The organism is Micromonospora sp. CV4 (assembly GCF_003667455.1).
GTDB lineage: Bacteria > Actinomycetota > Actinomycetes > Mycobacteriales > Micromonosporaceae > Micromonospora.
The window spans coordinates 1-51,665 of sequence record NZ_RCVI01000240.1 but is presented as its reverse complement, the minus strand read 5'-3'; the positions used below and the strand labels follow the sequence as shown (position 1 = coordinate 51,665).

Annotated in this window: 43 protein-coding genes and 1 tRNA gene; 31 read left to right on the top strand and 13 right to left on the bottom strand. The window is 71.7% G+C overall.

Translation table 11 applies throughout. From position 1 onward, the window contains the following. The 5 genes from EAD98_RS11955 to EAD98_RS11935 form a co-directional block, all read right to left on the bottom strand. Positions 1-1,108: glycosyl hydrolase family 18 protein (locus EAD98_RS11955; RefSeq protein ID WP_121654122.1), on the bottom strand; the 1,108-nt coding region annotated here is incomplete at its 3' end. Between the two features lie 241 nt (positions 1,109-1,349). Continuing rightward, positions 1,350-1,424 (bottom strand) — tRNA-Arg (locus EAD98_RS11950). Between the two features lie 348 nt (positions 1,425-1,772). Then, the gene (locus EAD98_RS11945) at positions 1,773-2,465 is read right to left on the bottom strand and encodes a winged helix-turn-helix domain-containing protein (RefSeq protein WP_121654119.1); all 693 of its coding nucleotides are present in this window, start codon (positions 2,463-2,465) and stop codon (positions 1,773-1,775) included. 779 nt (positions 2,466-3,244) lie between these two features. Beyond that, complete coding sequence (locus tag EAD98_RS11940; RefSeq protein ID WP_121654118.1) at positions 3,245-3,916, bottom strand: DUF305 domain-containing protein; 672 nt, start codon at positions 3,914-3,916, stop codon at positions 3,245-3,247. A gap of 8 nt (positions 3,917-3,924) precedes the next feature. Next, entirely contained in the window at positions 3,925-4,737 is an 813-nt protein-coding gene (locus tag EAD98_RS11935; protein ID WP_121654117.1) for a DUF3105 domain-containing protein, read from the bottom strand. A gap of 98 nt (positions 4,738-4,835) precedes the next feature. Here EAD98_RS11935 and argS point away from each other — a divergent pair, with 98 nt between their 5' ends. The 9 genes from argS (at position 4,836) to EAD98_RS11890 (ending at position 22,342) form a co-directional block, all read left to right on the top strand. Beyond that, on the top strand, positions 4,836-6,503 hold the full coding sequence (gene argS, locus EAD98_RS11930) for an arginine--tRNA ligase (RefSeq protein ID WP_121654116.1): 1,668 nt from the start codon (positions 4,836-4,838) through the stop codon (positions 6,501-6,503). A 6-nt stretch (positions 6,504-6,509) separates the two neighbouring features. After that, a complete protein-coding gene (gene lysA, locus EAD98_RS11925) occupies positions 6,510-7,895 on the top strand; it encodes a diaminopimelate decarboxylase (protein WP_121654115.1) in 1,386 nt (461 codons plus the stop codon). A gap of 8 nt (positions 7,896-7,903) precedes the next feature. Continuing rightward, complete coding sequence (locus EAD98_RS11920) at positions 7,904-9,214, top strand: homoserine dehydrogenase (RefSeq protein ID WP_199723377.1); 1,311 nt, start codon at positions 7,904-7,906, stop codon at positions 9,212-9,214. Between the two features lie 139 nt (positions 9,215-9,353). Beyond that, entirely contained in the window at positions 9,354-10,403 is a 1,050-nt protein-coding gene (gene thrC, locus EAD98_RS11915) for a threonine synthase (protein ID WP_121654113.1), read from the top strand. A 162-nt stretch (positions 10,404-10,565) separates the two neighbouring features. Next, a complete protein-coding gene (locus EAD98_RS11910; RefSeq protein ID WP_121654112.1) occupies positions 10,566-13,853 on the top strand; it encodes an efflux RND transporter permease subunit in 3,288 nt (1,095 codons plus the stop codon). A 153-nt stretch (positions 13,854-14,006) separates the two neighbouring features. Then, on the top strand, positions 14,007-15,251 hold the full coding sequence (locus tag EAD98_RS11905; protein ID WP_121654111.1) for an MFS transporter: 1,245 nt from the start codon (positions 14,007-14,009) through the stop codon (positions 15,249-15,251). A 71-nt stretch (positions 15,252-15,322) separates the two neighbouring features. Beyond that, positions 15,323-16,261, top strand: a complete 939-nt coding sequence (gene thrB / locus EAD98_RS11900; protein WP_121654110.1) for a homoserine kinase — start codon at positions 15,323-15,325, stop codon at positions 16,259-16,261. A gap of 294 nt (positions 16,262-16,555) precedes the next feature. Beyond that, positions 16,556-18,709 carry a transcription termination factor Rho gene (gene rho, locus EAD98_RS11895; RefSeq protein ID WP_121654109.1) on the top strand — a complete coding sequence of 718 codons (2,154 nt, stop codon included), beginning with the start codon at positions 16,556-16,558 and terminating at the stop codon, positions 18,707-18,709. 153 nt (positions 18,710-18,862) lie between these two features. Continuing rightward, positions 18,863-22,342 carry a phosphodiester glycosidase family protein gene (locus tag EAD98_RS11890; protein ID WP_121654108.1) on the top strand — a complete coding sequence of 1,160 codons (3,480 nt, stop codon included), beginning with the start codon at positions 18,863-18,865 and terminating at the stop codon, positions 22,340-22,342. A gap of 53 nt (positions 22,343-22,395) precedes the next feature. On the opposite strand, the gene EAD98_RS11885 is transcribed toward EAD98_RS11890, so the two are convergent. Next, on the bottom strand, positions 22,396-23,292 hold the full coding sequence (locus EAD98_RS11885; RefSeq protein ID WP_121654107.1) for an AAA family ATPase: 897 nt from the start codon (positions 23,290-23,292) through the stop codon (positions 22,396-22,398). A gap of 275 nt (positions 23,293-23,567) precedes the next feature. Here EAD98_RS11885 and rpmE point away from each other — a divergent pair, with 275 nt between their 5' ends. Together rpmE and prfA are read left to right on the top strand one after the other, a co-directional pair. After that, complete coding sequence (gene rpmE / locus EAD98_RS11880) at positions 23,568-23,792, top strand: 50S ribosomal protein L31 (RefSeq protein ID WP_007464546.1); 225 nt, start codon at positions 23,568-23,570, stop codon at positions 23,790-23,792. Positions 23,793-23,927: 135 nt separating this feature from the next. Then, positions 23,928-25,016 (top strand): peptide chain release factor 1, encoded by a 1,089-nt coding sequence (gene prfA / locus EAD98_RS11875; protein ID WP_121654106.1) that lies wholly within the window; start codon positions 23,928-23,930, stop codon positions 25,014-25,016. Between the two features lie 131 nt (positions 25,017-25,147). On the opposite strand, the gene EAD98_RS11870 is transcribed toward prfA, so the two are convergent. Then, entirely contained in the window at positions 25,148-26,695 is a 1,548-nt protein-coding gene (locus EAD98_RS11870) for a diguanylate cyclase (protein WP_121654105.1), read from the bottom strand. A 72-nt stretch (positions 26,696-26,767) separates the two neighbouring features. Between EAD98_RS11870 and prmC the strand changes: the two genes are divergently transcribed. From prmC to EAD98_RS11850, 4 genes are all read left to right on the top strand, one after another. Further along, entirely contained in the window at positions 26,768-27,715 is a 948-nt protein-coding gene (gene prmC / locus EAD98_RS11865) for a peptide chain release factor N(5)-glutamine methyltransferase (RefSeq protein WP_121654104.1), read from the top strand. Then, positions 27,715-28,362 (top strand): L-threonylcarbamoyladenylate synthase, encoded by a 648-nt coding sequence (locus tag EAD98_RS11860; protein ID WP_121654121.1) that lies wholly within the window; start codon positions 27,715-27,717, stop codon positions 28,360-28,362. The genes prmC and EAD98_RS11860 overlap by 1 nt, the downstream gene beginning before the upstream one ends. Further along, positions 28,363-28,974, top strand: a complete 612-nt coding sequence (locus EAD98_RS11855; RefSeq protein ID WP_121654103.1) for a phosphotyrosine protein phosphatase — start codon at positions 28,363-28,365, stop codon at positions 28,972-28,974. A gap of 106 nt (positions 28,975-29,080) precedes the next feature. After that, the gene (locus EAD98_RS11850; RefSeq protein WP_121654102.1) at positions 29,081-31,195 is read left to right on the top strand and encodes a transglycosylase domain-containing protein; all 2,115 of its coding nucleotides are present in this window, start codon (positions 29,081-29,083) and stop codon (positions 31,193-31,195) included. Positions 31,196-31,223: 28 nt separating this feature from the next. Here EAD98_RS11850 and EAD98_RS11845 read toward each other — a convergent pair whose 3' ends face one another. Next, positions 31,224-32,711 (bottom strand): SDR family oxidoreductase, encoded by a 1,488-nt coding sequence (locus EAD98_RS11845; protein ID WP_121654101.1) that lies wholly within the window; start codon positions 32,709-32,711, stop codon positions 31,224-31,226. Between the two features lie 35 nt (positions 32,712-32,746). On the opposite strand from EAD98_RS11845, the gene glyA reads away from it, so the two are divergent. The 13 genes from glyA to EAD98_RS11780 all read left to right on the top strand — a co-directional run bounded on the left by glyA (position 32,747) and on the right by EAD98_RS11780 (position 43,704). Next, entirely contained in the window at positions 32,747-34,036 is a 1,290-nt protein-coding gene (glyA, locus tag EAD98_RS11840; RefSeq protein ID WP_199723376.1) for a serine hydroxymethyltransferase, read from the top strand. Then, complete coding sequence (locus EAD98_RS11835) at positions 34,029-34,448, top strand: hypothetical protein (protein ID WP_121654099.1); 420 nt, start codon at positions 34,029-34,031, stop codon at positions 34,446-34,448. The genes glyA and EAD98_RS11835 overlap by 8 nt, the downstream gene beginning before the upstream one ends. Before the next feature lie 181 nt (positions 34,449-34,629). Then, the gene (locus EAD98_RS11830) at positions 34,630-34,866 is read left to right on the top strand and encodes an AtpZ/AtpI family protein (protein WP_121654120.1); all 237 of its coding nucleotides are present in this window, start codon (positions 34,630-34,632) and stop codon (positions 34,864-34,866) included. An 11-nt stretch (positions 34,867-34,877) separates the two neighbouring features. Further along, positions 34,878-35,675: a F0F1 ATP synthase subunit A gene (atpB, locus tag EAD98_RS11825; protein WP_121654098.1), complete on the top strand. Its 798-nt coding sequence runs from the start codon at positions 34,878-34,880 to the stop codon at positions 35,673-35,675. Positions 35,676-35,741: 66 nt separating this feature from the next. Continuing rightward, positions 35,742-35,975, top strand: coding sequence for an ATP synthase F0 subunit C (locus EAD98_RS11820; RefSeq protein WP_030488047.1), 234 nt, complete (start codon positions 35,742-35,744; stop codon positions 35,973-35,975). 26 nt (positions 35,976-36,001) lie between these two features. Further along, positions 36,002-36,541, top strand: a complete 540-nt coding sequence (locus EAD98_RS11815; RefSeq protein ID WP_121654097.1) for a F0F1 ATP synthase subunit B — start codon at positions 36,002-36,004, stop codon at positions 36,539-36,541. Then, the gene (locus tag EAD98_RS11810; protein WP_121654096.1) at positions 36,541-37,362 is read left to right on the top strand and encodes a F0F1 ATP synthase subunit delta; all 822 of its coding nucleotides are present in this window, start codon (positions 36,541-36,543) and stop codon (positions 37,360-37,362) included. Before EAD98_RS11815 ends, EAD98_RS11810 begins: the two co-directional genes overlap by 1 nt. Positions 37,363-37,478: 116 nt before the next feature. Beyond that, on the top strand, positions 37,479-39,131 hold the full coding sequence (gene atpA, locus EAD98_RS11805) for a F0F1 ATP synthase subunit alpha (RefSeq protein WP_121654095.1): 1,653 nt from the start codon (positions 37,479-37,481) through the stop codon (positions 39,129-39,131). Positions 39,132-39,135: 4 nt separating this feature from the next. Next, positions 39,136-40,065, top strand: a complete 930-nt coding sequence (locus EAD98_RS11800; protein WP_121654094.1) for a F0F1 ATP synthase subunit gamma — start codon at positions 39,136-39,138, stop codon at positions 40,063-40,065. Further along, entirely contained in the window at positions 40,065-41,501 is a 1,437-nt protein-coding gene (gene atpD / locus EAD98_RS11795; protein WP_121654093.1) for a F0F1 ATP synthase subunit beta, read from the top strand. Before EAD98_RS11800 ends, atpD begins: the two co-directional genes overlap by 1 nt. 221 nt (positions 41,502-41,722) lie before the next feature. Next, positions 41,723-42,865 carry an LCP family protein gene (locus EAD98_RS11790; protein ID WP_121654092.1) on the top strand — a complete coding sequence of 381 codons (1,143 nt, stop codon included), beginning with the start codon at positions 41,723-41,725 and terminating at the stop codon, positions 42,863-42,865. A gap of 89 nt (positions 42,866-42,954) precedes the next feature. Further along, on the top strand, positions 42,955-43,236 hold the full coding sequence (locus EAD98_RS11785; RefSeq protein WP_121654091.1) for a F0F1 ATP synthase subunit epsilon: 282 nt from the start codon (positions 42,955-42,957) through the stop codon (positions 43,234-43,236). Between the two features lie 12 nt (positions 43,237-43,248). Continuing rightward, positions 43,249-43,704, top strand: coding sequence for a DUF2550 domain-containing protein (locus EAD98_RS11780; protein ID WP_121654090.1), 456 nt, complete (start codon positions 43,249-43,251; stop codon positions 43,702-43,704). A gap of 145 nt (positions 43,705-43,849) precedes the next feature. On the opposite strand, the gene EAD98_RS11775 is transcribed toward EAD98_RS11780, so the two are convergent. Together EAD98_RS11775 and EAD98_RS11770 are read right to left on the bottom strand one after the other, a co-directional pair. Continuing rightward, entirely contained in the window at positions 43,850-44,272 is a 423-nt protein-coding gene (locus tag EAD98_RS11775; protein ID WP_121654089.1) for a VOC family protein, read from the bottom strand. After that, complete coding sequence (locus EAD98_RS11770) at positions 44,248-44,820, bottom strand: cob(I)yrinic acid a,c-diamide adenosyltransferase (protein ID WP_121654088.1); 573 nt, start codon at positions 44,818-44,820, stop codon at positions 44,248-44,250. Before EAD98_RS11770 ends, EAD98_RS11775 begins: the two co-directional genes overlap by 25 nt. Here EAD98_RS11770 and murA point away from each other — a divergent pair. Together murA and EAD98_RS11760 are read left to right on the top strand one after the other, a co-directional pair. After that, entirely contained in the window at positions 44,819-46,258 is a 1,440-nt protein-coding gene (gene murA / locus EAD98_RS11765) for a UDP-N-acetylglucosamine 1-carboxyvinyltransferase (protein ID WP_121654087.1), read from the top strand. The two genes, EAD98_RS11770 and murA, sit on opposite strands and share 2 nt — an antisense overlap. Before the next feature lie 76 nt (positions 46,259-46,334). Then, positions 46,335-47,183 (top strand): 3-hydroxyacyl-CoA dehydrogenase family protein, encoded by an 849-nt coding sequence (locus EAD98_RS11760; RefSeq protein ID WP_121654086.1) that lies wholly within the window; start codon positions 46,335-46,337, stop codon positions 47,181-47,183. Positions 47,184-47,239: 56 nt separating this feature from the next. On the opposite strand, the gene EAD98_RS11755 is transcribed toward EAD98_RS11760, so the two are convergent. Next, positions 47,240-48,085, bottom strand: coding sequence for an ABC transporter permease (locus EAD98_RS11755; protein WP_121654085.1), 846 nt, complete (start codon positions 48,083-48,085; stop codon positions 47,240-47,242). Beyond that, a complete protein-coding gene (locus EAD98_RS11750; protein WP_121654084.1) occupies positions 48,082-48,933 on the bottom strand; it encodes an ABC transporter ATP-binding protein in 852 nt (283 codons plus the stop codon). The genes EAD98_RS11755 and EAD98_RS11750 overlap by 4 nt, the downstream gene beginning before the upstream one ends. Positions 48,934-49,084: 151 nt before the next feature. Here EAD98_RS11750 and EAD98_RS11745 point away from each other — a divergent pair, with 151 nt between their 5' ends. Further along, positions 49,085-51,091, top strand: a complete 2,007-nt coding sequence (locus EAD98_RS11745; RefSeq protein WP_121654083.1) for a protein meaA — start codon at positions 49,085-49,087, stop codon at positions 51,089-51,091. A 28-nt stretch (positions 51,092-51,119) separates the two neighbouring features. Here the strand turns inward: EAD98_RS11745 and EAD98_RS11740 are convergent, their stop codons facing one another. Further along, a complete protein-coding gene (locus EAD98_RS11740; RefSeq protein ID WP_074314020.1) occupies positions 51,120-51,416 on the bottom strand; it encodes a DUF1540 domain-containing protein in 297 nt (98 codons plus the stop codon). Positions 51,417-51,665: the final 249 nt, after the last annotated feature.

Here is a 51,665-nt window from a genome sequence, read left to right as displayed (position 1 = left end):
GCGCGGGCAGGCCCGGAACCTGCTTGTCGTACGGAACGCGGATGGTGGTGCCCTGAATGGTCAGGCCGTTGTTGAGGCACTGCGTCTGCACGGTGAATCCCTGCACGGTGCCGGCGGGGTACGAGTCACCGGCGCAGCCGTACATGCTGCCGTTGTAGTACTGCATGTTCAACCACCAGAGCCGGCCGTTGTCCACGTACTTCTTGATGATCGGCAGGTAGGAGCCCCAGATCGAGCCGTAGACCACGCTGCCGCCGGTGACGTAGGCCGTCTCCGGCGCCATGGTCAGGCCGAAGTTCGACGGCATCCGTGCCAGCACGCCGTCGATGATCCGGATCAGGTTGGCCTGCGACGTGGACAAGGTGTTGATGTTGCCGCTGCCGGTCAGGCCGGTCTCGATGTCGATGTCGATGCCGTCGAAGTGGTAGGCCGTCAGGATCGGCACGATCGTCGCGACGAACCGGTCGGCGACCGCGCTGGAGCTCAGGTCGATGCCCGCCGCGGCACCCCCGATCGACATCAGGATGGTCGCGCCGGCGGCCTTGGCCTGGCACATCTCGGCCGGGGTGGCCACCTTCACGCCGGCGTCCATGCCGTTCTCCCACAGCACCGTGCCGTCCGCGCGGATCACCGGGAAAGCCGCGTTGATCACGTTGTAGCCGTGCTGACGGAGCCGGCTGTCGGTGATCGGGATCCAGCCGAGGCCGGGGTGCACGCCGTTGGACGCGCCGTCCCAGTTCTCCCAGTAGCCCTGCAGCACCTTGCCGGCGGGCCGCGACTTCACCCCGCAGGTTCCACCGGTCGGCGGCGGGGTGCCGCCCGAGCAGGCGCCCAGGTCACGCCAGAGCGACGGGGTCGAGGCGGGGTTCCAGCCGGCGCCGGGATGGGCGGTGTGGGTGACCAGGGCCTGGTAGAGCCGGCCGCCGTAGGTGACCTGCGTGCCCGCCTGGTAGGTCCTGCCCTCGGCCCAGGCCGGCGCGGTGCAGGCGACCATCAGGGTGGCGTCCGCCGAGGACACGGCGGCGGTGCTGCTGGGGACGAAGGCGACGGCGGTCGCGACGGTCATCGCCGCCCCGGCCACCACTGCGAAAATCCGACGGCTTCTCATGGCTCACTCCCCAGGCATCGACGACCCGCGACCTCCACATATTGACGTTCGTGAAGTTTAATATCAAGGGTTGTTAACAGATCCGAGGAAGACGGAGTGCGGCCGGCGTCGCAGCGACGGGGCCGGCGGTGCCGTGCGCGTCTGTTTCGGCACAGGCCCCCGCCATGGACGGCGGTCCGTCGGGCACATGATTAAGGCCCCTGACCGGTTCACCCTGGTCAGGGGCCTTCGTGCTGAGCTTTGGTGCCCCCGGCAGGATTCGAACCTGCGCCCCCGCCTCCGGAGGGCGGTGCTCTATCCCCTGAGCTACGGGGGCTCAGCGACTGGAGAAGACTAGCAAACCTCCTCCGCGAACGCCGAATCGGTATCCGGCGCCCGGATCGTGTCGCCAACGGCCCGACCGCCCTGGTCGCCGGGGGCCGTGATGGTCCGCGCGGCCCTGTTGGTCTTGACGGCCTGTTGATCCTTGCCGGCCTGTTGATTCGGGCGGTCCTGTTGGTCCGAGCGGGCTTGGTCCTGGCGGCCCTGATGGTTCGGGCGGCCTTGTTGGTTCGGGCGGTCCTGTTGGTCCGGGCGGCCTTGTTGGTCCGGGCGGCCCTGAAGGTCCGGGCGGTTCCGGCGATCCGGGCGGCGAATGGTCAGGCTGCGACCACCCCGGAAGCGGTCAGGCCGCGACCGCCCGGCCGCAGCTGGGCAGCGGGTGCAGCACGATCCGCCGGGGGAGCCGGCGCGGCCACTCGTTGCGCGGCCATGAGCCGTCCACGATCAGGTGAACCGTGCGCTGTTCCTCGCCGCTCAGTCGCAGCACGAAGTCGCGAGGGAGCGGCGGGTCGACCGTCGGCGTGGTGATCATGAAGCGCACCCGGCCGCGGGACGAGACGGCGGAGATCACGTCGGCCGCCGGCATGGTCCCGCGCAGCCGTACCCGCCCGATCCAGTAGACCTCGGCGAGGTGCTCCTGGGCAGCCCGGGTGATCGCCGGGTACTCGCTGCGTACCCAACGTTCGACCGCGCTGACGCAGAGCCCGCAGGCACGCTCGCGCGGTTCCCGCGGACCCAACCCCCAGGCCCGCAGGTACGCGCCGACCGCGCCCGCGTCCAGCGGCAGGTCGAACCTGCGCTGGATGAGCGTGGTGAGGCTCTGCCGCGTCCACAGCTCCTCGTCCAGGCCGAACTCGTCGGGGTGGACGCCCCGCAGCACGTCGATCAGTTCGAGTTCCTGTTCGCGGCTGAGCATTCCCGGCTCGCCCTGCCGCTGTCCGCGACGGACGGCTGCCACCGCCCCGTCACCACCGATGGTGTGGCGTCGGCACCAGCTGGTGACCGAACGCCGTGCGTCTCTGAGTGCAACCCCCACGTCCTGCGCAACGAGCCCGAATCGCAACTGGTCACGATATGTGTGGAGAAAACTCTCTAAGCAACGTAATCGGTTGCACCGCCCAAATCGAACAGACCGCGCAGACAGGGACAAAGTGCCTAAAAGTCAACGTCCAGAGCCCGAGTGGATCAAGCCCTGGGCGCTGAATCGGCCTTGATCCACTCCAGGTCGGCGATATCGGGGCATCCGCTCGTGGGGACACCCCGACATCGGCGATCTGGAGTGGATCAAGGTGCACGGGTCGTTGTCACCCCCGCCCACGCCCGCCGCTCGCAGCCCGCGCCCTGCCAGCCGGCCCGCGCCCTGCCAACCGGCCCCGCCTGCCTTCCGCGCCCCGTGCCGCTCACCGCTCGCCGTCCGTGGCCCCGCGCCGTCGCGCTCGCCATCCGCGCCGCTCGCTCTCCGCGTCGACGCGCTCGCCCTCCACGTCCACGCCGCTCGCTGTTCGCCGACCACGTCCAGGCCGCTCGCTGTTCGCCGACCACGTCCAAGCTGCTCGCCGTCGGCGTCCGGGCCCGCTCGCCGTCCATGTCCGCGCCGCTCGCTGTTCGCTGACCATGTCCGCGCCGCTCGCTGTTCGCTGACCATGTCCGCGCCGCTCGCTGTTCGCCGACCACGACCAAGCCGCTCGCCGCTCGCTGTCCGCGCCGCTCGCTGTCCGCGCCGCTCGCCGTCCGCGTCGCTCGGTGAGCGCGCCGGCCGACAGAAACGGGCCCGCGCCCCGCCGCTGTGCGGCAGAACGCGGGCCCGTCCGTCGCTCAGCCCTTGGCGGCCTGTGCCTGGAGCTGCCGGAGGTTGTTCAGCTCGGTCTGCTGGGTGGCCTTCATCGTCTGCGCCACCCGCACGACCTCGGCGTTGTCGGTCTCGGCGAGCGCAGCGTCGATCATGTGGATGCCACCCAGGTGGTGGTTGTACATCAGGGCCAGGAACTGCCGGTCGACCTCGATGCCCTTGGCGTCGCGCAGCGCGGCCATCTCCTGCGGGGTGGCCATGCCGGGCATCAGCCCGTTCTTGACGCCGGCTCCGTCGGACATCCACGACATCGGGGGCTCGGACCCGGTCGGGCTCAGCTCCCACTCCCGCAGCCAGGTCTGCATGGCGCCGATCTCGCCCTGCTGCCCGGTGGCGATGTCCACGGCGATCTGGCGCACCTCGGGCAGCGTCGCCGACCGGTAGGCGGTCAGGCTCATCTCCACCGCCTGGGTGTGGTGCGTGGTCATGTCCCGCGCGAAGCCCGCCTCGACCGAGGTGTCACCGGGCCGGGTGAGCCCCGGGGTGAGCAGGCCGCCGGCGTACCCGAGCAGCAGGCCCACCACCAGCATGGCGGCGAGCGCCAGCAGGCCGTAGCGCCGCGTCGGGGCCCGGTCGCCGTGATCCGGAGCGACCGGAGCCTCGTCGTGCGCGCTGTCGGTGGTGGCGGGAGCGGTCATTGCGGTCCTTACTGGGTCGGCGGCTGCTGCTGAAGCTCACGCGGCGTGGTGCCGGTGGCGGTCACACCCTGGTTGCACAGCGCGGTCGGGCCTTCGACGGAGGCGTTCACCCGCAGGTCCTTGATGAACTCGTCGATCCGCGAGTCGTCGGCGTTGTCGAGCTTGAGCTGGTAGCCCCACGCCTGCAGCGAGATCGGCTTGTCCAGGCCCTCGTACGGGCTCATCATCGTCTTCTCGACGCCCCGCACCTTGCCGGCGAGCTTCTCGACCTGGTCCTTCGGCAGGTCCGGGCGGTAGGTGATCCACACCGCGCCGTGCTCCAGGCTGTGCACCGCGTGCTCGTTGGCGATCGGGGCGTCGTACACCTCGCCCATGCAGTTCTGCCAGGCGGCGTTGTGCACCCCACCCACCGGCGGCGTGAACTTCCAGGTCAGCGGACCGGACTTGTGCGACTCGTACTTCAGGCTTTCCGGGTCCGACTTGCGGATGTTGACGATGCCGTCGATGGCGTTGGCCCGCTTGTCCCACGGCTTGGAGCCCTGGAACGACGCCCAGGCGCCGTAGCCGATGATGCCGGCCGCCAGCACACCCACGGCGACGAAGAGCGCGATCGGGCCCCAGGCCCGGCCCTGGCTCACCTTGACCGGGGCGATCGGCTTGCGGGGACCCTTGCCACCTGCCCGGGGGGAACCCGCCGGCTTGCCAGTCGGCTTGCCGGAACCAGCCTTGGCGCCGGACGCCGGCCGGCCTGCGGCCGGCTTCTTGCCGGTGCTGACCACGGTCGGGCGGCGCTCAGGGCCACCCGGGGTGCTGATGCTCATCGTGCCTCGTCAGGTCGGTTGGTCAGGGGAGGTGGCGGGCCGGATGACGCGCAGGGTCGCCGCCGAGTGCCCGAGTCTACCCCCGATAACATGGTTCGGTGACTCCTGCAGAACTAGCCTCGGTCGTCCTCACCGCTGCCCACGCCGTCTTCGCCGAGCGTGGCCTGGATCACGCCGCGCTGCCGGAGCGTACGGCGGTGGAGCGACCCCGCAACCCCGAGCACGGCGACTACGCCTCCACGCTCGCCCTGCAGTTGAGCAAGAAGGTGGGCGTACCGCCGCGTGAGCTGGCCGCAGCGCTGGCCGATGAGCTGGGTCGGGCGCCGGGGGTCAAGTCGGTGGAGATCGCCGGGCCGGGCTTTCTGAACATCCGGCTCGACGCGGCCGCCGCCGGCCAGCTCGCCCGGGTGATCGTCGAGGCCGGCGCGGAGTACGGCCGCAGCGACCGGCTCGCCGGTGAGAAGATCAATCTGGAGTTCGTCTCGGCCAACCCGACCGGCCCGGTGCACATCGGTGGGGTCCGCTGGGCGGCCGTCGGTGACGCGCTCAGCCGGCTGCTGCGGGCCACCGGCGCCGAGGTGGGCACGGAGTACTACTTCAACGACGCCGGGTCGCAGATCGACCGGTACGCCCGCTCGCTGCTCGCCGCCGCCAAGGGCCAGCCCACGCCGGAGGACGGCTACGGCGGGGCGTACATCGGGGAGATCGCCGCCGAGGTGCAGGCCCGCCGGCCGGAGGTGCTGACCCTGGACGACGCCGCCGCCCAGGAGGTGTTCCGGGTCGAGGGCGTCGCGCTGATGTTCGACGAGATCCGGTCCTCGTTGCGCGACTTCGGGGTGGAGTTCGACACCTACTTCAACGAGAAGGACCTGCACGACCGGGGTGAGCTGGACCTCGCCCTGGCCCGGCTGCGCGAGCAGGGCCAGGTCTACGAGGCCGAGGGCGCCACCTGGCTGCGCACCACCGACTTCGGCGACGACAAGGACCGGGTGCTGCGCAAGTCCGACGGCGAGTGGACCTACTTCGCGGCGGACTGCGCCTACTACCTGGACAAGCGGGAGCGCGGCTTCGAGCGGGTCGTGATCATGCTGGGCGCCGACCACCACGGCTACATCGGCCGGATGAAGGCGATGGTCGCCTGCTTCGGCGACGACCCGGAGCGCAACCTGGAGATCCTCATCGGGCAGCTGGTCAGTCTGCTGCGCGACGGCGCCCCGATGCGGATGAGCAAGCGGGCCGGCACCGTGATCACGCTGGAGGATCTGGTCGACGCGATCGGCGTGGACGCCTCCCGGTACGCGCTGGCCCGCTACTCCAGCGACTCGCCGATCGACATCGACATCGAGCTGTGGACCCGGGCGACCCGCGACAACCCGGTCTACTACGTGCAGTACGTGGCCGCGCGGACGGCGGGTGTGGCCCGCAACGCGGCCGAGGTGGGGCTGGTCCCGGGCGACGCCGACGACTTCCGCCCCGAGCTGCTCGGGCACGAGAAGGAGAACGAGCTGCTCAAGGCGCTCGCCGAGTTCCCGGCGGTGGTGGCCACCGCCGCCGAGCTGCGGGAGCCGCACCGGGTGGCCCGCTACCTGGAGGAGAGTGTCGCCGCCTCCTTCCACCGGTTCTACGACAACTGCCGGGTGCTGCCGTTGGGCGACGAGGAGGTCACCGACCTGCACCGGGCACGGCTCTGGCTCAACAACGCCACCCGCACGGTGATCGCCAACGGCCTGCACCTGCTCGGCGTCTCCGCTCCCGAGAGGATGTAGTACCTGATGCGTGCTCACGAGGCTGGTGCGCTGCACGGCGACATCGGCAACCGGGGGCCGGCCTGGCTGCGTACCCCCGACGACGTCAACGCCCTGATGCCGGCGCTGTGGCCGCGCACGGTGACGCGCGGCGCCGACGGCGCGGTCGCCGTCGCGGGCCTGAGCGTCCGCGACATCGCGGCCGAGTTCGGCACCCCGGTGTACGTGCTCGACGAGGACGACCTGCGCTCACGCTGCCGGGACTTCCGGGCCGCCTTCCCGACCGAGGACGTCTACTACGCGGGCAAGGCGTTCCTCTGCCGGGCGGTGGTCCGGATGATCGCCGAGGAGGGGCTGCACCTCGACGTCTGCACCGGTGGTGAGCTGGCCACCGCCCTCGCGGCCGGGATGCCGCCGGAGCGGATCGGCTTCCACGGCAACAACAAGTCGGTGGTCGAGCTGGCCCGGGCGCTGGACGCCGGTGTCGGGCGGATCATCCTCGACTCGTTCACCGAGATCGACCGGCTCACCGCGCTGGCCCGCGAGCGGGGCGTCCGCCCCCGGGTGCTGGTCCGGGTCACGGTCGGGGTCGAGGCGCACACCCACGAGTTCATCGCCACCGCCCACGAGGACCAGAAGTTCGGGTTCTCGCTGGCCGGCGGGGCGGCCGCGGCGGCCGCGTTCAAGGTGCTCGACGAGGACGTGCTGGAGCTGCGTGGCCTGCACTCGCACATCGGTTCGCAGATCTTCGACGCCAGCGGTTTCGAGGTCTCGGCCCGCCGGGTGCTCGCCCTCCAGGCGCAGATCCGCGACGCACGCGGGGTTGAGCTGCCCGAGCTGGACCTGGGCGGCGGTTTCGGCATCGCGTACACCACCCAGGACGACCCGGCCGCTCCGCAGGACCTGGCCAAGCGGCTCCGCAAGATCGTCGACTCGGAGTGCGCCGCCGAGCGGCTGGCCGTGCCGCGGCTCTCCATCGAGCCGGGGCGGGCCATCGTCGGGCCGTCCGTGTTCACCCTCTACGAGGTCGGCACGGTCAAGGACCTCGACGGCATCCGGACGTACGTCAGCGTCGACGGCGGGATGAGCGACAACATCCGCACCGCGCTCTACGACGCCTCGTACTCGGCGACGTTGGCCTCCCGCGCCTCGACCGCGCAGCCGATGCTCGCCCGCGTGGTGGGAAAGCACTGTGAGTCCGGGGACATCGTGGTGAAGGATGAATTCCTGCCCGCCGACGTGCAGCCCGGAGATCTTGTCGCGGTGCCCGGCACGGGCGCCTACTGCCGCAGCATGGCCAGCAACTACAACCACGTGCCGCGGCCCCCGGTGGTCGCGGTGCGCGACGGCCAGGCGCGTCTGATCGTCCGGCGGGAAACCGAAGAGGACCTGCTCGCATTGGATGTTGGATGACGTCACCTGTGCGCTTGGCGCTGCTCGGCTGTGGCACGGTCGGCCAGGAGGTGGTCCGGCTGCTGCACGAGCAGGGCCCCGACCTGGCCGCCCGGATCGGCGCTCCGCTGGAAATCGCCGGCATCGCCGTCCGTCGGCTCGGCCGCGACCGCGGTGACCTGCCGATCGACCCGACCCTGTTCACCACCGACGCGCTCGGCCTGATCAAGCGCGACGACGTGGACGTCGTGATCGAGGTGGTGGGCGGTATCGAGCCGGCCCGGAGCTGGCTGGTCGAAGCGCTGCGTGCCGGCAAGAGCGTCGTCACCGCCAACAAGGCGCTGCTCGCCGAGGACGGCGTGGCGCTGCACGAAGCGGCCGCCGAGGGCGGCGGCGACCTCTACTACGAGGCGTCCGTGGCCGGGGCCATCCCGCTGCTGCGCCCGCTGCGCGAGTCGCTGCACGGCGACCGGATCAACCGGGTCACCGGCATCGTCAACGGCACCACCAACTTCATCCTCTCCGCCATGGACGCCACCGGCGCCGGCTTCGCCGAGGCCCTCGAAGAGGCCACCGAGCTGGGGTACGCGGAGGCCGACCCGACCGCCGACGTGGAGGGCTTCGACGCGGCGGCCAAGGCGGCGATCCTCGCCTCGCTGGCCTTTCACACCCGGGTCGGCGCCGCCGACGTGCACCGGGAGGGCATCACCGAGGTGACCGCCGCGGACGTGGCCAGCGCGCAGGCGATGGGCTGCACGATCAAGCTGCTCTGCATCGCGGCCCGCGGTGTCGACCCGGCCGGCCGGGAGACGGTCAGCGTCCGGGTGCACCCGGCGATGATCCCGCGCAGCCACCCGCTGGCCAGCGTCGGCGACGCGTTCAACGCGGTCTTCGTGGAGGCGGACGCGGCCGGGGAGCTGATGTTCTACGGCCGGGGCGCGGGTGGCGCGCCGACCGCCAGCGCGGTGCTCGGCGACGTGGTGGCGGTGTCCCGCAACCGGCTCGCCGGGGTGCGCGCGGCCAGCGAGAGCGCGTACGCCGACCTCGCGGTCCGGCCGATGGGCGAGGCGCTGACCCGCTACCACGTCAGCCTGGACGTGGCCGACCGTCCGGGTGTGCTGGCCGCGGTGGCGGGCGTCTTCGCCCGGCACGACGTGTCGATCGCGACCGTGCGGCAGGGTTCGGCCGGCGGTTCACCCGGCCGCGACGGCGACGCCGAACTGGTGATCGTCACCCACGTGGCGCCGGACGCCGCGCTCGCCGCGACCGTGAGTGAGCTGCGCGGCCTGGACATCGTCCGGTCGGTGACCAGCGTGCTGCGGGTCGAGGGCGGGGTGTAAGTCGTTGACTCCGGTGGTGGGGCGGCCCGCTCGTCCCGCCAGGTGGGTAACCCGGGGTCTTCCGCCGGTCGCTCCGGCAGGCTGGTCCAGGGTGGCCTGATCCGCAGGTCGGCGCGACGTTAGAGGCGAGGAGAACGACATGTGGCGGGGTCTGATCGAGGCGTACCGGGACCGGCTGCCGGTCACCGCGGCCACGCCCGTCGTCACGCTGCACGAGGGGAACACTCCGCTGCTGCCCGCGCCGGTGCTCTCCGCCCGCATCGGGTGCGACGTGCACCTCAAGGTGGAGGGCGCCAACCCGACCGGCTCGTTCAAGGACCGCGGGATGACCCTCGCGGTCTCCAAGGCGGTCGAGGCCGGCAACAAGGCCATCATCTGCGCCTCCACCGGCAACACCAGCGCCTCCGCCGCGGCGTACGCGGCACGGGCCGGGCTGACCTGCGCGGTGCTGGTGCCCCAGGGAAAGATCGCGCTGGGCAAGCTGGCCCAGGCGCTGGTGCACGGCGCGAAGCTGCTCCAGGTGAGCGGCAACTTCGACGACTGCCTGGCGACGGCCGCCAAGCTCGCTCAGGACTATCCGGTCGCGCTGGTCAACTCGGTCAACATCGACCGGCTGCACGGGCAGAAGACCGCCGCCTTCGAGATCGTCGAGGCGCTCGGTGACGCGCCCGACATCCACTGCCTGCCGGTCGGCAACGCCGGCAACATCTCCGCCTACTGGATGGGGTACGCGGAGGAGCACGCCGCCGGCGCCACGACCCGGGCGCCGAAGATGTACGGCTTCCAGGCCGCCGGTGCGGCGCCGATCGTCACCGGCCAGGTGGTGCCGGAGCCGTCGACCATCGCCACCGCGATCCGGATCGGCAACCCGGCGAGCTGGACCAGGGCGTTGGACGCCCGGGACGCCTCGGGTGGTCTGATCGCGGCGGTGACCGACCGGGAGATCCTGTCCGCGTACCGGCTGCTCGCCCGCGAGGTGGGCGTCTTCGTCGAGCTGGGCAGCGCGGCCAGCGTGGCCGGTCTGCTCCAGCAGGCCGCGGCGGGCGTGATCCCGGCCGGGTCGACGGTGGTCTGCACGGTGACCGGCCACGGCTTGAAGGACCCGGAATGGGCGATCTCCACCGCGCCCGCCCCGGTGACCATCCCGAACGACCCGCTGGCCGCGGCCCGCGCCCTCGATCTGGCCTGAGCGGCCACCGCGCCGGCCGGTCGTGGCCCGCGGGGTGGCGATCCGGGGGTGAATCGCGTCCGCTGTCGGTACGGCAGGGGTCCGGCGGGGGTCGGGGTGATCGAGTCAGGCACACTTTCGGGTATCCCCACCCGCAATCTCTTTCAGGAGTGAGCCAGGCCGATGTCGCTGCTCGCCAGATTCAGCCTCGCCAACCGAGGGCTTGTCGCCCTCATCGCGGTGGTGATCACGGCGTTCGGAGCGTTCGCCGTGCCATCGCTGAAGCAGCAACTGCTGCCGTCGCTCGAATTCCCGGCCGCGTTCATCGTGGCCCCCTACCCCGGTGCCGGACCCGAGATCGTCGAGTCGCAGGTGACCGAGCCGATCGAGAACGCCCTCCAGGGCATCCCCGGTCTGGACCAGATCACCTCCACCTCCCGCGAGGGGGCGGCCACCGTCCAGGTGCAGTACGAGTTCGGCAGTGACCTGGACGACATGGTCAACAAGATGCAGACCGCGCTGAGTCGTATCGACTCGCAGCTGCCGGAGGACGTCGACCCGCAGGTCATCGCGGGCAGCACCGACGACCTGCCGGCGGTGGTGCTGGCTGCGGCCGGCGGGGGGGACCAGCGGGCGCTCGCCGAGAAGCTGCGCGACACGGTGGTGCCGGAGCTGGAGGCCATCGAGGGAGTCCGCACGGTCGAGGTGAGCGGGACCCGCGACGACATCGTGGTGGTCACCCCGGACCTGGCCAAGCTGGCCGCGGCGAAGCTCCAGCCCACGGCGATCGGCGCCGCGCTGAAGACCAACGGCGTGACGATCCCGGCTGGCGCGGTGAACGACGGCAGCCAGGCCCTCCCGGTGCAGGTCGGCACGCCGGTCGCCACCCTGGACGACCTGCGCGGCATCGTGGTCGCCCCCGGCGCTGCCCCGGTCCGTCTCGGTGACGTGGCGGCCGTCGAGCAGACGCAGGCCCCGGCCACCGCGATCACCCGGACCAACGGCCAGGACAGCCTCGGCATCGCGGTCACCGCGGCGCCGGACGGCAACGCCGTGGAGATCTCGCACGAGATCCGGGACAAGCTGGCCGACCTGAAGGACGCCTCCGGCGCCGAGCTGACCGTGGTCTTCGACCAGGCGCCGTTCGTCGAGAAGTCGATCGAGTCGTTGACCACCGAGGGTCTGCTGGGCCTGGTGATGGCGGTCATCGTCATCCTGGTCTTCCTGCTGTCGGTGCGCTCGACCGTGGTCACCGCGGTCTCCATCCCGCTCTCCGTGCTGGTGGCGCTGATCGCCCTGTGGATCGGCGACTACTCGCTCAACCTGCTCACCCTCGGCGCGCTGACCATCGCGGTGGGCCGGGTGGTGGACGACTCGATCGTGGTGTTGGAGAACATCAAACGACACCTGGAGTACGGCGAGGAGAAGCAGCGAGCGATCATCACCGGCGTCCGCGAGGTGGCCGGCGCGGTGACCGCGTCCACCCTCACCACGGTCGCGGTGTTCGCACCGATCGCGCTGGTCGGCGGGTTCGTCGGGCAGCTCTTCGCGCCGTTCGCGATCACCGTGACGGTGGCCCTGCTCGCCTCGCTGCTGGTGTCGCTGACCGTGATCCCGGTGCTGGCGTACTGGTTCCTCAAGCCGCGCGGCGGCACCGTGGACGACGAGGCGGTGCGTCGCGGCGCCGAGGAGAAGGAGCTGCGCAGCCCGTTGCAGCGGGCGTACCTGCCGGTGATCGGGTTCGCCACCCGCAAGCGGTCCACCCGCTGGATCACCGTCGGTCTCGGCCTGCTGGTGCTCTTCGGCACCTTCGGGCTGGCCCAGAAGCTGGAGACCAACTTCCTGGACGACTCCGGTCAGGACACGCTCAGCTTCCAGCAGGAGTTGCCGGCGGGTAGTGGCCTGGCCGCCACCGACGCGGCGGCCAAGCAGGTCGAGACGGTGCTCGGACGTACCGACGGGGTCGAGACCTACCAGGTGACCGCAGGCGGCGGGGACAACCCGTTCGGGGGCGGCGGCAACAACATCGCGAGCTGGTCGGTGGCGCTCGACGGGGACACCGACGCGAAGCAGATGCGCGAGGTGCTGCGCAAGGAGTTCGACACCCTCGGCGGCGGGCTGGGTGAGATCAGCTTCGGCGGCGGACAGGAAGCCTCGACCAGCCAGCTGGAGGTGATCGTCCAGGCCAGCGAGCCGGAGGTGCTGACCCGGGCCGCCGAGGCGGCCCGGACGGCGATGGCCGAGGTGCCGGACGTCGAGGACGTCACGACCAGCCTCGCCGCGGAGGTGCCGCGGGTCGACGTGACCGTCGACCGGGTCGCCGCCGGCCGGGCCGGGCTCACCGAGGCCGCGGTGGGTCAGGTCGTCTCGCAGGCGTTCCGTGGGGCGCCGCTGGGTCAGGTCACGCTCGACGGCCAGCAGCAGAACGTGGTGCTGCGGCTGGGCGCACAGCCGCCGGTGTCGGTGGAGCAGTTGAACGCCCTGCCGATCGGTCCGGTCAAGCTGGGCGACATCGCGAAGGTCAGCCGGGTCGAGGGGCCGCAGCAGATCAGCCGGATCGACGGTGAGCGCAGCGTCTCGGTCACCGGCACGGCGACCGGCTCGAACCTGGGCGCGACCAGCCAGGCGTTGCAGGAGAAGCTGGACGGCATCGACGTGCCGGGTGCGACCTTCACCATCGGTGGGGTCAGCGCGGACCAGGCGGACGCCTTCGGCGACCTGGGCCTGGCGGTGCTGGCCGCGATCGCGATCGTGTTCCTGATCATGGTGGCCACGTTCCGCAGCCTCACCCAGTCGCTGATCCTGCTGATTTCCATCCCGTTCGCGGCGACCGGCGCGATCGGCCTGCTGCTGATCACCGGGACGCCGCTGGGCGTGCCGGCGTTGATCGGCGTGCTGATGCTGGTCGGCATCGTGGTGACCAACGCGATCGTGCTGCTCGACCTGATCAACCAGTACCGAGCCCAGGGCATGGGGGTCCGGGACGCGGTGGTCGAGGGCGGCCGGCGCCGGCTGCGCCCGATCCTCATGACGGCGGTCGCGACCATCTTCGCGCTGCTGCCGATGGCGCTCGGGTTGACCGGTGAGGGCGGCTTCATCTCGCAGCCGCTGGCCGTCGTGGTGATCGGTGGCCTGCTCAGCTCCACGCTGCTGACGCTGATCCTGGTGCCGACGCTGTACACGATGGTGGAACACACCAAGGAGTCGTTGCGGGAGCGGCGCCGCCGGCGGCGGTCCGGCGACCCGGCGGTGGCCGGGCCGACCGACCCGGAGACCGCCGAGCCGGCCAGCCCGAACAAGGTGGCGGTGCCGTCCGGTGCGCCGGCGGCGACGCACGCCGAGGGTTCGCAGCAGGCGGCGGGGCGACCCGCACCGTCGGGCGCGCTGGTGGAGGGTACGGACCAGTTCGAGGTGCTACGGCTGCCACGCAGCCGCACTTCGCCGCTGCCCCCCGCGGAGCCGACCGAGTAGTCGGACCAGCACCTCGGAACGCCCCCGGCGGGTTCACCTGCCGGGGGCGTTCCGGCTTTCTGCGCGCCGGCCGCTGCCGACCGCAACGGGGGCCTCTGTCGTTGCTGCTCGCGATCGGTATCGAGCGGTGTCGACCGGGTAGCGTCGCGCTACGTGGCGTCCACCCTCTCGGTCCTGACCGGCAACCGGAGCTTCCGTAACCTCTTCCTCGCTGAGCTGGTCGTCTTCGGCGCCGACTGGTTCGTCATGGTGCCGCTGCTGGTGCTGCTGCCCCAGTTGACCGGCAGCGGGGTCTGGGGTGCGCTGGTGCTGGCCGTCGACACCGGCATCGTGGCGCTGCTGCTGCCGTACACCGGCACCGTGGCCGACCGGTTCGACCGGCGCAAGGTCATGGTCGCGGCGAACGTGGCGGCGCTGGCGGGCGTGCTGCTGCTGCTCGGCGTCCGGGGCGCCGGGACGGCCTGGCTGGCGCTGGTGGCGATCGGAGTGGTCGCGGTCGCCAAGGCGTTCTACTCGCCGGCCGCGCAGGCCGGGCTGCCCAACGTGCTGGAGCCGCACGAGCTGGCCGCAGGCAACGCCGTGGCCGGCTCGGCCTGGGGCACCATGACGGTGGTCGGCGCCTCGCTCGGTGGCGTGCTCAGCTCGGCCGTCGGCCCGTACGCCTGCTTCTGGGTGGCGGCCGTGGGCCTGGCGCTGGCCGCGGGCCTCGCCGGGCGGATCCGCCGGCCCTTGCAGGCGCCCCGGGACGTCGACCGCCCGGCCCAACGGACCTGGCCGGCGGTCCGCGAGGCGCTCGTCTACATCGGGCACCGACCGCGGGTCCTGGCGCTGGTCACGGTGAAGTCGGCCGTCGGCCTGGGTAACGGGGTGCTGACGGTGTTTCCGCTGCTCGCCGGCGTGTACGGGGTCGGCTCGCTGGGTGCCGGCCTGCTCTTCGCGGTACGCGGGGCGGGCGCCCTGGTGGGACCCATCCTGATGCGTCGGGTGCTGACCAACCGGTCCTGGCTGCTGCCGGGGCTGGCGCTGTCCATGTCGCTCTACGGCCTGTCCTACCTGGGCGCGTCGGTGGTCCGCTGGTTTCCGCTGGTGCTGCTGCTGGTCTTCGTGGCGCACTTCGCGGGTGGCAGCAACTGGGTGATGTCGAACTTCGCCCTGCAGGGCGAGGTGCCGGACCGGTTGCGTGGGCGCGTCTTCGCCACCGACATGATGCTCGCGACGCTGGCCATCTCGGTGAGCCAGCTGGCGGTGGCCCTGGTGGTGGACGTGGTGGACGAGCGGGTGGTGCTGGCCGGGTGCGGGCTGGTCACCCTCGTGTACGCGGTCGGCTGGCGGATCGCCACCCGCCGTCTCTCGCTCACCGATCCGGCAGCCGAACCGGTTCCGGACCCGGCCGGCTGAGTTCGTCCGGTCCCACGCTGCGGGCGTCGGACCGGATCGTCGGTGCCGACCCCTAGCATGAGCCCGTGCCGATGAACTTCAGCGCCGGGCCGGTCCGGGTCCGGGTCCCCGCGACCAGCGCCAACCTGGGCCCGGGCTTCGACGCGCTGGGTCTCGCCCTGGGGCTCTACGACGACCTGGCAGCCGAGGTCGCGCCGGCTGGGGTCCGGGTGACCGTGAGCGGGCAGGGTGCCGGTGAGCTGCCCGACGACGACCGGCACCTGGTGGTGCGCGCCATGCGGGCCACCTTCGACGTGCTCGGTGCGCAGCCCGCCGGGCTGATCGTGGAGTGCGTCAACCGGATCCCGCAGGCGCGCGGGTTGGGCTCCTCGTCCGCCGCGATCGTCGCCGGGGTGCTGCTGGCCCGCGCCCTGGTCGCCGACGGGGAGCGCCGGATGGACAAGCCGGCCGTGCTCCGGCTGGCCGCCGAGATCGAGGGCCACCCCGACAACGTCGCGCCGTGCCTGCTCGGTGGCTTCACACTCGCCTGGTCCGAGCCGACCGGCGCTCGCGCGGTGTCCCTGGCGGTCGCCGACGGGGTGCGGCCGACGGTCTTCGTGCCGGCGGAGCGGGGGTTGACCGCGACCGCGCGGGCGGCGTTACCGGCCACCGTGCCGCACGGCGACGCCGCGTTGACCGCCGGCCGTGCGGCGCTGCTGGTGCACGCGCTGACCGCGGACCCGTCGCTGCTGGTGCCCGCCACCGTCGACCGCCTCCATCAGGACTATCGCGCGCCGGGGATGCCGGGCACATCAGTCCTGGTCAACGCGTTGCGAGAGGCTGGTGTGGCGGCTGTGGTCAGTGGGGCGGGGCCGACCGTGCTGGCGCTCAGCGAGCCCCCGCCGAGCTTCCCGGTGGGAACAGACTGGCAGATCTGGCAGTTACCGATAGACGTCAGCGGTGCGCGGGTTGCCCGGGGTAGACTTGGACACGCCGAGCGGGACCCTGTTGCCGCAGGTCGGAAGAGTTGATTACGCTCTAGACCTAGCACAGCCGCGAAGCACGCGATCTCCTGCGGGGCGGCGCACCCCCGAAGCTCTCGGCGGTAAGCCCGTCACCCCTGCCAAGGCCCACGCCGCGCCGCAGTTTCCACAGGTCGCCGCAGACGGCGAGACCTGCTCACCGACGTTTGGTGAGTCGGGAAACCACCGGCTGCTGTGTCACAGACTCCCGCGACGCGTCCTTGCGAGGCGGGTGCACCGAGGCCGCCCGGCCACCTGAGTCCGACTCCGGGCAGTCCCGGCCTTATCGAGGGAAGGAATCCATTGAGCGACACCACCGACGTGACGTCGGATGTTTCCAACGTCGCTGGCGATGCCACCACCGCCGCTCCCGCCCGTCGTCGGCGCAGCGGCACCGGTCTGTCGGCGATGCTGCTGCCAGAGCTGCAGAGCCTGGCTGCGTCGCTCGGCATCTCCGGCACGGCTCGCATGCGTAAGGGCGAGCTGATCGCCGCGATCTCCGAGCGGCAGGGCGGCAACGCCGCCGGTACCCCTCGACCGCGGGCCGAGGTCGCGGCCGCGGCCGCTCCGACGCGCGAGGAGGTGCGGGAGACCGTGGACCGTCCGGCGACGGAGGGACGCACCGACCAGGCGCCGGCCGAGCCGGCCGCCGAGACCGAGGGCCGGGGTCGTACCCGGCGGAGCCGGACCGCCACGGCGGAGGCGCGCGCCACTGAGGCGCGTACCGACGAGGCGGAGGCCGGCGAGCGGACCGACCGGAGCGAGAACCGCCGGGACCGGGCCGAGCGTCCGGAGCGCACCGAGCGTGCCGAGCGGTCGGAGCGTGCCGACCGGGGCGAGCGTGCCGAGCGCACTGACCGCGCCGAGCGTGCGGACCGGGGCGAGCGCACTGACCGCACCGAGCGTGCCGACCGGGGCGAGCGTGCCGAGCGCACCGACCGGGGCGAGCGTGCCGAGCGCACCGAGCGTGCGGAGCGGGGCGAGCGTGCCGAGCGGGGTGACCGTGTCGAGCGGGGCGAGCGCAACGACCGTGGCGAGCGTGCCGAGCGGGGCGAGCGCAACGATCGGTCGGAGCGTTCCGACCGTGGCGAGCGTGCCGAGCGCAACGAGCGTGGTGACCGCAACGACCGGGGCGACCGCAACGACCGCAACGACCGTGGCCAGCGCGCCGAGCGGGACAACGACGACGATGACGGCGAGGGCGGCGGTCGGCGTGGCCGGCGCAGCCGCTTCCGGGACCGCCGGCGCGGCCGCGGCGAGCGCTCCGAGACCGGTGGCGACGCCGGTGGGCGCGAGCCGCAGGTCGGCGAGGACGACGTGCTCGTCCCGGTGGCCGGCATCATCGACGTGCTCGACAACTACGCCTTCGTGCGGACGACCGGCTACCTGGCCGGCCCGAACGACGTGTACGTCTCGATGTCCCAGATCAAGAAGTACGGCCTGCGCCGCGGTGACGCGATCACCGGTGCGGTGCGTGCGGCCCGTGAGGGCGGCAACAGCGGCGATCAGCGGCGGGACAAGTACAACCCGCTGATGCGGCTGGACACGATCAACGGCATGGAGCCGGAGGAGGCGCGGCGGCGGCCGGAGTTCTACAAGCTCACGCCGCTCTACCCGCAGGAGCGCCTGCGGCTGGAGACCGAGCCGCACATCCTGACGACCCGGGTCATCGACCTGGTCATGCCGATCGGCAAGGGCCAGCGCGCGCTCATCCAGTCGCCGCCGAAGGCCGGTAAGACGATGGTGCTCCAGGCGATCGCGAACGCGATCACCCGGAACAACCCGGAGTGCCACCTGATGGTGGTGCTGGTGGACGAGCGGCCTGAAGAGGTCACCGACATGCAGCGGTCGATCAAGGGCGAGGTCATCGCGGCCACGTTCGACCGTCCGCCGCAGGACCACACCACGGTGGCCGAGCTGGCGATCGAGCGGGCGAAGCGCCTGGTCGAGCTGGGGCACGACGTGGTCGTGCTGCTGGACTCGGTGACCCGGCTCGGTCGGTCGTACAACCTGGCGGCGCCGGCCAGCGGCCGGATCATGTCGGGTGGTATCGACTCCACCGCCCTCTACCCGCCGAAGCGCTTCCTCGGCGCGGCTCGCAACATCGAGAACGGCGGCTCGCTGACCATCATCGCCACCGCGCTGGTGGAGACCGGGTCCATGGCGGACACGGTCATCTTCGAGGAGTTCAAGGGCACCGGCAACGCGGAGCTGAAGCTGGACCGGAAGATCGCCGACAAGCGGACCTTCCCGGCCATCGACATCAACCCGTCCGGCACCCGTAAGGAAGAGGTCCTGCTCGCGCCCGAAGAGCTGGCCATCATCCACAAGCTCCGGAAGGTGCTGCACTCGCTGGACTCGCAGGCCGCGATGGATCTGCTGCTGGACCGCCTCAAGCAGTCCCGCACCAACATCGAGTTCCTGATGCAGATCGCGAAGTCGACGCCGGGGGAGTAACCACCCTCGGTTGACCAACGGAGGGGCACGGCCACCGCGGCCGTGCCCCTTCGTCATGGCCATCGCCCCCTTTGCTCTGCTTGGTTGAAGTTTTCCTTCGGTTCGGTCGGTGCACCTTGAAACTTCTATTCGCGATCCGGTTGACTGTCGTCCATGCGTACCCGCAGACGATCCGCCCGCCGCACCGGCGTCCTGCTGCTGACGCCGCTGCTCATCCTGGTCGGTCCGGTGCCGGCGACAGCCGCCGCGCCGGCAGCCGCCCCCGTGGCCCCGTCCACCGTCGCCGAGGACGCGCCGCCCGCGTCGTCCCGGTCGGCCGGCTCGGTCAGTCTGGCCGCCGACCCGGCCACCGCGACCGCCGCGACCGCCGCCGCCGACGGCCTGGAGCCGGCCGGCGGCCTGGAGACCACGAAGGCCACCCGGCCGGTCGCGCCGGGCGTGCGACTCACCTCCTTCGACCGGTACGACGCCGAGGGCTGGCTGCGTGCCGACGCGCTCACCACCGACCTCGGCGGCGGGGCGACGGTCGACTACGTCAACTCCGGAGCCGTCAGCCGGGCCGAGCCGCTGCGGGGGGCGGTGGACCGCTCGCGCGCCGTCGCCGCGGTCAACGGCGACTTCTTCGACATCAACAACTCCGGCGCCGCCCAGGGCGTCGGCATCCGTGACGGCGAGCTGATCCAGTCGGCGGTCAGCGGTCACCGCAACGCGGTGGCGGTCACCGCGGACGGCCTCGGACGAGTCATCGAGGTGAACTTCGACGGCACGGCCACCCTGCCCACCGGGCCGGTGCCGTTGACGCAGTTCAACAACATCGTGCAGGCCGACGGCATCGGCGCGTTCACCGAGCTCTGGGGGACGTACCCGCGCGAGCGGGCGGTCTCGGGCTCGGCCCGGGTCGTCGAGGTCGTCGTGACCGGTGGCCGCGTGGCCGCGGTGGCCGGCGCGGCCGGCAGCGGCCCGATCGTCGCCGGCAGCACCGTTCTGCTCGGCCGCGACGCCGGGGCGGACGCCCTGGCCGGGCTCCGCCCGGGTGACCCGGTGACGGTGGCCTGGCAGCCGAAGCCGTCCGACGGCAGCACCCTGCACGCGGCGGTCGGCGGTGGCAACGTCCTGGTCCGCGACGGGGTCGTGCAGAGCATCGCCGACCCGACGCTGGCGCCGCGCACGGCGGTCGGCTTCACCGCCGACGGTCGTAAAATGATCATGTTGACCGTGGATGGTCGGCAGGTCGACAGTCGCGGCGTCACCCAGACCGAGATGGGCCGGATGATGGCCGAACTGGGCGCCCACCACGCGCTCAACCTGGACGGTGGTGGCTCGTCCACCCTGCTGGCCCGAGAGCCCGGCGCGCCGGCCGTGCAGGTCGAGAACGCGCCCTCGGACGGCAGCGAGCGGGCCGTGCCGAACGGCCTGGCCATCTACGCGCCGAAGGGCAGCGGCCGGCTCACCGGCTACTGGGTGGAGACCGCCAGCGACCCCACCGCCGCCCCCGGCATCTCACCGGTGCGCGGCGGCCGCCCCGACCGCGTCTTCCCCGGCCTCACCCGCACCCTCACCGCGGCCGGCTACGACGAGACGTACGGCCCGGCGGCCGGCGCACCGACCTGGCGCGTGACTCCGGCGGCACAGGGCCGGGTCGACCGCGACGGGGTGTTCCACGCCCGCGTGCCGGGGGCCAGCACGGTCACCGCGGCGCGCGGCCGGGCAACCGGCTCGCTGGGCCTCACGGTGCTCGGGCCGCTGGCCCGTATCGACTCCACAGTGGAACGGGTTGGGCTGACCGGCCGGGACGGCAACGCCCTCGTCGGTGTGGTCGGCTACGACGCCGAGGGCAACACCGCACCGATCGAGCCGGCCGACCTGACCCTCGACTACGACCGGGACCTGCTGCGGATCACCCCCACCGACGACGGCAACCTCGCCGTCACCGCGCTGCGCGAGACCGGCTCCGGACTGGTCACCGTCCACGTCGGACGCCACACCACCGTCCTGCCGGTCACCGTCGGACTGACCGACGTTCCGGTGGCCGGCTTCGACGACGCCGCGTCCTGGCGGTTCAGCCAGGCCCGGGCCAGCGGCTCGGTCGCGCCCGCGCCGGGCCACACCGGCACGGGCCTGCGGATGTCGTACGACTTCAGCCAGTCCACCGGCACCCGGGCCGCGTACGCGGACCCGCCGGCCTGGATCGAGGTGCCCGGTCAGCCGCAGGCGTTCGGCATGTGGATCCACGGCAACGGCACCGGGGAGTGGCCCAGTCTGCACCTGCACGACGCCCAGGACACCCAGCACGTGCTGCGCGGTCCGCTGATCACCTGGACCGGCTGGCGGTACGTGGAGTTCGCGGTGCCGGCGGGGGTGCAGTACCCGGTGCGTGTCCGCCGGTTCTACGTGGCCGAGACCAACGCCGCCGCGCAGTACACCAGCGAGGTCATCATCGACGACCTGGTGGCGAAGGTGCCGCCCACGGTCGACGTGCCGCCGGTGGCGCCGCGTACCGATCGGGTCGTGGTCCGCGACGGCACCGTGGACGGCGCACCCTGGCGGTTCGCGGTGCTGTCCGACGCCCAGTTCGTCGCCGCCGACCCGGACAGCGACCTGGTCGCCCAGGCCCGGCGGACGCTGCGCGAGGTCAAGGCGGCCCGGCCGGACTTCCTGCTGATCAACGGGGACCTCGTGGACACCGCGTACCCGGCCGACTTCGCGCTGGCGAAGCGGATCCTCGACGAGGAACTGGGCGACGCGCTGCCCTGGTACTACGTGCCCGGCAACCACGAGATCATGGGCGCCCCGATCAGCAACTTCCAGGCCGTGTTCGGCGCGACCTCGCGGGTGTTCGACCACGCCGGCACCAGGTTCGTCACGCTGAACTCGTCCACCGGGACGCTGCGCGGCGGAGGCTTCGACCAGGTGCGGATGCTGCGCGAGACGCTGGACGCGGCGGCCGCCGACCGGCGGGTCGGGTCGGTGGTCGTCCTGCACCATCACCCGCCGCGCGACCCCAGCCCGGCACAGGCCAGCCAGCTCGGTGACCGCAAGGAGGCGGCGCTGCTGGAGCAGTGGCTGGCCGACTTCCAGCACCGCACCGGCAAGGGCGCGCTGTTCGTGGGCGGGCACGTCGGCACGTTCCACGCCGACCGGGTCGACGGGGTGCCGTACGTCATCAACGGCAACTCGGGCAAGACGCCGTCCACCCCGGCGGACCAGGGCGGCTTCACCGGCTGGACGGAGTTCGGCGTGGACCCGGTCACCCGGGCCGAGGCCGAACGTGCCCGGCGCGACCCGCTCGCCGAGGGGCCGCGCTGGGTGGACGCGGAGTTCCACGCGCACGTGGACCAGCTCGCGGTGAACGCCCCGCCCAGCGTCGCGGTCGGCGTCCCGGCGTCGGTCACCGCCACGCTGACCCAGCCGGGTGGGCGTACCGTCCCGGTGGCCGCCCCGGTCAGCGCGGACTGGTCCGCCTCGCCGGGGGTGCACATCGGCGCCGCGACCGGAGTCCGCCCGTGGCACACCGCCCGCTTCGACCCGGCCACCGGCACCCTGACCGCGCTGCGCCCCGGCGTGCCCGTCCGCCTGACCGTCACCGTCAACAACCTTCGCGCCGAAGCCACCGTCAAGCTGACGGCCCGCTGAGGGCTGGGAAGGGCCCCTTCCTGTCGCCTCCCGCGCAGGAAGGGGCCCGCCTTTCAGAAGTCGCCGTCGGCCACCTGGAAGACGGTGAGGCCGAGGGCCCGCCACATCTGGACCACCTGGGCGCGGTCGTCGAACACACCGACCACCCGGTAGCGGTCCCGGATCTCCCGCTCGTAGATCTCCCGCTTGACGACGGAGTCCTTGCGGGAGTCGCCCACCGCGCGTAGGTGCAGGCCGAGGTAGGGCACCCGGACGTGTCGGGCCAGCCACGTCTCGGTGGCCGCCCGCGCCGAGGCGTCCCGCCCGGAGCAGAAGACCACCCCGTACCCGGCGGCGTGCATGGCCCGGACCGCCGCGATCACCGCCGGGTTCGGCTGGTCCTCGCCCACCCTGGTCATGTCGTACGGGCTGCGCGAGACGGCCAGCGCGACGGTGCCGTCGATGTCCACCAGGACGATCTCCGGTGGTTCGGTCGACGGCGGGCGCACGGTGGCGGGTCGTCCGGTGCGGGCCTGTGGCACCGGCAGCGGCAGCGTCCGCCCCTCCAGGTAGCGCTCGTGCAGCCGGCGGATCACGTCCGCGCCGACCCGGTCGGCCTCCGGGCGGGCGGCGTCGCGGCGCAGGCACTCGGCCAGTGGCACGTCGGTGAAGTCGTGCACCTCGAACTCGGCGCCGTACCGGGCGGCCAGGTCGGCCCAGTCCCGCAGGGTTCGCGAGCGCAGGTTGGTGTCGTCCACGCAGACGTCCGCCCGGGTCCGCAGCAGCGCCTCGACCTGCGCCCGCTGGACGGTGGTCACCTGCGCCTCGGCCCACTGGGTGAAGAGCCGCTCGCCGTGCAGCATCCGGCGCAGGTCGTCACGGTTGACCCGGACCACGGACGGCTGGAGGGTCCGGGCGAAGGTCGTCTTGCCGGACGCCGGCAGGCCCCGGGTGGCGATCAGGCGGGTCATCGGCTCCCCTCCGGCTGGGCGGGCGTACCCCCGGCGGGGCACTCGGCGGCGTCCCGCCGGGTGGGTGAATGCCCGGCCGGACGCCGGGAATGCGGACGGGGAGGCACGTGTTGACGATGCCGGACGAGGTGTGCGGCCCGATTACCGGGTCGGCTCAGGCCCATGGCACACTGGTCAATCGGCCACCGGTTCCGGTTCACGCCCGAGCCCGTCGCGCACGGCGCGACGGGCGGTGACGGCGACCCGGCGACCACCAACGAGAGGACCGAGGCGAGATGAAGGCAAACATCCACCCGGAGTACGTGACCACCGAGGTCAGCTGCTCCTGTGGCAACACGTTCACGACCCGCAGCACCGCCAAGGGCGGGGCGATCCACGTCGAGACCTGCAGCGCCTGCCACCCGTTCTACACCGGTAAGCAGCGCGTTCTCGACACCGCCGGCCGGGTCGCGAAGTTCCAGCAGAAGTACGCCAAGGTTCAGGCCAAGAAGGCCAAGTAGTTCCTCGTTCGGCGCCCGCGTCCGGTTTTCCGCCGGACGCGGGCGCCGTCCGCATTCCGCCCTGTTTTCCCGCCCGGCGACCGGCACCTCGGTCCGGCCCGGCCGGCGCCGCACCCTCGAAGGAGCATCCGCAGCATGAGCAGCGAGCGTCTGGCCGGCCTCCTCGACGAGTACGCGGAGCTGGAGAAGCGGCTGGCCGATCCGGCCATCCACGCCGACCAGGCGACCGCGCGGCGGGTCGGCCGCCGGTACGCCGAGCTGGTGCCGCTGCACAAGGCTGCCGGCGAGCTGGAGCAGGCGCGTGCCGACCTAGCGGCTGCCCGTGAGCTGGCTGCCGAGGATCCCTCCTTCGCCGCCGAGACCGAGGCGATCGCGGCGTCCCTGCCGGTCCTGGAGGAGCGGCTCGCCGAGCTGCTCATCCCGCGTGACCCGCACGACGCCAAGGACGTGATCGTCGAGATCAAGGCCGGTGAGGGCGGCGAGGAGTCGGCGCTGTTCGCCGGCGACCTGCTGCGGATGTACAGCCGGTACGCCGAGCGCCACGGCTGGATCACCGAGGTGATCGACGCGCAGGACTCCGACCTGGGCGGCGTCAAGGACGTCTCGCTGTCGATCAAGACCAAGGGCGTCCCGGAGGGCGGCAACGGCGTCTGGTCGCGGCTCAAGTGGGAGGGCGGCGTGCACCGGGTGCAGCGCGTCCCGGTCACCGAGTCGCAGGGTCGGATCCACACCAGCGCCGCCGGGGTGCTGGTGCTGCCGGAGGCCGAGGACGTCGACGTCACCATCGACCAGAACGACCTGCGTATCGACGTGTTCCGCTCGTCCGGCCCGGGCGGCCAGTCGGTGAACACCACCGACTCGGCGGTGCGGATCACCCACCTGCCGACCGGCATCGTCGTCTCCTGCCAGAACGAGAAGTCCCAGTTGCAGAACCGGGAGCAGGCGATGCGGATCCTGCGGGCCCGGTTGCTCGCCGCCGCCCAGGAGCAGGCCGACGCCGCCGCATCGGACGCCCGGAAGGCGCAGGTGCGTACGGTGGACCGCTCGGAGCGGATCCGCACCTACAACTTCCCGCAGAACCGGATCACCGACCACCGGATCGGCTACACCGCGTACAACCTGGATCTGGCTCTGGCCGGCGAGCTGGACGGGGTGCTGGACGCCCTGACCGAGGCCGACCGCGCCGCCCGGCTGGCCGGCGACACCGAGCTGACCCGCCGCTGACCGCAGCGCAGCAACTGACGCAGCGCCGCCCTTGACCGCAGCGCCGCCCTTGACCGCAGCGCCGCCGTTGACCGCAGCGCCGGCACTCGGCGCGCGGCGCCGGCGGGCGGCGCCGACCCGTGTTCGGGCGGTCAGCTCGCGCGCGGGCGGCTCTTGGCTCGCAGCATCTCCCGGTCGGCCTCCTCGAAGGCGACGCTGAGCGCGTCGCGCAGCCCACTCCCGCCGGAGACCTCGGCGAAGCCGATGCTCACCCCGACCGGGGTTCCCGGCACCAGCGACTCCCAGTCCTCGGCGCGGACCGCGGCTTCGATCCGGCGGGCCACCTCGGTGGCCTCGGTCATGCCGGTGTCCGGAAGCACCACCACAAACTCGTCACCGCCGTAGCGGGCAACGAAGTCGCCGCGCCGCATCACCCGGTTGATCACCCCGGCGATGCGTTGCAGCACCAGGTCACCGGAGTGGTGCCCGTGCCGGGTGTTGACCGCCTTGAAGCCGTCCAGATCGCAGACGCCGATCACCACCCGCTCGCCGCGGGTGACCACGGCGGTGATGTACCGCTCCAGCCGCCGCCGGTTGGGCAGCCCGGTGAGCGGGTCGGTCAGCGCCTCTCCCTCGAACCGCGCCGCCTCGCGGCGCATCTCCTCGTGGTCGATCCGGGCGGCGATGCCGTCGATGTAGACGTCGCGCAGCCGGTCGTTGCGCTGCGCGGCGAGCCGGAACGCCAGCCGGTCGGCCCGGTGCGCCGCCACGTGGTCGCCGGCCCGGGCCAGCGCGATGCTGCGCAGGCGGGCCGGCTCGGCCGCGCCGAGCGTCTCGGTGGACACCCGGATGGAGTCCAGGCGGGTGACCGCCTCGATCGGCCGCCCGGCGGCGACGGCCAGGCAGACCTGGCCGAGTTGACGCATGTCACGCGCGCGGGCGCTGTCCCCGCCGTGGCTGAGCAGCCGGGACGGATCGCCCTCTCCGCCGGACTCCACCCGGTCGCCGAGCGCCGCCTGCCGGGCGGTCGCGTAGCCGTACGCGGCGAGGCTGCTGGGACGCAGCCGGCCGGCCCGCCCGGCATGCATGAACCGGGCCAGGTCGGCGGCGACGTCCCGGAGCACACGCAGGCAGCCGTCGCTGTCGCCGTTGTGGTCCAGCGCGACGGCGTTGCGCAGCCGGATGCCCGGCGCGGCGAACGTCTCCTCCGGGATCCCGGCGGTCAGCCCCAGCTGCCGGGCGCGTTCGATCGCCCCGAGGGCGTACCCGTGGAAGCTGAGGTAGCTGTACGCCATGGCGAGGTCGTGCCAGCCCCAGGCGGTGTCCCGGTCCGGGTCCTCCACGGCGCCGAGCGCCCGGGCAGCCTTCACCAGGTGGGTGACGCAGCGGTCCAGTGCGCCCTGGTGGTGCGCGGCGAGCGCGGCGAGCGCGTTGAGGTGCCCGTGCAGGTAGGGCTCGGCGAGGTCGCGGACCGCCGCCGAGGCCTCCTCGATGGCCCGGGTGAACTCCGCCGTGCGACCGAGATTGATCAGCGCGGAGAGTCGCTGCACCATGGCGTCCGCTCGCGCCGCCGGGTCCGTCGTGGTGCGGATCACCCGCTCCAGCAGGGCGTACGACTCTGCGGAACGACTGGCCTCCTGCAACGCCCGGGCGTGCGTGAGGGCGTCAACCTGGTCATCGACCCGGTCGAGCCAGCCCACTCGCGACCTCCCGTCGTGTGCGCCTCGACGCACCGGTTCGTGGCGTCGCCCGCGACGCTTCATGATTATGACGTGACCACTCTGCCGCAACACCCCCCCGAAGGGACAGGGCGGCTCCGTCCGTCCGCCGCGGTGGCCCGGGCGGCCCGGCTGCTCGCCGACGCCGGGGTGGGCCCGGCCCGGGTGGAGGCCGAGTTGCTGGCGGCGTACGTGCTGGGGGTGCCCCGGGGTCGACTGGCGCTCGCCGACGACCTGACCGACGACCACCTGGCCCGGCTCGACGAGCTGGTGCGCCGCCGTGCCGCCCGGGAGCCGTTGCAGCACCTGACCGGTCGGGCCGGCTTCCGACACCTGGAGCTGGCGGTCGGTCCGGGCGTCTTCGTGCCCCGCCCGGAGACGGAGCTGCTGGCCGGCTGGGGCCTCGATGAGGGCTGCCGCCGGACCGATCCGTTGGTGGTGGACCTGTGCAGCGGGTCCGGCGCGATCGCGCTGGCGGTCGCTCAGGAGCTGCCGGGCGCGCGGGTGGTGGCGGTGGAGCGGTCGCCGGCCGCGTTGGCCTGGCTGCGCCGCAACGCGGCGGAGCGCGCGGAGGCGGGGGACCGCCCGATCGAGGTGGTCGAGGCCGACGTCACCGCGCCGGACCTGCTGGCCGAACTCGTCGGCCGGGTGGACGTGCTGCTCTGCAACCCGCCGTACGTGCCGGTCGAGGTGGTGGTGCCGCCGGAGGTGGCCGGGCACGACCCGGCGGAGGCGGTCTTCGGCGGCGCGGACGGTCTGGCGGTGATCCGGCCGGTGATCACCCGGGCGGCGGCGCTGCTGCGGCCCGGCGGCGTGCTCGGGGTGGAGCACGACGACACGCACGGCTCGGCGGTGCCGGGGCTGCTGGCCGCGGACGGCCGATTCACCGCGATCACGGAGCATCCGGACCTCACCGGCCGCCCTCGCTACGCCACCGCGTCCCGACGGGCGGACGGCCAGCACGCCCCGAGCGGGACGGCGTGGCAGACTGACTCCTCGTGATGCTCTACGACTGCCGGTCGCCCGCCGATCGGGACCGCGGCATCGCTGCGGCCATCGAGGCGGTCAAGAACGGCGAGCTGGTCGTCCTGCCGACGGACACTGTTTACGGCATCGGCGCGGACGCGTTCACCCCGTACGCGGTCAAGGCGCTGCTGGACGCGAAGGGCCGGGGGCGGCAGATGCCGCCGCCGGTGCTGATCGGCTCGCGGCAGACCCTGGACGGGTTGGTCTTCTCGCTGCCCAGTGCCGCCCGGGACCTGGTGGAGGCGTTCTGGCCGGGTGCCTTGACGATCGTGGTCGAGCACTCGCCGAGCCTCCAGTGGGACCTGGGCGACAAGTCGGGCACGGTGGCGGTGCGGATGCCGCTGCACCCGGTGGCGCTGGAGGTGCTGCGGGAGACCGGCCCGATGGCGGTCTCCTCGGCCAACAAGACCGGCCAGCCCGCCGCGGTCACCGCCGAGGAGGCGCGCGACCAGCTCAGCTACTCCGTGCGGGCATACCTGGAGGCCGGGCCCTGCCCGGATCCGGTGCCCAGCACGATCGTGGACCTGACCGGCGAGGTGCCGCAGCTGCTGCGGGCCGGCGCGATTCCGCTGGAGAAGCTGCGCGACGTGGTGCCGGATCTCGTCGACGACCGGGGAGTCTGAGTGCCCCCGTTCACCGTGCTGCACGTCTGCATGGGCAACATCTGCCGCTCGCCGATGGCCGAGCGGCTGCTCGCCCTGGCCGTGCGGGAGCGGTTGGCCCGGCGTGAGCAGGACCCGGCCCGGGCCGAGGAACTGCTGCACAGCCACAGCGCCGGCACGGGCGGCTGGCACGCCGGCGAGGAGATGAACCCGCCGGCGGCCCGGCAGGTCATCGGCCGGGGCGGGGATGTCGAGGGGTTCGCCGCGCGCAAGCTGCGTTCGGAGCACATCGACGCCGCCGACCTGGTCCTGACCGCGACGGCGGATCAGCAGGAGTACGTGGTGGCGCTGCGTCCGGACGCGGCGGCCCGCACGTTCGTGCTGGGTGAGTTCGGCCGCCTGCTGGCCGGGGTGGATGCCGCCGCGCTGCCGCCGGCCGAGGCGACCCCGGAGGCGGTGTACGCCCGGGGCGTGGCCCTGGTGGCGGCGGCCCACGACGCCCGGTTGGGCGCCGCGCTGCTGCCGAGCGACGATCTCGACGATCCGTGGGGTCGCGGCGACCAGTGCTTCAGCCGGGTCGCCGACGAGATCGAGGAGACGGTCCACCCGCTGGCCGCCGCGCTGCTGCCCTGAGCGGCGTGCGAGTTTCCTCCGGGTTTGGGGAAAACCCGGGGCGAAAGGGGCGTTCCGGGTCATTCTGAACGGGTCCTAGCGTGACCGGCTCCTGCGGGGAGAGCTGATGATCCGGGCCCATCTCGACAAACTGCTGACCGTGGTGATCGCCGGCGTGCTCGCCGGGTTGGTGCTGGCGGCGGCCGCCCTGCCGGTGGCCCTGGTCTTCGGGATCGGCTTCAGCGCCCTGTCCACGCCCTACTCGGAACTGCCGAACACGCTGCGCACGCCGCCCACCGCCCAGCGTTCCAACCTGTACGCCAACGACGGCACCACCCTGATCACCTCCTTCTACCAGGAGGACCGGGTGGACGTGCCGCTGCACGAGGTCGCGCCGGTGATGCGCCAGGCCATCGTGGCCGCCGAGGACGTCCGGTTCTTCCAGCACAGCGGGGTGGACCTGCGGGGTGTGGTGCGCGCGTTCACCGTGAACAAGCGCGACGGTCAGACCCGGCAGGGCGCCTCCACGCTGACCATGCAGTACGTCCGCAACGTGCTCAGCAGCGATCCCCGGCTGACCGAGAGCCAGCGCAGGGCGGCCACCGACGTCACCACCGCTCGCAAGATCCAGGAGATGCGGTACGCGCTGGCGCTGGAGCGGGAGCTGAGCAAGGACGAGATCCTCACCCGCTACCTCAACATCGCCTACTTCGGGGCCGGGGCGTACGGCATCGCGGCGGCCAGCAAGCGCTACTTCTCCCGGGCCCCCGCCGATCTGACCCTGGCGCAGGCCGCGTTGCTGGCCGGGCTGGTCCAGTCGCCGGACAGCGACGACCCGATCAACGGCGACGCCGACAGCGCGCTGCGCCGGCGGGCGTACGTGCTGGAGCAGATGGTGGAGTCGAGCCAGGTGTCGGCGGACGCGGCGGCGGCGGCGCGGGCCGAGCCGTTGGACCTGCGCCCCAGCGAGACCCCGAACGACTGCACGGCCGTGCCGGACGGGCACAACGACTGGGGCTTCTTCTGCGACTGGTTCACCCGGTGGTGGAGCAACCAGCCGGCGTTCGGGTCGACCGCCGACGAGCGGCAGCGCACGCTGCGCCGGGGCGGGTTCTCCATCGTCTCCTCGCTCGACCCGGCCGTGCAGCGGGCCACCATCGAGCAGGTGCTGCGGATCTACAAGCCGACCGACGCCCGGGCGGTGCCGACCGCGGTGGTGCAGCCCGGCACCGGTCGGGTGCTGGCGATGGCGGTGAACCGCAGCTACAGCGTGGCGGACAACCCGGCCGGGCAGAAGAACCACCCGAACACGGTGAACCAGCTGGTCGCCGGCGGCGGGGCGATCGACGGGTACCAGGGCGGGTCGACGTTCAAGCTCTTCACCATGCTGGCCGCGCTGGAGTCCGGCATGCCGCTGTCGACCGAGTTCACCGCGCCGACCCGGCTGCTCACGAAGTTCCCGGTGACCGGTGCGGCGAGCTGTGACGGTCGCTGGTGCCCGGCGAACGCCAGCCCGTCGTCGATGGACGGCCCGCGCACCATGTGGACCGCGTTCGGGCGTTCGGTGAACACGTACTTCGCCTGGCTCACCGAGCGGGTCGGCGCCGACCGGGTGGTGGAGATGGCCGAGCGGCTCGGCATCGTGCTGCGCGCCGACTCCGACGCCCGGCTGGCCCGGTACGGGGCGAAGAACTGGGGCCCGTTCACCCTGGGCGTGGCCGCGACGACCCCGCTCGACCTGGCCACGGCGTACGCCACGGTGGCCGCCGAGGGGACCTGGTGCGCCCCGCTGCCGGTGGTCTCGATCACCGACTCGGCGGGCCACCCGGTCGACGCCGCCAAGCCGGACTGCCGGCAGGCGCTCGACACCGATGTGGCCCGGGCGGCCGCCGACGCGGCCCGTTGCCCGGTCGGCGACCAGTCGATGTACGGGCGTTGCGACGGCGCCACCGCACGCGACCTGCGGGCCAAGCTCGGCCGCCCGGTGGCCGGCAAGACCGGCAGCTCGGAGCGGTACGAGGCGGAGACGGTGGTGGCGTTCACCCCGCAGCTCGCGGTGGCCTCGATGGCGGCGAACCCGGACGACCCACGCGACGCGGTGGGTCAGGCGGTGCAGGGCGCGATGGTGGACGCGGTCGGCGCGGTGCTCGCCTCCGCCCTGCGCGACCAGCCGGTCCAGGACTTCGTCCCGCCCAGCGAACGGGTCGCCTTCGAGGTCACCGGCGCGCGTACGGGCAACTGAGCCCGCGTTCCGGCCGGCCCCGGCGGGCTCAGTCGGTGCGCGCGGCCGGGTGGTCGGGGGCCTGTTCGGCGCCGCGGGCGATGTTGCGGGCCATCCCGCCGAAGACGACGGCGTGGAACGGGGCCACCGACCCCCAGTAGGCGTGCCCGGCCAGCCCGCGCGGCAGGAAGACCGCGCGTTGCAGGTAGCGGCTGCGTCCGTTGTCGGCGGGGAGCACCCGCATCTCCAGCCAGGCTCGGCCGGGCAGCCGCATCTCGGCGCGCAGCCGCAGCAACTCGCCCGGGACGATCTCCTCCACCCGCCAGAAGTCCAGGGCCTCACCGACCTGGAGGCGGTGCGGGTCGCGCCGGCCCCGGCGCAGCCCGACCCCGCCGATCAGCCGGTCCATCCAGCCGCGAATCGACCAGGCGAGCGGAAACGAGTACCAGCCGTGCTCGCCGCCGACGCCCTCGACGACCCGCCAGAGCTTCGCCGGCGGCGCGTCCACCGTCCGTTCCCGTACGTCGGTGTAGGCGGTGCCGCCGGACCAGTCCGGGTCGGTGGGCAGCGGCTCGGCCGGTGCGTCCGGGCCACTCGCGGTCGACCAGCGCGTCTCCACCTGGGCGTCGCGCACCCTGGCCAGCGCCAGCGCCACCGCCTCGTCGAAGCCGGTCAGCCCGCCCGGCGGGTCGGGCACGTACCGGGCGATGTCGTGTTCGTGCGCGATCGCCTCGTGGACCAGGCTCTCCACCAGCGGGCGGGCGATGGCGTTCGGCACCGGCGTGACCAGACCGACCCAGTGCGAGGAGAGCGACGGGGTGAGCGGGCGGACCGGCACGATGATCCGCCGGCGCAGGCCGGCCACCCGGGCGTAGCGCTGCATCATGTCGCGGAAGCTGAGCACGTCCGGCCCGCCGATGTCGAAGCCGCGGTTGACCTCCGGCGGCAGCGCGGTGCAGCCGGCCAGGTAGCGCAGCACGTCACGGACCGCGATCGGCTGGATCCGGTTGCGGACCCAGCGCGGGGTGACCATGACGGGCAGTCGCTCGGTCAGGTAGCGCAGCATCTCGAACGAGGCCGAGCCGGAACCGATGATCACCGCGGCCCGGAGCACCGCCGTGGGCACGCCGCTGGCCAGCAGGATCCGGCCCACCTCGGCCCGGGACCGCAGGTGCGGGGAGGGGACCTCCTCGTCGGCCGCCGGCTCCGGGCCGCCCAGGTAGACGATCCGGCGTACGCCGGCCTCCCGGGCCGCCGCCGCGAAGTTGGTCGCCGCCGCCCGGTCGGCGGCCTCGAAGTCGGGCCGGCCCAGCGAGTGCACCAGGAAGTAGGCGACGTCCACGTCGCTGAACGCGGCGGGCAGCGTCTCCGGTCGGCTCAGGTCGCCCTCGACGATCTCGGCGGCCGACGACCAGGGCACGTCGCGCAGCCGCACGGCCTTGCGGGCCAGGCAGCGCACGGTGTGCCCCTCGTTGAGCAGCGATGGCACCAGCCGCCCGCCGATGTATCCCGTGGCTCCGGTGACGAGGCATCTCACGGCTTCCAGTGTGCGGCCCCCTAGACTCGTTCGCTGTGGACACCGAGACGAGCACCTTCTGGGGGCCGGATTTCGCCCAGCTCAGGGCCACCGACCCGGAGATCGCCGGGGTGGTCCTCGGCGAGCTGGACCGGTTGCGCGGCGGCCTTCAGCTGATCGCGAGCGAGAACCTGACCTCGCCGGCGGTGCTGGCCGCGCTCGGTTCGACCCTGACCAACAAGTACGCCGAGGGCTACCCGGGCCGGCGCTACTACGGCGGCTGCGCCGAGGTGGACCGGGCCGAGGAGATCGGCATCGCCCGGGCGAAGGAGCTCTTCGCCGCCGAGCACGCCAACCTCCAGCCGCACTCCGGGGCCAGCGCGAACCTGGCCGCGTACGCCGCGCTGGTGCAGCCGGGGGACACGGTGCTCGCGATGGACCTGCCGCACGGCGGGCACCTGACCCACGGCAGCCGGGTGAACTTCTCCGGCAAGTGGTTCGCCACCGTGGGATACACCGTCCGGCCGGACACCGAGCTGATCGACTACGACGAGGTGCGGGATCTGGCCCGGGCACACCGGCCCAAGATGATCATCTGCGGCGCCACCGCGTACCCCCGGTTGATCGACTTCGCCGCGTTCCGGGAGATCGCCGACGAGGTCGGCGCGTACCTGATGGTGGACGCGGCGCACTTCATCGGCCTGGTGGCCGGCCGGGCGATCCCGTCCCCGGTGCCGTACGCCGACGTCGTCTGCGCCACCACCCACAAGGTGCTGCGCGGCCCGCGCGGCGGCATGATCCTCTGCCGCGAGTCGCTGGCGCAGCGGATCGACAAGGCGGTCTTCCCGTTCACCCAGGGCGGTCCGCTGATGCACGCGGTCGCGGCCAAGGCGGTCGCGCTGCGCGAGGCCGCCCAGCCCGAATTCCAGACGTACGCCAGCCAGGTGGTCAGCAACGCCCAGGCGCTCGCCGCCGGGCTGGCCGCCGAGGGCATGCGCCCGGTGTCCGGGGGCACCGACACCCACCTCGCCCTGATCGACCTGCGCGAGCTGGAGGTGACCGGCACCGAGGCCGAGGCACGCTGCGACGCCGCGTCGATCACTCTGAACAAGAACGCGATCCCGTACGACCCGCGTCCGCCGATGGTGGCCTCCGGCATCCGGGTGGGCACGCCCAGCGTCACCACGCAGGGCATGCGGGAGGGGGAGCTGCGGCAGGTGGCCGCCCTGATCGCGCGGGCGGTACGCGCCGATTCCGGCGCCCCGGGCGGCGCCGACGAGCTGACCCGGGTCGGTGCCGAGGTGGCCGAGCTGGTCGCCGCGTTCCCGGCGTACCCCCGTGGCTGAGCCCACGATCGCCGACGCCGGCACCGACCGGCGCTGGCGGCTGCGACACCTGCCGGTGCTCCTGGTGGCGTCGGTGGCGCTCGCCGCGGTCGCCGCGGTGGTCGGTGGTGCGACCGGCGGCGTGACGGCCGCGTTCGGCGCGGCGGCCGGGGTCGGCGTCACGGTGCTCAGCTACACCCTCACCACTGTGGTGCTGGCCTGGGCCGACAAGATCAACCCGCAGCTGCTGCTGCCCCTCGGGCTGGGCCTGTACGCGCTGAAGTTCACCCTGCTGGGTGTGGTGATGGTGGCGGTGGCGTCGACCGGCTGGCCCGGTCTGGTCCCGCTCTGCCTCGGCATCGTCGCCGGGGTGGCGGTGTGGACGGCGGTGCACATCTGGTGGCTGACCACGGTGCACGCCCGCCGGGCCTGACCTGGCGATCATCCCATCCTGCGGACGCGTAACAACCTGTCGCCCATCGGTCATTCTCCCACGGGCGGAAGGGGAGTAGCGTGCCCACAGACGACGCGGCCCCCGAGATGCCCACACAACGACGGTTGTGCGGGGGGTGAGGCACAGCCTCGTCTTCCCGGCTGATATCGTTCGCCCCGTCATGGCTGGTGACCAAACCCCCCGTCCCGCCGGTGAACCGGACGACCTTCCGTCCGGCGCCGGTCAGGGTTGGACCGCGCTCAGCTACCTCATCGGAGGCATGCTCGTGTGGGGTTTCATCGGCTGGCTGGTTGACCAGTGGCTCGACACCGGCGGCGTCGCCACCGGGATCGGCGTCGTGCTCGGCATGGCCGGGGGGATCATCCTGGTCGTCCGCCGGCTCGGCACGCCTACTTAGGAAGGGACGCGGTGTTCGGACAGGCGAACGTTCTGGCAGCGGGCCAGGCGGGATTCCCACCCACGGTGGAGGACTTCTACCTGCCCAGCATCCTGCCCTGGGGTGTTGAGAACTCGTACTGGTTCACCAAGATCACGGCGATGGTCTGGATCGCCGTCGGCGTTCTGATCATCTTCTTCCTGGCGAGCTACCGGAACCCGCAGCTGGTGCCGACCAAGAAGCAGTGGTTCGCCGAGTCGATCTACGGCTTCGTGCGGAACAACATCGCCGTCGACATGATCGGCCACGCGGGTGTGCGGTTCGCCCCTTACTTCACGACGCTGTTCTGCTTCGTGCTGCTGACGAACGCGTTCGCGATCATCCCGTTCTTCCAGATCTCGCCGAACTCGCACATCGCCTTCCCGGCGATCCTCGCGATCATCAGCTACGTGCTGTTCAACTACATCGGCATCAAGCAGCACGGCTTCGTCAAGTACTTCAGGAACTCGCTGATCCCGCCGGCGCCCTGGTACATCCTGCCGCTGCTGATCCCGATCGAGCTCTTCTCGACCTTCATCGTCCGGCCGTTCTCGCTCGCGGTGCGTCTCTTCGCGAACATGTTCGCCGGTCACATGCTCCTGCTGGTCTTCACGCTCGGCGGCTTCGCGATGCTGAGCGCCAACGCCTGGCTGGCCCCGGTCTCGGTGCTCTCCTGGGTGATGACCATCGCGCTCACCTTCCTCGAGTTCCTGGTGATCTGCCTGCAGGCATACGTCTTCACCGTCCTCACCGCCAGCTACGTGCAGGGCGCGCTCGCCGAAGAGCACTGATCCACCGCACCAACCGTTGTCGTCCCGCGTGAGAGTCACGCGTGATAACCAGGAGGAACCACACCAATGGACGCTAGCGTTCTCGCCGCGGTAGAGGGCAGCACCGCCGCCATCGGCTACGGCCTCGCGGCCATCGGCCCGGGCATCGGCGTCGGCCTGGTCTTCGCCGCCTACATCCAGTCGACCGCCCGCCAGCCGGAGTCGTCGCGGATGACCCTGCCGTACGTCTGGATCGGCTTCGCCGTCATCGAGGCGCTGGCGCTGCTGGGCATCGCCTTCGGCTTCATCTGGGCCGGCTGATCCCGCCCTTAGACCGGGAGGTAACCATGTACTTCCTCGCCGCTGAGGGTGGTGAGTCGACCCACAACCCGATCATCCCGCTCTGGCAGGAGATCGTGGTCGGTTCGGTCGCCTTCGCCGTGCTCTGCTTCGTGCTGATGAAGTTCGTCTTCCCCCGCATGGAGCAGACGTTCCAGGCTCGGGTCGACGCGATCGAGGGCGGCATCAAGCGCGCCGAGGCCGCTCAGGCCGAGGCGAACCAGCTGCTCGAGCAGTACCGTGCCCAGCTCGCCGAGGCCCGCACCGACGCCGCGAAGATCCGCGACGACGCCCGGGCCGACGCCGAGGGGATCCGGCAGGACGTCCTCGCCAAGGCGCGGGAGGAGTCCGACCGGATCATTGCGGCCGGCAAGGACCAGCTCGCCGCCGAGCGGGCCACCATCGTGCGCGAGCTGCGCACGGAGGTCGGCACCATCGCGGTGGACCTGGCCAGCAAGATCGTCGGTGAGTCGCTGGCCGACGAGGCGCGGCGCAAGGGCACCGTCGACCGGTTCCTGAGCGGTCTCGAGAGCACGGGGGCCCGCTGATGCAGGCCGCCAGCCGGGAGTCGTACAAGATCGCGGCCGAGCGCCTCGACGCGTACGTCCGCGGCACCGACCCGGCCACGGTGGCCCACGCCGCGAACGACCTGCTCGCGGTCGCCGGGTTGCTGCGGCGCGAGCCGCGGCTGCGTCGGGCGCTCTCGGATCCGGCCCGGTCCGGCACGGACCGCGCCGAACTGCTCAGCGGAATGCTGCGCGGCAAGATCGGCGACGGGGCGCTCGACCTGGTCGCCGCACTGGTCTCCGGTCGTTGGTCGACGCCGACGGAGCTGCTCGACGGTGTCGAGCGGCTCGGCGTCGAGGCCGCGCTGGCCAGCGTCGACGCGGCCGGTGACCTGGGCGAGGTCGAGGACGAGCTGTTCCGCTTCGGGCAGGTCGTCGCCGGCCAGCCCGAGCTCTCCGCGGTGCTCTCCAACTCGTCGGCCCCGGTGGACCAGCGGGGGGTCCTGGTCGGCGAGCTGCTGGCCGGCAAGGCCCGCCTGGCCACCGTCCGCCTCATCGAGGTGGCGCTGGCCGGCTTCGGCGGGCGCTCCTTCGCCGGATCGCTCACCCGGCTGGTGGAGCTCGCCGCCGAACGGCGGGACCGCCAGGTGGCGTACGTCACCGTGGCAGCCCCGTTGAGTGACGAGGAGGAGCACCGGCTGGGCGCGAGTCTCGCCGGGATATACGGTCGAGAGGTCTCCGTCAAGCAGACGGTCGACCCTCACGTCCTGGGTGGCGTGAGCGTACGGGTCGGCTCCGACCTGTACGACGGCACCATCCTGCGCCGCCTCAACGAGACCCGCAACGCGCTCGCGAAGCGCTGACCGGCTCCGCCGCCCGCGTTGCGGCGACTCCGCCGCGAAGCGCCCGGAATGACAGACGCCATTCGGACCGGTCGGTACTAGGTATCCCGGGCCCCTGAATTTTAAGGAAGCAGAGGATGGCCGAGCTGACCATCTCGACGGAGGAGATCCGCGGCGCCCTGGAGCGCTACGTCTCCTCCTACTCGACCGACGTCTCCCGCGAGGAGGTCGGCACCGTCGCCGACACCGGTGACGGCATCGCCCACGTCGAGGGCCTGCCCTCGACCAAGACCAACGAGCTGCTGGAGTTCGAGGACGGCACGCTCGGCGTGGCGCTGAACCTCGACGTCCGGGAGATCGGTGTCGTCGTTCTCGGTGACTCCGCCAAGTTGGAGGAGGGGCAGCGCGTCAAGCGCACCGACCGGGTGCTCTCCGTGCCCGTCGGCGACGCCTTCCTCGGCCGCGTGGTCAACGCGCTCGGCCAGCCGATCGACGGCCTCGGCGACATCGCCGACGAGGGCTACCGCGAGCTGGAGCTGCAGGCTCCGAACGTGATGTCCCGGCAGTCGGTGTTCGAGCCGCTGCAGACCGGCATCAAGGCGATCGACGCGATGACGCCGATCGGTCGGGGCCAGCGGCAGCTGATCATCGGTGACCGGAAGACCGGTAAGACCACGGTCGCTCTGGACGCCATCCTCAACCAGCGGGACAACTGGCGCACCGGCGACCCGAAGAAGCAGGTTCGCTGCATCTACGTCGCCATCGGCCAGAAGGCCTCCACCATCGCCTCGATCAAGGGGCAGCTGGAGGAGGCGGGCGCGATGGAGTACACCACCATCGTGGCCTCCCCGGCGTCCGACCCGGCCGGCTTCAAGTACATCGCCCCGTACACCGGCTCGTCCATCGGACAGCACTGGATGTACGGCGGCAAGCACGTCCTGATCGTCTTCGACGACCTGAGCAAGCAGGCCGAGGCGTACCGGGCCGTGTCGCTGCTGCTGCGTCGCCCGCCGGGCCGTGAGGCGTACCCGGGTGACGTCTTCTACCTGCACTCGCGTCTGCTGGAGCGCTGCGCGAAGCTCTCCGACGAGCTGGGTGGCGGCTCGATGACCGGTCTGCCGATCATCGAGACGAAGGCCAACGACATCTCGGCCTTCATCCCGACCAACGTCATCTCGATCACCGACGGCCAGATCTTCCTGGAGACCGACCTGTTCAACCAGGGCGTCCGTCCGGCGATCAACGTCGGCACCTCGGTCTCCCGGGTCGGTGGCGCCGCGCAGGTGAAGCCGATGCGCAAGGTTGCCGGTTCGCTGCGCCTCAACCTGGCCCAGTACCGCGAGCTGGAGGCGTTCGCCGCCTTCGCCTCCGACCTGGACAAGGCCTCCCGGGCCCAGCTGGACCGCGGTGTACGGCTGGTCGAGCTGCTCAAGCAGCCGAACTACTCGCCGTACCCGGTGCAGGAAGAGGTCGTCTCGGTCTGGGCCGGCACCGAGGGCAAGCTGGACGACATCCCGGTGGGTGAGGTCCGGCGCTTCGAGTCGGAGTTCCTCCAGTACCTGCGGCACAAGCACGCGGGTGTGCTGGCCGGCATCGCCGACAACCAGTGGAGCGACGACATCGTCGGCTCCCTGGACAACGCGATCAGCGAGTTCAAGCAGGTCTTCCTCGGTAAGGCGGACGAGCGTCAGGTCAACGACGCGCCGGCCGCGCCGCTGGAGGGCGAGGAGAACCGCGAGACGGTGACCCGCTTCCGCGACGGCGCGACCGACCGCCCGGCCGAGAGCTGATCCCATGGCGGCCCAGGTACGCGTTCTTCGTCAACGAATCCGCTCGGCGAAGTCGATGAAGAAGATCACCAAGGCGATGGAGCTCGTGGCGACGAGCCGGATCGCCAAGGCCCAGGCCCGGGTGCAGGCGTCCCTGCCGTACGCCCAGGCCATCACCGGCGTGCTCACGGCGCTGGCGTCCAACGCGCGGATCGACCACCCGCTGCTCACCCCGCGCGAGCGGGTGCGGCGGGCGGGCGTCCTGCTGGTCACCAGCGACCGTGGCCTGGCCGGCGGCTACAGCGCCAACGCGATCAAGATGGCGGAGTCGCTGATCGCGCGGCTCAAGGCGGACGGCAAGGAGCCGGTGCTCTACGTCATCGGGCGTAAGGGCGTCGGGTTCTACCGGTTCCGCAACCGGCCGATCGAGGCCAACTGGACGGGCTTCAGCGAGCAGCCGTCGTTCGAGGACGCCCGCACGGTGGGTGAGACGCTGATCAAGGCGTTCACCGCCGGTGCGGACGACGTCGACGGTGGTGCCGGTGCCGACGGGGTGCTCGGCGTCGACGAGTTGCACATCGTCTACACCGAGTTCCACTCGCTGATGACGCAGAACCCGGTCACCAAGATCGTTGGGCCGATGCAGGTGGAGGACCGGCCGCGCTCCGAGGGGCTGCTGCCGGCGTACGAGTTCGAGCCGGAGGCGGAGGCGCTGCTCGACGCGCTCCTGCCGAGGTACATCAACACGCGGATCTACGCGGCGTTGATCGAGTCGGCGGCGAGTGAGTCGGCGGCACGGCGGCGGGCGATGAAGAGCGCCACCGACAACGCCGAGGAAATGATCGAGAAGTACACGCGTGAGATGAACTCGGCTCGCCAGGCCGGGATCACCCAGGAGATCAGCGAGATCGTCGGCGGCGCCAACGCGCTGGCCGCGTCGGGAAGTGAAGTGTGATGACTGCACCAGTAGAGACCAAAACGGCCACGGGTCGCGTGGTCCGGGTCATCGGCCCGGTCGTCGACGCCGAGTTCCCGCGCGACGCCATGCCGGCCCTGTTCAACGCCCTGAACGTTGACGTGAACCTGTCCGGCGGTGAGAAGACGCTGACCCTGGAGGTCGCCCAGCACCTGGGTGACAACCTGGTCCGTGCCATCTCGATGCAGCCGACGGACGGCCTGGTCCGCGGCGCGGAGGTGCGTGACCGCGGCAAGCCGATCACCGTGCCGGTGGGCGACGCGGTCAAGGGCCACGTGTTCAACGCGATCGGCGAGGTGCTCAACCTCACCGAGGGCGAGACCCTGACCCCGGACGACCACTGGGGTATCCACCGCAAGGCCCCGGCCTTCGCGGACCTGGAGCCGAAGACCGAGATGCTGGAGACCGGCATCAAGGTCATCGACCTGCTCGCCCCGTACGTCAAGGGCGGCAAGATCGGCCTGTTCGGTGGCGCGGGTGTGGGCAAGACGGTGCTCATCCAGGAGATGATCACCCGTGTGGCCCGCAACTTCGGTGGTACCTCCGTCTTCGCCGGCGTGGGTGAGCGCACCCGTGAGGGCAACGACCTCATCGCCGAGATGACCGAGTCCGGCGTCATCGACAAGACCGCGCTGGTCTACGGCCAGATGGACGAGCCGCCGGGCACCCGGCTGCGGGTGGCGCTCTCCGCGCTGACCATGGCCGAGTACTTCCGCGACGTGAAGAAGCAGGAGGTGCTGCTCTTCATCGACAACATCTTCCGCTTCACCCAGGCCGGTTCGGAGGTCTCCACCCTGCTCGGCCGGATGCCGAGCGCGGTGGGTTACCAGCCGACCCTGGCCGACGAGATGGGCGAGCTCCAGGAGCGGATCACCTCCGTCCGGGGCCAGGCCATCACCTCCATGCAGGCGATCTACGTGCCGGCGGACGACTACACCGACCCCGCCCCGGCCACCACGTTCGCCCACCTGGACGCGACCACCAACCTGGAGCGGTCGATCTCCGACAAGGGCATCTACCCGGCCGTGGACCCGCTGGCGTCCTCGTCCCGGATCCTCGCCCCGGAGTTCGTCGGCGCCGAGCACTTCCAGGTCGCCACCGAGGTGAAGCGGATCCTGCAGCGCTACAAGGACCTGCAGGACATCATCGCCATCCTCGGCATCGAGGAGCTCTCCGAGGAAGACAAGATCACCGTGGCCCGGGCCCGGCGGATCGAGCGCTTCCTGTCGCAGAACACCTACGCGGCGGAGCAGTTCACCGGCGTGCCGGGCTCGACGGTCCCGATCAAGGAGACCATCGAGGCGTTCCGCAAGATCAGCGAGGGCGAGTACGACCACTTCCCCGAGCAGGCGTTCTTCATGTGCGGCGGTCTCGAGGACCTGGAGCGTAAGGCTGAGGAGCTGATGAAGGGCTGACAGCCCACTCAGATCCGCAACCAAAAGACTGCCCCGGCAATGCCGGGGCAGTCTTTTGTTCACCTTCGAGTCCTATCATCGCCGCGGTCCGTTACTCGCGGTCGTCGGTTCCCCACCACCCGAGCTACGGTCGTTTCGCGCGCTCACGTGAACGAGCGTTGACATTGGCAACCTTTCGGCTGCGTGCGCCCGTCTCCTCTTCGTGGGCGTAACGAACGGAGATGCTCGTGGGTCAGGCCGGCAAGAGTGGCCGTAAGGCGTCCATCTGGCGTGGTGTGCCGCGCTGGGCCAGGGTCTGCACGGTGTTCGGCACCGTGCTGACCATGCTCAGCGGGGCCGTGCTGGTCGGCACCGAGGTGCTGATGGCCCGCTACGAGGGCGCGGTCGGCAAGGCCGACCTGTTCGGCGACCAGGCGGCCGGGGCGCAGGCGAAGAAGACCGACATCAAGGGCCCGCTCAACATCCTGCTGGTCGGCATCGACCCGCGTACGCCGACGGCGGCGCCACTGGCCGACTCGATCATGGTGCTGCACGTGCCGTCGTCGATGGACCGGGCCTATCTGTTCTCGCTGCCACGGGACCTCTACGTGCAGATCCCGCCGTTCAAGAAGGCCGACTTCGCCGGCGAGACCACGAAGATCAACGCCGCCATGTCGTTCGGCAGCCGGGTGCCGGGAGGAAACCCCGACGCCGCACGGGGCTTCGAGTTGCTGGCCACCACCGTGCAGAACGTGACCGGCATCAAGCGGTTCGACGCTGGCGCGATCATCAACTTCACCGGCTTCCAGAAGATCGTCGACGCCATGGGCGGCGTCGACATGTACGTCGAGCGGGAAGTGAAGTCCGAGCACAAGCAGCCGGACGGTAAGCCGCGGCCGGGCAACACGCGCGGCGAGGGCTACGTCGGCCCGCAGGCGGTCTACGAGAAGGGCAACCAACACCTCAGCGGGTGGCAGGCGCTGGACTACGTCCGGCAGCGCTACCCGAAGAACGGTGTCCCCGACGCCGACTACGGCCGGCAGCGTCACCAGCAGCAGTTCGTCAAGGCCATGGTCGGCCAGGCGTTCAGCGCCGACGTGGTGTCCAACCCGATCAAGCTGGACAAGGTGCTTCGTGCCGCCGGCCAGTCGCTGATCTTCAACGGTCGCGGCAACAGCGTGGTCGACTACGGCATCGCCCTCAAGAACATCCGGCCCAACACGATCCAAATGATCAAGCTCCCCGGTGGCGGTGTCTTCGACGGCAAGAAGTACAAGGGCGAGCAGTTCAAGCCAGGCGTGTCGGACTTCTTCACCGCCCTGCACAATGAACAACTGGACCCGTTCCTGCTGGAGCACCCGGAATTCCAGAACAAGACCAAGTAGTCGTGGCGCAGCTCTCCCCACCCGCCTTGGGGGCGGGTCAGCGTCAGGACTAGACTTTCGGCAATCCGCCGCCGCAGCAAGGAGACAGCGTGGCACAGCAGCTTCACGTCGAGCTCGTCGCCGTCGAGGAGAAGGTCTGGTCCGGTGACGCCGAAATGGTCGTCGCCCGGACGACCGAAGGTGAGCTCGGTGTCCTGCCGGGGCACGCGCCGCTGCTCGGCCAGCTCGCCGAGCCCGGCCAGGTCCGCATCAAGCTTGCCGGCGGTCAGCAGGTCTCCTACGACGTGGCCGGCGGCTTCCTCTCGGTGAGCGCCGACGGCGTCACCGTGCTGGCCGAGAGCGCGACCCCGGTCTCCTCGCAGAGCCACTGAGCCGTACCGGGGATGGAGATCGTCGAGGGAGTCGGGATCGGCGTCGCCGTCATCCTGGCTGCGCTCCTCATCCTCTTCGTCCGACGGGCACTGGTCACCCGTAGCGGTGGCATCATCCGGCTCAGCGTCCGGGTCTCCACGATGCTCGACGGCCGCGGGTGGTCGCCAGGCTTCGGCCGGTTCGCCGGTGACGAGCTGCGCTGGTACCGGATGTTCAGCTTCGCGCTTCGTCCCAAGCGGGTGCTCTCCCGCAAAGGGCTCGCGGTGGAGCGCCGCCGGTTGCCCGAGGGGCAGGAACGCCTCTCCATGCCGGCCGACTGGGTGATTCTCCGCTGTACCAGTCACCACGCACCGGTGGAGATTGCCATGGCGCGGTCGACAGTGACCGGTTTCCTCTCCTGGCTCGAGGCCGCCCCTCCGGGGGCGGTCTCGCCGCGTATGGCCTCCCAGGACTGGCCTGCTGCCTGACCCGCCGTTCTTTGGTCGGCGTTGGGGTTTCCGGGGAGCCCGCCCGGCTCCGGGCGGTCAGGCTTGATCCCTCCGCCGGGCGGGCTCCCCGGAAACCCTGCCGGGGCGCTGTGCGTCGTTCAGGCGCGGTTTCCTTCAACTGCCGTTACCGGTCTGGGGTGGTGACCAGTTCTGCCTCGTAGCCCTGGTTGTCGGTGAGGTAGGCGGCGTAGGTGTCGGGGCCGCCGGCGTGGGGGTGGCGGTCCGGGAAGAGCAGCGTCCAGCCGTACGCCGGGGCCGCCGCCACGAGCCGGTCCACGGCGGCCGGCGGGCCGGCGTGGAACGCCAGGTGGTTCAGCCCCGGAGCCAGCCGGTCGTGCCGGGGCCCGGAGAGCGCGGGCGACTGCTCCAGCACGATGTAGGTGGGGCCGAGGCGCCAGGAGCGGCCGGCCGGCCAGTCCTGGTGAAGCGTCCAGCCCAGCTCGCCCAGGAGCCAGCCCCAGCTACGCGTGGCCGCCGCGAGATCGGGAACCCAGACCTCGACGTGGTGCAGTGCGCCGACGTTCAGCGCTTCCCGCCCGGCACCCATAGCACATCTCCCGCCGGATTTGCCGTTCTTGACAGGATAAAGAGCAGATCGGAGAGCCGGTTGAGATACTTTGCCGGGAGCGGGCTGGTCCGTTCCGGATCGTGGCTGACCAGCGCCCACGCTGCCCGTTCGGCACGCCGGGCGATGGTCCGTGCCACGTGCAGCAGCGCCGCGCCCGTGGTGCCGCCGGGGAGGATGAAGGAGTCGAGCTTGCTCAGGCGTGCGTTGTACTCGTCGCACCAGCCCTCAAGGCGCTCGACGTACTCCTCGGTCACCCGCAGCGGCGGATACTTCGGCTCCGGCTCGACCGGCGTGGACAGGTCCGCGCCGACGTCGAACAGATCGTTCTGGATCGACGCCAGCGCGCCCCGCAGTTCCTCGTCGAGCTGGCCCAGGGCGATCGCGACGCCGATCGCCGCATTGCACTCGTCGGCATCCGCGTACGCGGCGATCCGTGGATCGGTCTTCGGCACCTGCTCGTTGTTGCTCAGCCTGGTCATGCCGGCGTCGCCGGCCTTGGTGTAGATGCGCGTGAGGTGGACGGCCATGACGCACAGCCTACGGATACCGGACCTGACGATCCCGGCACGGCCGGACACCACCGCCGGCTGGCCGGCGGTGGGTCCCGGGGACGCGGGCGATCCGGCGGTCAACGATGTCGACGTCATCCGGGTACGCGGTGACGCCCGGCTGGCCGGCACCGTGCACGTGGTCGGTGCCAAGAACTCGGCGTTGAAGTTGATGGCCGCCGCGCTGCTCGCACCGGGCCGCAGCGTGATCACCAACGTCCCGCGGATCACCGACATCGCGATCATGGGGGAGGTGCTGCGTCGGCTGGGCTGCGACGTGCGGTTCGACGCGGACGACCCGGTCGACCCGATGGTCGCGCGGGGCGGGGTCGCCCGGTCCCGCTCGGTGACCATCGACGTACCCGAACAGCCCGGCGCGGACGCGGACTACGACCTGGTCCGCCGGCTGCGCGCGTCGATCTGCGTGCTCGGCCCCCTGCTGGCCCGCCGGGGGTACGTGCGGGTGGCGCACCCGGGCGGCGACGCCATCGGCTCACGCGGGCTGGACATGCACGTCTCCGGGCTGACCCGGATGGGCGCGGACATCTCCGGTGAACACGGCTTCGTCATCGCCACCGCGCCGCACGGGCTGCGCGGCGCGGACATCATGCTCGACTTCCCCAGCGTCGGCGCGACCGAGAACCTGGTGATGGCGGCCGTGCTGGCACAGGGCACCACGACGATCGACAACGCCGCTCGGGAGCCGGAGATCGTCGACATCTGCACCATGCTCAACCAGATGGGCGCGCGGATCACCGGCGCCGGAACGTCCACCCTGCGGATCACCGGCGTACCGGGGCTGCGCCCGGTGCGGCACGCCACGGTGGGGGACCGGATCGTCGCCGGCACCTGGGCGTTCGGCGCGGCCATGACCCGGGGCGACGTGACGGTGACCGGGCTCGACCCGGCCTTCCTGGAGGTCGCGCTGGACAAGGTGGTGGCGGCCGGAGGGCTGGTGGAGACCCGGGGCGACGGCTTCCGGGTGCGGATGGACGACCGGCCGCGGGCGGTCGACGTGGTGACGTTGCCGTACCCCGGCTTCGCCACCGACCTGCTGCCGATGGCGATCGGCCTCGCCGCGGTCAGCGACGGCGCCTCGTTGATCACCGAGAACATCTTCGACGGCCGGTTCATGTTCGCCAACGAGATGATGCGCCTCGGCGCGGACATCAAGACCGACGGGCACCACGCGGTCGTCCGGGGCCGCAGCCGACTCTCCGGGGCGCCGGTGCGGGCCACCGACATCCGGGCCGGGGCCGGGCTGATCATCGCCGGGCTCTGCGCGGACGGGGTCACCGAGGTCTCCCACGTGCACCACGTCGACCGGGGCTACCCGGACTTCGTGGCCGACCTGCGCGCGCTCGGGGTCGCCGTCGAGCGCGGCACGACGCCGGAGGAGCCGGCGCTGGAGATCTGACGGCACTCCCTTAGCCGTCGTTCAGGCCCGCCGACTAGGGTGCAGTCAGGCACTCAAGCAGGCGAGGGAGAAGCAGATGGCGGGTCGACTCGCGGTCGTCGGGGCCGGGCTCATGGGCTCCGGCATCGCCCAGGTGGCGGCGCAGGCGGGCTGGCAGGTGACGCTGCGCGACCTGGACGACGCGGCCACCACGCGCGGCCTCGGCGGCATCCGGAAGTCGCTGGAGAAGTTCGCCGAGAAGGGCAAGATCGAGGCGTCGGACGTCGAGGCGACGCTCGCCCGGATCACGCCCACCACCGACCTGGAGGCGGCGGCGGACGCGGACATCGTGGTCGAGGCGGTCTTCGAACGCCTCGAGATCAAGCACGAGGTGTTCCGCGCCCTGGACAAGATCTGCAAGTCCGACGCGGTGCTCGCCACCAACACGTCGGCCATCCCGGTCACCCAAATCGCCGCGGTCACCGAGCGGCCCGAGGCGGTCGTCGGCACCCACTTCTTCTCCCCGGTGCCGATGATGCAGCTCTGCGAGCTGGTCCGCGGCTACAAGACCAGTGATGCCACGCTGGCCACCGTACGGGCCTTCGCCGAGGAGATCGGCAAGACGGTGGTGGTGGTCAACCGGGACATCGCCGGCTTCGTCACCACCCGGCTGATCTCCGCCCTGGTGGTGGAGGCGGTCAAGCTGGTCGAGTCCGGCGTGGTGTCGGCGGAGGACCTGGACACCGCCTGCCGGCTGGGCTTCGGGCACGCGATGGGCCCGCTGGCAACCACCGACCTGACCGGCGTCGACGTGCTGCTGCACGCCTCGAAGAACATCTACACCGACACCGCGGACGAGAAGTTCTTCCCGCCGGAGCTGCTCCAGCGGATGGTCACCGCCGGCGACCTGGGCCGCAAGACCGGTAAGGGCTTCTACACGTACTGAGCCCCGGCAACGGAGAAGGGGGCGGGCGCCGTGCGCCCGCCCCCCTTCTCAACCGCTCAGCCGTCGCGCTTGGTGGTCCAGCGGAAGGTGGTCAGGCAGAGCACCAGGCCGAGCACGCACCACACGGCCAGCACCAGCGCAACGCGGCCCAGCTCGAACGAGCCGCCCGGCTCCTGCGCGCCGAAGCTCTCCGGCAGGAAGACCGCCCGCAGCCCCTGGCACATCCACTTGAGCGGGAACAGCGCCGCCACCTGCTGCATCCAGGTGGGCAGGTCGGTGAAGACGAAGAACACCCCGGAGATGAACTGGAGCACCAGGGCGACCGGGGTGACCACCGCAGAGCCGCTGCGCGCGGTGCGGGCCAGCGACGAGATGGCGATGCCGCAGAGAGTGCAGGCGGTCACGCCGAGCACGGCGACCCAGCCGAAGGTGAACCACTTCCCGGCGGTGCCCGGCAGGTCGAGGTCGAACAGCGCCACCGCGACCGCCAGCAGCAGCACGGTCTCGGCGATGCCGATCGCCACCACCATGATCACCTTGCCGGCGAACCAGACCCACTTCGGCATCGGCGTGCCCCGGTAGCGCTTGAGCACACCCCGGTCCCGCTCGATCGGGATCCAGATGCCGAGGTTCTGAAAGCTGACCGTCATCAGGCCGGTCGCGATCATCCCGGTGATGAAGTACTGGGTGAACTTGACCCCACCGCCGATCGTGCCGCCGAAGATCGACGCGAAGATCAGGATCATGATGATGGGGAAGCCCATCGTGAAGACCACGGACTCCCGGCTGCGCAGGAACTGGGTGATCTCCAGCCGGCCCTGCCGCAGGGCGAGCGCGCCGGCGCCCGGCCGCCGGCCCCGGGTCGCGGTGACCGGCGTCGCCGGCTTCGTCGTGGTCGTCATCGCGCGTGTCCGATCATCGTGAGGTAGACGTCCTCCAGGGTCGGCCGGGTCACGGTGAGCCCGGGGACCTCGCCGCCGTAGCGCGCGGCCAACTCGGCCACCAGGGCCGTCGGCGTCGCGCTCTGCGCGCTCTCCGGCGTCCCGTCCGGGGTACGCCAGGAGACCGTCGCGAGGGCCTCCTGCCGGTTGCCCAGCCGGTTCGGCGCGGCCACCTCGACCAACCGGCCGCCGGCGATCACGCCGACCCGGTCGGCGAGCGACTCCGCCTCGTCCAGGTAGTGCGTGGTCAGCACGATGGTGGTGCCGGCCGCGGCGAGGTCGCGGATCAGCTCCCAGAACTCGCGACGGGCCTCCGGGTCGAAGCCGGTGGTCGGTTCGTCGAGGAAGAGCAGCTCGGGGCGGCCGATGATGCCCAGCGCCACGTCGAGGCGGCGCTTCTGCCCGCCCGAGAGGGTGTGGGTGCGGGCCTTCGCCTTGCCGGCCAGCCCGACCCGCTCGATCACCTTGTCCGGGTCGTCGGCGTCCGGGTAGAAGCCGGAGAAGTGGCGGATCACCTCGGCCACGGTCAGCTCGTCGAACTCGCCGGTGCCCTGGAGCACGATGCCGACCCGCGACCGCCAGCCGGCATCTGGGTGGGCCGGATCCGCGCCGAGCACGGTGACCTCGCCGGCATCCCGCCGTCGGTAGCCCTCCAGGATCTCCACGGTGGTGGTCTTGCCGGCGCCGTTCGGGCCGAGCAGCGCGAACACCTCGCCGCGGCGGACGTCGAGGTCCACACCCGCCACGGCCACGTTGTCGCCGTACGCCTTGCGCAGCCCCCGGACGGAGATGGCCAGCTCGTCATCCATGGCGTCCAGTGTGCGTCCTGGCTGGGGCGACGTGGTGCCCGGGGTGTGGTGGTCCGGACCACTGCGGGAGCTTCGGACCCGGACGTCCGCGACATGGACCTGTGTGGTTTTCCACAACCCGTTTTACTGAACGGTAACTTAGACTCCGGCCATGGATGAGAAGGCATTCCCGGGGCGGTTGCCCGAGCGGGACCGCCCGTGGGTGATGCGCACCTACGCCGGCCACTCGTCGGCCGCGGCGACCAACGCCCTCTTCCGCCGCAACCTGGCGAAGGGGCAGACCGGTCTCTCGGTCGCCTTCGACCTGCCGACCCAGACCGGGTACGACCCCGACCACGAGCTGGCCGCCGGTGAGGTCGGCCGGGTGGGCGTGCCGGTGGCCCACCTCGGCGACATGCGGGCGCTGTTCGACGGCATCCCCTTGGCCGAGATGAACACCTCGATGACCATCAACGCCCCGGCGATGTGGCTGCTCGCCCTGTACGGCACCGTGGGGCTGGAGCAGAACGCGGAGCTGGCCTGCTGCGCCGGCACCACCCAGAACGACATCATCAAGGAGTACCTGTCCCGGGGGACGTACATCTTCCCGCCGGCGGCGTCGCTGCGGCTCACCGCCGACGTGGTGGCCTACACGCTGAGTGAGATGCCGCGGTGGAACCCGGTCAACATCTGCTCGTACCACCTCCAGGAGGCCGGTGCCACGCCGGTGCAGGAGGTCGGCTTCGCGCTGGCCACGGCGGTCGCCGTGCTCGACGCGGTCCGTGACTCGGGCCAGGTGCCCGCCGAGCGGATGGGTGACGTGGTGCAGCGGATCTCGTTCTTCGTCAACGCCGGGGTGCGGTTCGTGGAGGAGATCGCCAAGATGCGCGCGTTCGGCGTGCTCTGGGACGAGATCACCCGCGACCGGTACGGGGTCACCGAGGCCCGGCAGCGGCGGTTCCGCTACGGCGTACAGGTCAACTCGCTCGGCCTGACCGAAGCGCAGCCGGAGAACAACATCCAGCGCATCGTGCTGGAGATGCTCGGCGTCACGATGTCCCGTGACGCCCGGGCCCGAGCGGTGCAGCTGCCCGCCTGGAACGAGGCGCTGGGCCTGCCCCGCCCCTGGGACCAGCAGTGGTCGCTGCGGATGCAGCAGGTCCTGGCGTACGAGTCGGACCTGCTCGAATACCCCGACCTCTTCGCCGGCTCGCACGTGATGACCGCGCTGGTCGACGAGATCGTCACCGGCGCCCGGGTCGAGCTGGACAAGGTGCTGGAGCTGGGCGGCGTGGTGGCCGCCGTGGAGACCGGCTACCTCAAGAGCGCGCTGGTCGCCTCGCTGGCCGAGCGCCGCCGCCGGATGGAGTCCGGCGCCGACGTGGTGGTCGGCGTCAATCGCTTCACCGAGACCGAGTCGTCCCCGCTGACCGCCGCCGGAGCGGAGGCGGTCGAGCAGGTCGATCCGGCGGTCGAGGCAGCCGCCGCGGACGGCGTACGCCGGTGGCGGGCCGACCGGGACGCCGCCGCCGTCGACGCGGCGCTGGCCCGGCTCCGCGCGGACGCCGCGACCACCACGAACCTGATGCCGGCCACCCTGGAGTGCGTGCGGGCCGGTGTGACCACCGGCGAGTGGGCCGGCGCGCTGCGCCAGGTCTTCGGCGAGTACCGGGCGCCCACCGGGTTGGCCGGCGGCACCGGCACCGGCGGCGACCCGGGCCTCGCGGCCGTCCGCGAGCGGGTCACCGCCACCGCCCGCGAGCTGGGCAGCGGCCGGCTGCGGCTGCTGGTCGGCAAACCCGGCCTGGACGGGCACTCCAACGGCGCCGAGCAGATCGCGGTACGCGCCCGCGACGCCGGCTTCGAGGTCGTCTACCAGGGCATCCGGCTGACCGCCGGGCAGATTGTCGCCGCCGCCGTCGAGGAGGACGTCGACCTAGTGGGGCTCTCGGTGCTGTCCGGCTCGCACCTCGCCGCCGTGCCGGCCGTACTCGACGGGCTGCGCGCAGCCGGCCGGGCCGACCTTCCGGTGGTCGTGGGCGGCATCATCCCCACCGCGGACGCCGACACGTTGCGGGCGGCCGGGGTGGCCCGGGTCTTCACCCCGAAGGACTTCGCCCTCACCAGCATCATCGACGACCTGGTGACGGTCATCCGCCGCGCCAACGATCTGCCCTGATCTGCCCTGACGGGACGGTCGTGGCAGGTCAGCGGCCGTCGTAGGTCATGCAGTCGGCCATGTCGTTGTCCGGGCCGACCCTGATCGACGAAGCATGGCACTCGAGCTGCTCGTTGTGCCGGCAGTCGGACCGTTGGCACGCGCCCACCTGCGCGATCAGGCTCTCCACACCGCCGCGCACCGGCGACTCGACGAAGGTATGGCAGTGCGCGTGATCCATGCTGCCGATCGTGATCGCAAAGGCGTGGCAGTCGCCGGCGTCGTTGTACGCGCAAGCTACGACCACGCACTCCTGGACTCGGGGCATCTCCATCGCTGCGGTCATGCCGACCTCCTCTAGGCTTTTCCTGATCGTAGGCTTTTGCCGGCTTCGTGATGTCGTTCTGCTGCTGTTGGCGATGCCCGGGTGTTCGGGGTTTGTCGCGCTGCTTTGTCGCGCTGCTTTTGTCGCGCTGCGTCGTGGGTGGGGTGGGGCCCGCCGTGCCCGCCCGATCCCCGGGCCCGCGCGGTCACCGGCCCTCGATTGCCGCCGCCCGGTTGCCGCCTTCCCGATCGCCGGCCCGGCGATCCTGGC

Bases quoted from the DNA above. Each gene is read 5' to 3' on its own strand.
- lysA (WP_121654115.1), top strand. From the start codon at position 6,510: ATGCGTGCTCACGAGGCTGGTGCGCTGCACGGCGACATCGGCAACCGG.
- EAD98_RS11935 (WP_121654117.1), bottom strand. From the start codon at position 4,737: ATGAGCATCAGCACCCCGGGTGGCCCTGAGCGCCGCCCGACCGTGGTC.
- EAD98_RS11810 (WP_121654096.1), top strand. From the start codon at position 36,541: ATGCAGGCCGCCAGCCGGGAGTCGTACAAGATCGCGGCCGAGCGCCTC.
- EAD98_RS11790 (WP_121654092.1), top strand. From the start codon at position 41,723: ATGCTCGTGGGTCAGGCCGGCAAGAGTGGCCGTAAGGCGTCCATCTGG.
- EAD98_RS11800 (WP_121654094.1), top strand. From the start codon at position 39,136: ATGGCGGCCCAGGTACGCGTTCTTCGTCAACGAATCCGCTCGGCGAAG.
- EAD98_RS11820 (WP_030488047.1), top strand. From the start codon at position 35,742: ATGGACGCTAGCGTTCTCGCCGCGGTAGAGGGCAGCACCGCCGCCATC.
- EAD98_RS11740 (WP_074314020.1), bottom strand. From the start codon at position 51,416: ATGACCGCAGCGATGGAGATGCCCCGAGTCCAGGAGTGCGTGGTCGTA.
- EAD98_RS11910 (WP_121654112.1), top strand. From the start codon at position 10,566: ATGTCGCTGCTCGCCAGATTCAGCCTCGCCAACCGAGGGCTTGTCGCC.
- murA (WP_121654087.1), top strand. From the start codon at position 44,819: ATGACGCACAGCCTACGGATACCGGACCTGACGATCCCGGCACGGCCG.
- thrC (WP_121654113.1), top strand. From the start codon at position 9,354: ATGTGGCGGGGTCTGATCGAGGCGTACCGGGACCGGCTGCCGGTCACC.
- EAD98_RS11850 (WP_121654102.1), top strand. From the start codon at position 29,081: ATGATCCGGGCCCATCTCGACAAACTGCTGACCGTGGTGATCGCCGGC.
- atpA (WP_121654095.1), top strand. From the start codon at position 37,479: ATGGCCGAGCTGACCATCTCGACGGAGGAGATCCGCGGCGCCCTGGAG.
- thrB (WP_121654110.1), top strand. From the start codon at position 15,323: ATGAACTTCAGCGCCGGGCCGGTCCGGGTCCGGGTCCCCGCGACCAGC.
- EAD98_RS11770 (WP_121654088.1), bottom strand. From the start codon at position 44,820: ATGGCCGTCCACCTCACGCGCATCTACACCAAGGCCGGCGACGCCGGC.
- EAD98_RS11940 (WP_121654118.1), bottom strand. From the start codon at position 3,916: ATGACCGCTCCCGCCACCACCGACAGCGCGCACGACGAGGCTCCGGTC.
- EAD98_RS11860 (WP_121654121.1), top strand. From the start codon at position 27,715: ATGCTCTACGACTGCCGGTCGCCCGCCGATCGGGACCGCGGCATCGCT.
- EAD98_RS11780 (WP_121654090.1), top strand. From the start codon at position 43,249: ATGGAGATCGTCGAGGGAGTCGGGATCGGCGTCGCCGTCATCCTGGCT.
- prfA (WP_121654106.1), top strand. From the start codon at position 23,928: ATGAGCAGCGAGCGTCTGGCCGGCCTCCTCGACGAGTACGCGGAGCTG.
- EAD98_RS11745 (WP_121654083.1), top strand. From the start codon at position 49,085: ATGGATGAGAAGGCATTCCCGGGGCGGTTGCCCGAGCGGGACCGCCCG.
- EAD98_RS11830 (WP_121654120.1), top strand. From the start codon at position 34,630: ATGGCTGGTGACCAAACCCCCCGTCCCGCCGGTGAACCGGACGACCTT.
- EAD98_RS11775 (WP_121654089.1), bottom strand. From the start codon at position 44,272: ATGGGTGCCGGGCGGGAAGCGCTGAACGTCGGCGCACTGCACCACGTC.
- EAD98_RS11885 (WP_121654107.1), bottom strand. From the start codon at position 23,292: ATGACCCGCCTGATCGCCACCCGGGGCCTGCCGGCGTCCGGCAAGACG.
- rpmE (WP_007464546.1), top strand. From the start codon at position 23,568: ATGAAGGCAAACATCCACCCGGAGTACGTGACCACCGAGGTCAGCTGC.
- atpD (WP_121654093.1), top strand. From the start codon at position 40,065: ATGACTGCACCAGTAGAGACCAAAACGGCCACGGGTCGCGTGGTCCGG.
- EAD98_RS11815 (WP_121654097.1), top strand. From the start codon at position 36,002: ATGTACTTCCTCGCCGCTGAGGGTGGTGAGTCGACCCACAACCCGATC.
- EAD98_RS11890 (WP_121654108.1), top strand. From the start codon at position 18,863: ATGCGTACCCGCAGACGATCCGCCCGCCGCACCGGCGTCCTGCTGCTG.
- EAD98_RS11755 (WP_121654085.1), bottom strand. From the start codon at position 48,085: ATGACGACCACGACGAAGCCGGCGACGCCGGTCACCGCGACCCGGGGC.
- EAD98_RS11760 (WP_121654086.1), top strand. From the start codon at position 46,335: ATGGCGGGTCGACTCGCGGTCGTCGGGGCCGGGCTCATGGGCTCCGGC.
- EAD98_RS11750 (WP_121654084.1), bottom strand. From the start codon at position 48,933: ATGGATGACGAGCTGGCCATCTCCGTCCGGGGGCTGCGCAAGGCGTAC.